The organism is Psychrobacter sp. ANT_H3, from assembly GCF_027919975.1.
GTDB classification, from domain to species: domain Bacteria; phylum Pseudomonadota; class Gammaproteobacteria; order Pseudomonadales; family Moraxellaceae; genus Psychrobacter; species Psychrobacter maritimus.
The window spans coordinates 1-57671 of the sequence record NZ_JAQISM010000016.1 but is presented as its reverse complement, the minus strand read 5'-3'; the positions used below and the strand labels follow the sequence as shown (position 1 = coordinate 57671).

The 57671-nt window shown below is 42.4% G+C and carries 44 protein-coding genes (1 of these 44 running past the window's edge); 12 read left to right on the top strand and 32 right to left on the bottom strand.

Annotated elements, in window-relative coordinates; translation table 11 throughout:
- Positions 1-502 carry the 3' end of a type IV pilus twitching motility protein PilT gene (locus PG901_RS09315; RefSeq protein ID WP_149490560.1) on the top strand. It extends 554 nt beyond the left edge of the window, so the window shows 502 of its 1056 coding nt (coding positions 555-1056); its start codon lies beyond the left edge, outside the window; it ends in the stop codon at positions 500-502.
- A 186-nt stretch (positions 503-688) separates the two neighbouring features.
- Positions 689-1810 (top strand): PilT/PilU family type 4a pilus ATPase, encoded by a 1122-nt coding sequence (locus PG901_RS09310; protein ID WP_201619098.1) that lies wholly within the window; start codon positions 689-691, stop codon positions 1808-1810.
- Between the two features lie 142 nt (positions 1811-1952).
- Here the strand turns inward: PG901_RS09310 and fur are convergent, their stop codons facing one another.
- The gene (gene fur / locus PG901_RS09305) at positions 1953-2387 is read right to left on the bottom strand and encodes a ferric iron uptake transcriptional regulator (protein ID WP_201562358.1); all 435 of its coding nucleotides are present in this window, start codon (positions 2385-2387) and stop codon (positions 1953-1955) included.
- 324 nt (positions 2388-2711) lie between these two features.
- On the opposite strand from fur, the gene PG901_RS09300 reads away from it, so the two are divergent.
- Positions 2712-3131 (top strand): outer membrane protein assembly factor BamE, encoded by a 420-nt coding sequence (locus PG901_RS09300; RefSeq protein ID WP_183619781.1) that lies wholly within the window; start codon positions 2712-2714, stop codon positions 3129-3131.
- 50 nt (positions 3132-3181) lie between these two features.
- Here PG901_RS09300 and PG901_RS09295 read toward each other — a convergent pair whose 3' ends face one another.
- From PG901_RS09295 to PG901_RS09280, 4 genes are all read right to left on the bottom strand, one after another.
- On the bottom strand, positions 3182-3613 hold the full coding sequence (locus PG901_RS09295) for an RnfH family protein (RefSeq protein ID WP_271134320.1): 432 nt from the start codon (positions 3611-3613) through the stop codon (positions 3182-3184).
- Positions 3613-4755 carry a hypothetical protein gene (locus tag PG901_RS09290; RefSeq protein ID WP_201624703.1) on the bottom strand — a complete coding sequence of 381 codons (1143 nt, stop codon included), beginning with the start codon at positions 4753-4755 and terminating at the stop codon, positions 3613-3615. Before PG901_RS09290 ends, PG901_RS09295 begins: the two co-directional genes overlap by 1 nt.
- A 255-nt stretch (positions 4756-5010) precedes the next feature.
- A complete protein-coding gene (locus tag PG901_RS09285; protein ID WP_201562362.1) occupies positions 5011-5679 on the bottom strand; it encodes a c-type cytochrome in 669 nt (222 codons plus the stop codon).
- A 357-nt stretch (positions 5680-6036) separates the two neighbouring features.
- A complete protein-coding gene (locus tag PG901_RS09280; protein WP_201624702.1) occupies positions 6037-6372 on the bottom strand; it encodes a c-type cytochrome in 336 nt (111 codons plus the stop codon).
- 407 nt (positions 6373-6779) lie between these two features.
- Between PG901_RS09280 and yihA the strand changes: the two genes are divergently transcribed.
- Positions 6780-7598: a ribosome biogenesis GTP-binding protein YihA/YsxC gene (yihA, locus tag PG901_RS09275; protein ID WP_201624701.1), complete on the top strand. Its 819-nt coding sequence runs from the start codon at positions 6780-6782 to the stop codon at positions 7596-7598.
- Between the two features lie 159 nt (positions 7599-7757).
- Here the strand turns inward: yihA and PG901_RS09270 are convergent, their stop codons facing one another.
- Positions 7758-8471, bottom strand: coding sequence for an HAD family hydrolase (locus tag PG901_RS09270; protein WP_201624700.1), 714 nt, complete (start codon positions 8469-8471; stop codon positions 7758-7760).
- Between the two features lie 154 nt (positions 8472-8625).
- Positions 8626-9636, bottom strand: a complete 1011-nt coding sequence (locus tag PG901_RS09265; RefSeq protein WP_201562370.1) for an RluA family pseudouridine synthase — start codon at positions 9634-9636, stop codon at positions 8626-8628.
- 1263 nt (positions 9637-10899) lie between these two features.
- On the opposite strand from PG901_RS09265, the gene PG901_RS09260 reads away from it, so the two are divergent.
- Positions 10900-15324 carry an Rne/Rng family ribonuclease gene (locus tag PG901_RS09260; protein WP_271134319.1) on the top strand — a complete coding sequence of 1475 codons (4425 nt, stop codon included), beginning with the start codon at positions 10900-10902 and terminating at the stop codon, positions 15322-15324.
- 168 nt (positions 15325-15492) lie between these two features.
- On the opposite strand, the gene PG901_RS09255 is transcribed toward PG901_RS09260, so the two are convergent.
- A complete protein-coding gene (locus tag PG901_RS09255; RefSeq protein WP_201562374.1) occupies positions 15493-16416 on the bottom strand; it encodes a DUF808 domain-containing protein in 924 nt (307 codons plus the stop codon).
- A gap of 425 nt (positions 16417-16841) precedes the next feature.
- Here PG901_RS09255 and PG901_RS09250 point away from each other — a divergent pair, with 425 nt between their 5' ends.
- The 5 genes from PG901_RS09250 (at position 16842) to PG901_RS09230 (ending at position 22877) form a co-directional block, all read left to right on the top strand.
- Positions 16842-17702 (top strand): DsbC family protein, encoded by an 861-nt coding sequence (locus PG901_RS09250; RefSeq protein ID WP_201624698.1) that lies wholly within the window; start codon positions 16842-16844, stop codon positions 17700-17702.
- A 225-nt stretch (positions 17703-17927) separates the two neighbouring features.
- Positions 17928-19277, top strand: a complete 1350-nt coding sequence (locus tag PG901_RS09245) for a homoserine dehydrogenase (protein ID WP_201624697.1) — start codon at positions 17928-17930, stop codon at positions 19275-19277.
- Positions 19278-19415: 138 nt separating this feature from the next.
- Complete coding sequence (locus PG901_RS09240; protein ID WP_201619088.1) at positions 19416-20597, top strand: thiolase family protein; 1182 nt, start codon at positions 19416-19418, stop codon at positions 20595-20597.
- A gap of 506 nt (positions 20598-21103) precedes the next feature.
- The gene (locus PG901_RS09235) at positions 21104-21952 is read left to right on the top strand and encodes a DUF2382 domain-containing protein (protein ID WP_201562382.1); all 849 of its coding nucleotides are present in this window, start codon (positions 21104-21106) and stop codon (positions 21950-21952) included.
- Between the two features lie 175 nt (positions 21953-22127).
- Positions 22128-22877, top strand: coding sequence for a YsnF/AvaK domain-containing protein (locus tag PG901_RS09230; RefSeq protein ID WP_227692346.1), 750 nt, complete (start codon positions 22128-22130; stop codon positions 22875-22877).
- Positions 22878-23008: 131 nt separating this feature from the next.
- Here the strand turns inward: PG901_RS09230 and PG901_RS09225 are convergent, their stop codons facing one another.
- Together PG901_RS09225 and secA are read right to left on the bottom strand one after the other, a co-directional pair.
- The gene (locus tag PG901_RS09225) at positions 23009-23560 is read right to left on the bottom strand and encodes a hypothetical protein (RefSeq protein ID WP_201625324.1); all 552 of its coding nucleotides are present in this window, start codon (positions 23558-23560) and stop codon (positions 23009-23011) included.
- 229 nt (positions 23561-23789) lie between these two features.
- Positions 23790-26546 (bottom strand): preprotein translocase subunit SecA, encoded by a 2757-nt coding sequence (secA, locus tag PG901_RS09220; RefSeq protein ID WP_271134318.1) that lies wholly within the window; start codon positions 26544-26546, stop codon positions 23790-23792.
- 457 nt (positions 26547-27003) lie between these two features.
- On the opposite strand from secA, the gene mutS reads away from it, so the two are divergent.
- Both mutS and fdxA read left to right on the top strand, forming a co-directional pair.
- A complete protein-coding gene (mutS, locus tag PG901_RS09215) occupies positions 27004-30051 on the top strand; it encodes a DNA mismatch repair protein MutS (protein WP_271134317.1) in 3048 nt (1015 codons plus the stop codon).
- Positions 30052-30143: 92 nt separating this feature from the next.
- Positions 30144-30467: a ferredoxin FdxA gene (fdxA, locus tag PG901_RS09210; protein ID WP_149492489.1), complete on the top strand. Its 324-nt coding sequence runs from the start codon at positions 30144-30146 to the stop codon at positions 30465-30467.
- Positions 30468-30562: 95 nt separating this feature from the next.
- Here the strand turns inward: fdxA and PG901_RS09205 are convergent, their stop codons facing one another.
- From PG901_RS09205 to PG901_RS09100, 22 genes are all read right to left on the bottom strand, one after another.
- A complete protein-coding gene (locus tag PG901_RS09205) occupies positions 30563-31081 on the bottom strand; it encodes a pilin (protein WP_271134316.1) in 519 nt (172 codons plus the stop codon).
- Positions 31082-31491: 410 nt separating this feature from the next.
- Entirely contained in the window at positions 31492-31650 is a 159-nt protein-coding gene (locus PG901_RS09200) for a hypothetical protein (protein WP_271134315.1), read from the bottom strand.
- The gene (locus PG901_RS09195) at positions 31647-32927 is read right to left on the bottom strand and encodes a phosphoethanolamine transferase (RefSeq protein WP_271134314.1); all 1281 of its coding nucleotides are present in this window, start codon (positions 32925-32927) and stop codon (positions 31647-31649) included. The genes PG901_RS09200 and PG901_RS09195 overlap by 4 nt, the downstream gene beginning before the upstream one ends.
- A 423-nt stretch (positions 32928-33350) precedes the next feature.
- Positions 33351-34499 (bottom strand): serine hydrolase domain-containing protein, encoded by a 1149-nt coding sequence (locus tag PG901_RS09190; protein WP_271134313.1) that lies wholly within the window; start codon positions 34497-34499, stop codon positions 33351-33353.
- Positions 34500-34545: 46 nt separating this feature from the next.
- Positions 34546-35706 (bottom strand): serine hydrolase domain-containing protein, encoded by a 1161-nt coding sequence (locus tag PG901_RS09185; protein WP_271134312.1) that lies wholly within the window; start codon positions 35704-35706, stop codon positions 34546-34548.
- A complete protein-coding gene (locus tag PG901_RS09180; RefSeq protein ID WP_271134311.1) occupies positions 35679-36587 on the bottom strand; it encodes a methyltransferase family protein in 909 nt (302 codons plus the stop codon). Before PG901_RS09180 ends, PG901_RS09185 begins: the two co-directional genes overlap by 28 nt.
- Before the next feature lie 390 nt (positions 36588-36977).
- Entirely contained in the window at positions 36978-37475 is a 498-nt protein-coding gene (locus tag PG901_RS09175; protein WP_271134310.1) for a pilin, read from the bottom strand.
- A 322-nt stretch (positions 37476-37797) separates the two neighbouring features.
- Positions 37798-38250: a type IV pilin protein gene (locus PG901_RS09170; protein WP_271134309.1), complete on the bottom strand. Its 453-nt coding sequence runs from the start codon at positions 38248-38250 to the stop codon at positions 37798-37800.
- Entirely contained in the window at positions 38250-38816 is a 567-nt protein-coding gene (locus PG901_RS09165) for a type IV pilin protein (RefSeq protein WP_271134308.1), read from the bottom strand. Before PG901_RS09165 ends, PG901_RS09170 begins: the two co-directional genes overlap by 1 nt.
- Before the next feature lie 164 nt (positions 38817-38980).
- The gene (locus PG901_RS09160; protein WP_271134307.1) at positions 38981-42979 is read right to left on the bottom strand and encodes a PilC/PilY family type IV pilus protein; all 3999 of its coding nucleotides are present in this window, start codon (positions 42977-42979) and stop codon (positions 38981-38983) included.
- 167 nt (positions 42980-43146) lie between these two features.
- Complete coding sequence (locus PG901_RS09155; RefSeq protein ID WP_271134306.1) at positions 43147-43974, bottom strand: PilX N-terminal domain-containing pilus assembly protein; 828 nt, start codon at positions 43972-43974, stop codon at positions 43147-43149.
- 25 nt (positions 43975-43999) lie between these two features.
- The gene (locus tag PG901_RS09150; RefSeq protein WP_271134305.1) at positions 44000-45001 is read right to left on the bottom strand and encodes a PilW family protein; all 1002 of its coding nucleotides are present in this window, start codon (positions 44999-45001) and stop codon (positions 44000-44002) included.
- Positions 44977-45669 carry a type IV pilus modification protein PilV gene (gene pilV, locus PG901_RS09145; protein WP_271134304.1) on the bottom strand — a complete coding sequence of 231 codons (693 nt, stop codon included), beginning with the start codon at positions 45667-45669 and terminating at the stop codon, positions 44977-44979. Before pilV ends, PG901_RS09150 begins: the two co-directional genes overlap by 25 nt.
- Positions 45666-46148, bottom strand: coding sequence for a pilus assembly FimT family protein (locus PG901_RS09140; protein WP_271134303.1), 483 nt, complete (start codon positions 46146-46148; stop codon positions 45666-45668). The genes pilV and PG901_RS09140 overlap by 4 nt, the downstream gene beginning before the upstream one ends.
- Positions 46149-46510: 362 nt before the next feature.
- Entirely contained in the window at positions 46511-47314 is an 804-nt protein-coding gene (locus PG901_RS09135) for a ComF family protein (protein WP_271134302.1), read from the bottom strand.
- Positions 47315-47341: 27 nt separating this feature from the next.
- The gene (locus PG901_RS09130; RefSeq protein WP_271134301.1) at positions 47342-48793 is read right to left on the bottom strand and encodes a phospholipase A; all 1452 of its coding nucleotides are present in this window, start codon (positions 48791-48793) and stop codon (positions 47342-47344) included.
- A gap of 378 nt (positions 48794-49171) precedes the next feature.
- The gene (gene dsbD, locus PG901_RS09125) at positions 49172-51376 is read right to left on the bottom strand and encodes a protein-disulfide reductase DsbD (protein ID WP_271134300.1); all 2205 of its coding nucleotides are present in this window, start codon (positions 51374-51376) and stop codon (positions 49172-49174) included.
- Positions 51377-51474: 98 nt separating this feature from the next.
- Positions 51475-52044, bottom strand: a complete 570-nt coding sequence (locus PG901_RS09120) for a protein-disulfide reductase DsbD N-terminal domain-containing protein (protein WP_271134299.1) — start codon at positions 52042-52044, stop codon at positions 51475-51477.
- 287 nt (positions 52045-52331) lie between these two features.
- Positions 52332-52793, bottom strand: a complete 462-nt coding sequence (gspG, locus tag PG901_RS09115; protein ID WP_271134325.1) for a type II secretion system major pseudopilin GspG — start codon at positions 52791-52793, stop codon at positions 52332-52334.
- Positions 52794-53309: 516 nt separating this feature from the next.
- Entirely contained in the window at positions 53310-54512 is a 1203-nt protein-coding gene (gspF, locus tag PG901_RS09110) for a type II secretion system inner membrane protein GspF (protein ID WP_271134298.1), read from the bottom strand.
- 79 nt (positions 54513-54591) lie between these two features.
- Positions 54592-55716 (bottom strand): hypothetical protein, encoded by a 1125-nt coding sequence (locus PG901_RS09105; RefSeq protein WP_442966884.1) that lies wholly within the window; start codon positions 55714-55716, stop codon positions 54592-54594.
- A gap of 397 nt (positions 55717-56113) precedes the next feature.
- Positions 56114-57055 carry an AraC family transcriptional regulator gene (locus tag PG901_RS09100; protein ID WP_271134296.1) on the bottom strand — a complete coding sequence of 314 codons (942 nt, stop codon included), beginning with the start codon at positions 57053-57055 and terminating at the stop codon, positions 56114-56116.
- Positions 57056-57671: the final 616 nt, after the last annotated feature.

Genomic DNA, 57671 nt, shown 5'->3' with positions numbered 1-57671 from the left:
CCGCGATACCTTAGGTTTCGAGCCTGCGTTGCGTTCTGCGTTACGTGAAGATCCAGACGTTATCCTTGTTGGGGAGCTACGTGACCTTGAGACTATTCGCTTAGCCTTGACCGCCGCAGAAACAGGGCACTTGGTCTTTGGTACTTTGCACACCAGCTCAGCGGCAAAAACCATTGACCGTGTGATTGACGTCTTCCCTGCTGCTGAAAAAGACATGATTCGAGCGATGCTTTCAGAATCATTACAAGCGGTCATCTCACAGACTCTTTTGCGTCGTCAAACCGGCGGACGAATTGCCGCGCATGAGATTATGCTAGGCACGCCTGCTATTCGTAACTTGATACGTGAAAATAAAATCGCTCAGATGTACTCCTCTATTCAGACGGGTGCTGGTGATGGCATGATTACCCTTGACCAAACACTTAAGAACCTTGTCTCAAAAGGTACTATTAGCAAAGATGTTGCACGTCCTTATGCTAAGCAGCCTGAGGCGTTTATTTAGTACTGGTTTTTAGAAGACTAAACCCTTGTAGCACTAAGTTTTGATAACACTAAGTTTTAATAACATTACAAATTGACAATCATAGATTTTTAATCGGCTTTATTCATTTTTAATGGTCGTTATTGGCAGTCTTTAAAAGTTTATTGAAGCACCTTTTAATCTATATATTCCAAGTGTAGGTACGTTATGGACATTGATAAACTTTTACAGTTAATGATCAATAAAAACGGCTCTGACCTTTTTATTACCGCTGACGTTGCGCCATCCATGAAAATTAATGGCAAAATTCTGCCCGTGGGCAAAACGCCATTAACGGCTGAGCAAACCATGAGATTGGTTAAAGGGGTGATGACGCCAAGCCAACAAAAAGAATTCGACGAAACCAATGAGTGTCAGTTTGCGATTACAGACCAAGCTCAGCAAGCGCGTTTTCGGGTTAGTGCCTTTATACAGCGCGACATGGCGGGGATGATTTTACGGAAAATTGAGAATAAAATCCCAACGGTCGAAGAGCTGCGCCTGCCACCAGCATTAAAAGAGCTGGCGATGAAAAAGCGCGGTATTATCTTGCTGGTTGGTGCAACGGGGACGGGTAAATCGACCACCCTTGCGGCAATGATTGGGCACCGTAACCAGAACTCACATGGTCATATTATTACCATCGAAGATCCTATCGAGTTTGTCCATAAGCATCGCGGTTGTATTATTACTCAGCGTGAAGTCGGTATCGACACCCACTCTTTTGAAGCGGGGCTGAAAAACACCTTACGCCAAGCGCCTGATGTTATTTTGATTGGCGAGATTCGTAACCGCGAGGTCATGAGCTATGCGATTCAATATGCTGAGACCGGACATTTGGTCTTTGCCACCTTACACGCCAATAACGCCAACCAAGCGATTGACCGTATTATTCACTTCTTTGAAACCAGTCGCCATAATCAATTGTTTATGGATTTATCGCTGAATTTACAAGCCATTATCGCCCAGCAACTGATTCCAACGCCTGATGGCAAAGGACGCCGCGCTGCTATTGAGATTTTATTAAACTCCCAGCTGATTAGTGACTATATCCGTAAGGGTGAGGTTCATGAAATCAAAGATGTAATGACGCGCTCACGCGAGAGTGGTATGCAGACCTTTGACCAAGCGCTGTTTGACTTATATGAACAGGGCGAAATCACCTATAAAGAAGCCATTCTGCACGCCGACTCTCCTAATGATTTGCGCTTAAAAATCAAATTGAGCAATAAAAATGGCACTGCCAATTTAGATGAAGGCGCTGATAGTTTATCGCTAGATATTACTTAGTTTTATATTACTTAGTTTTATATTACTTAGCTTGATCCTACTTATTAATTTATTCAGTATTTTCCATAAAAAAGCCCTCATCGAATGTGAGGGCTTTTTTATAGCTTTAAAATTAGCAGTATCAGCTATTCTTTTGAAACGCTTATTTTGCGTTGTCTTTACAAGCCTGATTGTCACAAATACCGTAGAGCACTAAAGAATGACCAGATAATTTAAAGCCATGTTCTGCCGCTACTTTGGTCTGCTCTTCTTCGATGATTTCATTATGGAATTCGATAATCTTACCGCAGACATCGCAAACCAGATGGTCGTGATGCTCTTCTTGGGTAATCTCAAATACCGATAGATTGTTTTCAAAGTTATGACGCTCAACGATACCCGCTTGCTCAAACTGCGTCAGCACGCGATAAACGGTGGCGAGACCCACATCCTCACCCTGCTCAATCAGCGCCTTGTACACCTCTTCTGCACTCATATGATGCAGCTCTGCGCTTTCAAGCAGCTCTAAAATTTTGATACGCGGTAACGTTACTTTCAAACCCGCTTTACGTAAATCTTGATTGGTAAAAGAAGCCATAATATCCCTTCTGACTATGAAAGTCTTAGCAAATAAATTCAAAAAACACGAGTTAAAGATCATTAATCATGAGTAATAATAGCGGATAAAAAAATATCAACCATAAAAACCTAGCCACTCTTAGGTGAATTTCTAGAGCAATTTTTTATAAAAATTTGACGCCAAGTCTATGAATTTAAAATATAAATAATAAATACCGCCAGATAGCGTTTGGTAAATAATGTCGTAAGTGGTAGGCAATTGCAAGTAAATGACGTATCATTTGTCCAAGATTGCCTGCAAGACCAGCCTTATCGGTTCTTAGCTGCGCCTAACCCATTTTTTATGAGTCATCTTACCATGATAAAGACATTGAATTTTCGTTCGTTAAGCTCTGCAAGCGCAGTACGCAAGATTGCCATTACCAGTATGCTTAGTGCCGCTGTCGCTATGTCTGGCTGCTCATTACTAAGTGTGTATAAGATTGATTTGCCACAAGGTACCGCCATTACCCAAACCCAAGCACAGAAACTACAAGTGGGTATGAATCAAAATCAGGTACTTTATATTCTTGGCAGTCCGGCAATTAAAGATACATTAGAGCCTAAACGCTGGGATTATATCTACGATTATAAAGCAGGGACAGAAGGTCGCCGCAAAGGTATCGCCGATGTTAAAAATGCCAGCCAGCATTTAATTGTCTATTTTGATGATAATGGTATAGTAACTCGTATCGAAGGTATCGACAGCTTACCGGCATCGTAAATCTGCTCGAAAACCATAACGACTAGCTAGCAAATTATAGCGACTGACGGTTAACCCCGAGATTTATTTTTGCGCTGAGACATAGGATCAGCGCTTAAGCTGCGATATACCTCTACCCGATCAAAAGGCTGCAATATATAATTTAGTGGCTGTTTTTGCGCATATACCCCGACACGCCAACGCTTAGCCGTTGGCGTCGTCATATCAGCCACTTGTTCGCACCATTTTGCCAGCTCTTCGAACTGTGTCAGCCAACCCACTTGCGCCAAAGCCTCATATAGAGTATTACCTTGACTGACTTGGACGGTTAGGTAATGCTGACGCTCTGCTTCTTCGGCATACGCCAGATATACCGTCATCAAATTGCTTTGTTCAGCTTGAGACATATTAATGTTAGCTTCACTGTTGCTAGCTTCACCGTTATCAGCTGCATAATTATTAGCTGCATGGTTATTAGCTGCATGGTTATTAGCAGCGTTCATTAGCTTAACCACTGCATTACCCAACCGATTAACGCTAACAGTAATGCTAGAGGCACAATCAAGCGTATCGCTACCCGCCATAAGTTATAAAAAGCTTCATTGCCAAAGTTTAAAGACTTACGCAAATGGCTGATTTTCATCTGCCAACCGGCAAAAACCGACAGTAATAACACGGCGATACTACTGATAATCACCAAAATACCAACCAGCCAATTGGTCGGTATCGCAATCACTAGCAGCAGGGCTAGCACAAAGGTTAATAGCACACTGACCAATAAGCCAAATTTATACGCCAATTGCTGCGTGCTATAGTGTAGTAAGTAGCTGGCCACAAACAATACGCCGACCCAATATAGCAGCTGCCCAATCGGTGGCAATGCCATACCGCTGATAAATAATGCGACAACACCAACCACCAGCTGTAATATCCAAATCGGTAGGACAAGCTTAGTTGCCCGATATTCTTGCGTAGCATGATGCCGAGAAGGTCTTTGGGCGTTATGATTATCCACCCCGACCGCAGTAACGGCTTGCTTGCTGACTAAATGCTGACCAAACCAATATAAGCCAGTACCTGCACCCACACTGACCAATGCCAAGGCAACAGCACGTGCCCACTCGCTTAAGCTGACATCGGTCATCGCAAAAGCAACATTTGGTAAACCGTTTGCTACTCCTAGCAGTAAGCCAATCAACATTAAGCCCAAGCCAATCGATAAAGGAGCGACGCCCAGTAAGCTTAATAAGACAGCAATGACCATTAAGCCTGACGCAATGGCAAAGCTTGGTACATCAGGCGCGCTATTTAATTCCGTTAGAGCGGCTAAAATACCAGTACTTGCACCAGATATGACCAGTGCTGCAATAATAATAGACACCAATGCGGCGAGCCAACCAAAACCGCGCCATAAAGAGCTGGCATCTGCCTCGCGCGTGAGCTTTTGCATACCCGCTAAAGGCGCCTCGGCACTACGATAGGCCAAGGCAATCTCAGCATAAACGACCGGTAATGAGACCAGCACCATGGCTAACAGCCAAAGCAGCCAGAAATCGATCTCACCTATAGATGCGGGTGCAAACCAACGAAACAGTAATAGCGGTAGCAGCGCGGCGATAAAGTAAGAAGCATAGCGAATCATCATAATTTAAATCCAAGCGATTCAAAGTGAATAACATTTAATGATATAAAGCCCTGATAAGCGCCGATATTTTTTCTATTAGCTTTATATATAGCTGTGTATACGGGCAACTTACCTTGTACAAGCTTTATAAAAGATTATGCAAATTATATAAGGACTGACAGTTATAAAAAAACCCCGAAATCGGGGTTTAATAGCTAAAGCATAACGGCTGCATGAAAGTACATAAGTTAGTATTTCATTTAAACATGCAACAAATTAGTGGATAGCACTCACATAATCTGACAAGATGCGAATATCGCGATCAGACAGTTTTGAAGCAACGGTTTGCATCATACCCATCTCGCCTTCTTTTGCCGCATCGTTGACACGTTTTTGCTCATCGCTGTCGATATCATCTACACGACCAGCCGCACGGAAAAGCTTTAATTGAGTGGCGATATATTCAGCATGCTGTCCACCTAAACGTGGAAATGCAGCCCAAGCATTACCCGCTGCGTCTGGACCATGGCAACCTGCACAACCGATGACACCGCGTGTCTTATCCCCACCTAAAAACAGCTTAGTCGCTTCTTGTGTGGTTGCAGGATTACCGAATGCTACACCCCAAGGTTTTTGGCTCGCATAATATCCTGACACGTTGGCCAAATCTTGCTGAGATAGATTGGCAACTTGTGATTGCATGATACCGTTTTTACGATAGCCCGATTTAAAATCAACCAATTGTTTGTATAAGTACTTCACGTTTTGACCGCCAAGATTTGGCTGGGCTGGTATAGGACTCACACCATTAACACCGTGACAAGCAGCACAGACCGTTTCTGCGACTTGTTTACCAGCGTTAAGATCATATTCAGGAACAGTGATAGCAGCTTGTACGCTGAAACTTGCAACACATAAGCTGGCGGCAGCGATTAACTTTTTCATTGATACAAATCCTACTAACTCGGCGTAAGCATTATCTAGCATGATTGTATTATTTAAAGACGAAAGATATACAGAGCCATCATTTAGCCAGCTAAGCCATATATTCTGCGGTCTTTATCACAAGCAGCCCGAAAGTACTTACTAATATCAGGGTTTATTTTGGATTATTATAGCAAGACTTTTTACTATTTGCCTACTTAATCGTAGCATTGGGGATTTTTTCTATTCATATCCTAATCACCTACTTAATAAAAACAAAAAAGCGCAGCAGGTTTAGCAACCTTGCGCCTTATATATTTTTATAAACAATGATGGATAGCTTTATAACTTAAGCATGACCTATGCACGGGTTGAACGCTATTTACTCATATATTCGATAAGTTTACGGTAATCATCATCGCTGCAATCTGTACACAGTCCACCGGCGGGCATTTGAATCATGCCACTTTTCACCGATTTAATCAGCGCTGGCATGCCCTTTTGTTTGATGAGCTGTTGCCATTTGGCACTGTCGCCTTTTTTAATGGCATTGAGCGCGCCACTATCGTGACAAGCGGCACATGAGTTATTATAGGACGTTGCAATATCAGCCGCACTGGCAGTACTTAGCAGCGCCGTACCAATTATGAGCGCGGTTGCCGTACTGGCTAATAAGCGATAGCTTTTGGCAACTGTTGTGGTGATTGAGAACATGGGACACCTCATATCGTTTTTCATTCGCTTAATCAATAATTTTATTAAACGTCTTTCATTCAATCTGTCTGACTAAAGATTGTAACAATATATGTCGTATTAATATATATAAATATAGTTTAGCTTTGTTAACGGCTGCTCATGAGGCAGAAGACTGCCCTAAGAGCCAATTTACTTGAAAGTCATTTTAAGACTATGTCGCCAATAGGTTGTAATTAATATAAGGGTAATAGCCGTTATTTCAATAACTAAGCGCCGTAATAGTATAGAATAGGCGGTATCCTAAAACCCTTATATGATTGAAGTCTTATTTTTGCCGCGCACCTATTCCATACGCTGCTGTAAGCACTGCTTAATTCAAAAACTTTTATTACCGTATCCAATTTTTCAAGATTAATGAGTCACTTATGAGTACCCCGTTCAAAGATGTCGCCGCTGAACACGCGGATTTTAATACCAAAGCCCGTCAACGCATTCAGCAAACTGAATTTCTCATGTCTGCGCCAACTTTTCGCCTTTGTCCGCCTGATGTTGGGCTAGAGATTGCCTTTGCTGGACGTTCAAACGCTGGTAAATCATCCGCTATTAATGCACTGACCAATCAGCGTCAGTTAGCACGCTCGTCTAAGACGCCTGGCCGTACGCAGATGATTAACTTTTTTAGTATTGGCGATAGTGATAGACGTTTGGTTGATTTGCCCGGTTATGGTTATGCGGCCGTACCGCTTGAGATGAAAAAAGAATGGCAGGTTGAGCTAGAGGAATATCTGGTATCGCGCTCAAGCCTTGCAGGTTTGGTGCTGATGTCAGATATCCGTCATCCACTGAAGTTCTTTGACGAGCAAATGCTGCATTGGGCAAAAGATGGTGAGCTGCCAGTGCATATTTTGCTAACCAAAGCCGATAAGCTTAAATATGGTGCTTCTAAAAACGCGCTGCTGAATACCCGTAAAAGACTGAAGCAATTAGGCTTAAACTGTACCATTCAGCTATTTTCAGCGTTAAGAAAAGAAGGGCTTGATGAATTGGCCGGCGTCATGGGCAACTGGTATGAGTATCAGCTGGATGCTAATAAAATTATTGAATCCTCTTTTGCTTTGCTAGAAGGTGCTGAGCTAGAAGACGCGATTGCAAAGGACGCTGCTCAAACAGGCAATGTTGAGAAAGATAGTGATAGAAAAGATAGTGCTGAACAAGATAATGTTGAAAAGGACAGTACTGAATAAGACGGCAAGTAAACCTCATGGTTTTCTTCGCCAGTCACGGTTTTTGTCAGTTACAGTTTTTAACCAGTCACAGTTTCAGCCAAAAAGGGTTTATCGCTAATAACGATAAACCCTTTTTGATTTTTATGACCCTCTTTTACCATCTAAACGAATGCTTATTTAAGCACACAATAGCTCAGCCAATGCTTGCGGGGTATCTACTTGATAAGTTGGCTGCTCGGCGGCAAGCTCGCTACTCGACGCCGTACCATAATTGACCGCAATACTGGTCATGCCCAAACGGTTGGCCATTTGGATATCATAAATACTGTCACCGATAAATACCGCCTGCGAGATTGGCTGCTTGGTATGGTCTAAAATATCACTCAGCATTTGCGGGTCAGGTTTTGAGCCTGACTCATCAGCGCAGCGCGTGATGGCAAAATAGTGATGGCTATCAGAGCCATCTAATACCCGATCTAAACCCTTTCTTTTCTTACCAGTGGCGACCGCCAGCTGCTTATCTTGCTGTTGCAAGGTTTGCAGCATAGTTTCGATAGGCGCAAAGAACGGCGTACGATGGCTGTTTGGAATATAATAATCCGCATAACTTTGCTGAATCGCTAGCTTTTGCGCAGCGGTTGCTTGCGGATATAAAATCTCAATGCCATTCATTAGACTCAGGCCGATGATTTCTTTGACGGCCTGATCGGTGGTGGTAAAGCCATGCGCCTCGCCTGCGACGTGCATCGACTCAACGATTAAGCCAATCGAATCCATCAAGGTGCCATCCCAATCAAAAATAATCAGCGTTTTATCTGCTAAGTGATGCTCGGCTGCTAATTTAGAAGTATTGGCTGCTGCTAATGTATGAGCGAGTGCTGCTGCTGTCATGGACTAACCCTTAACGATTCATCGTAAATGGCGGATGTGAAAACGTCACGGTCACTTATTTGGCGAAGATATGCCCTTATAAGTCACTGTGACGTTTGTGCTTCATCTTGAATATTAATATAAAAACTGAGAATGGAATATCAGTCCTTTAAGCTTATTCAGGTAGTTTAATGTCAGCTGGCAACCAAGCTACCATCTCATCTGGTAATGGCGCAGTAATGGTTTCATAGCCGGGAATATCTAAACGCCACGCATGTAAGCACAGACGATGCACGCCAGACTTGTCATGCACATTGTATTTATCATCACCTAAGATAGCATGACCAATATGTGCCAAATGCACACGGATTTGATGGGTACGACCGGTCAATGGCTTAGCTTCAATCAAGCTGACTGGCTGATTGGCAAGCATAAAACGACCATGAACGATAATATCTGTCTGGCTTTCTTTAGCTTGCGCATCTTGTGCATCTACTTTTACGCGGCGCTCACCACTAGCCAGTGTATAGCGCAATAATGGCGCATCGATACGCTGCTCGTTCAGTGCAGGCTGACCTTTAGCGATACATAGATAGTGTTTTTGGATGGTTTTGTCGACCAGATGCTGTTGCAGGGCTTTTAGCGCTGAGCGTTTCTTAGAAATCATCAGCAGCCCTGAGGTATCTTTATCGATACGATGAATCAGCTCGAGATATTTTTTGCCCGTCACTTCGCGCATGGCTTCAATAACGCCAAAATCTAGACCACTACCGCCATGAACGGCGATGCCAGAAGGTTTATTCAATACGATTAACCCTTCATCTTCGTAGACCACACGTGCCAATAAACTCTTGGCAAATTCGGTACTGATAATAGGTTTATCACGGGTGGCTAGCTGAACAGGCGCAATACGTACCACGTCTTCACGCTGCAATCTGTCATGCGCTTTACAACGTTTATTATTAACGCGCACTTCGTCCGAGCGAATCATTTTATAGATATGCGGTTTAGGCAAGCCCTTTAGACGATTGAGCAAAAAGTTGTCCAAGCGCTGATCATGCTGATGGCGAGTAACTTCAAGGTAGTTGACCTTTTCAAAGTTACTAATTTCGTCATCTGCACTTTGCGGGCGCGTTTTGCTATTAAAGATAGCCGGAGCTTCGTGGATAGGTTCGTCGTTTGTCATTTTGTCGTTTGTCATTTTTAGTTAGGTATTTACATAAAGATTTGCTATAGTTTAGCATGTTGAGCGCCAATTAAGCAGAGGCTGCGACAATAATTCATTGTTGTTACAGACAGTGTAGCGCCATTTTTACTGCTGGTCAGTACTGGTTAGTTAAGCGCTGCCTGCTATAAAATCTGCCACGCTTGTGTGTTTCATCTGATTTTAAGGGTGTTATATCCCTTGATATACCCTATAATGCCCCATAAATTGTAAGAACAACGCTGACATTTATTAGTACAAAACAGTATTAGTACCAGATAAGTTATCAGCATAAGATTGTTTATCATTACAGAATATTGTGACATTAGACAACATCGCTTTGATAGATTGTTAAAACGATTTTATCAAACGATAACAACATAACATTTACTCACTACCGCATAACCACGACTTGCTTTGATAACTATTTATGATCATAAATAATTATTTATCATCCAGTCCTTTAGGCGCGCAGATGAGCAAGTATGGGTCGTTTAGAGCCAGAATCGAGCATCATTAATGATTGTCGATAGCTGCCTGAGTATTGGTGGTCAAACAGAGGACGATAAGTAGAATAGACAAGAGACACCGTGCCGATAAGCCGGTCATTTATTCTGTTTGCCAAGTACGCCCCGCTGATGACGAAAGCAGCGCCACCTAGCTTTGAGACACCCCAGATATTACTGACGTTATACCCAAAAGAACGATAAATAAAGAATGACCAATTGCTTCACCTAAAAGGATAACCGCTGCACGGCACTATTTTATACGATAACACTTATATAATAGTCCTTAATGACAGCGATATTATTGCTAGACCTTGATTGATTACTGTGACAGCACGATGCTTTTTTAGTACCTGTGACCTCTTGACTCTCAGTCATTATCCACCGCCACCCTTACAACGTGCGCTGACCCTCAAACTGGATAAGATGACTGCTAATAAAAGACCACTAACTTGCTCCTGCATTAATCATTAGAACAAGCCTATTCATAATAACTCTATAGATAGTAGCCTTACACCCTATCTTATCTATATGAATGTTACCGACATTAGCATCCCTTATAGCTAATACATTTTAGGTCAAAAAGCGATTGCGAAAAGCCCGCGCGCTTAACTGCATTTATGCTTTACGTTCTACCGCTCATTAACGTCTGCTCAGGCTAATTGTATTATTAGCCACACTTGCCACCCTGCCCTAAAGCCTGTCTCGTCGTTGTTCTGCGTACTCATAGGATATAAATATGAAACGCATTTTAATCAACGCTACTCAAAACGAAGAAATTCGTGTTGCCCTTTGTAAAGGCAATCATCTTTACGATTTCGATTTAGAAAACCGTACCCGCGAACAAAAAAAATCTAACATTTATAAAGGTCATGTAACCCGTGTCGAGCCATCGCTTGAAGCGGTATTTGTCGAATATGGCTCACAGCGTCAAGGCTTCTTACCGATTCGTGAAATTTCTGCTGAATATTTAAGCGGCAATCCACGCGATGAAAACATCAAAAAACTGATCAAAGAAGGTGACGAACTCATCGTCCAAGTTGAAAAAGAAGAGCGCGGTAATAAAGGCGCGGCTTTATCAACTTATGTGTCACTAGCAGGTCGTTATTTAGTGTTAATGCCAAACAACCCTCGTGGCGGCGGTATCTCACGTCAAATCTCGGGTAAATTGCGCGAAGATATGAAGCGTATGCTGGGCAGTTTGGATTTGCCAAAAGGCATGAGCGTTATCATTCGTACTGCTGGTATTGGCAAAACCCAAGAAGACTTGCAGCATGACTTAAATCACTTGCTTAATATCTGGCAAGCCATCCAAGAACAAAATCAAAAATATCCTTCACCGCGTTTGGTGCATCAAGAAGCAGGCGTCGTGACGCGTGCCGTGCGTGATTATCTGCGCGATGATATTGCTGAGATTTGGATCGATAATGAAAACGCTTATATCGAAGCGGCAGGTTTTATCGACGCGGTGATGCCAAAACAAGCTGAAAAGCTACGTAAATATACCGATTATGAGCCGATGTTTTCGCGCTTTAATATCGAAAAACAAATCGAAACGGCCTATCAGCGTGAAGTACGCCTGCCATCAGGTGGCTCAATCGTTATTGACCAGACTGAAGCACTAGTATCCATCGATATCAACTCAGCCAAGTCGACCAAAGGCTCAGATGTTGCTGAAACCGCTTACCATACCAATCTAGAAGCCGCCGATGAGATTGCCCGTCAATTGCGTTTACGTGATATGGGCGGCTTGATTGTCATTGATTTCATCGATATGAATGACAATAAGCATCAAAAAGAAGTTGAAAAACGTTTAGTCGATGCCACCAAATATGACCGCGCCCGCGTACAGTTCGGTGATATCTCTAAATTTGGTTTGATGGAGATGAGCCGTCAGCGTCTGCGTCCATCACTAGAAGAATCGACTGGTTACATCTGCCCTCGCTGTCATGGTAATGGCATGATTCGTGATTTGCGTTCGCTGTCACTATCTATTATGCGTCAAATTGAGCAAATCGCCTTAAAAGAACGTCAAGGTGAAGTACAGGCAGAAGTACCGACTGATATCGCTGCTTTCTTATTGAATGAAAAGCGCGATGCCTTGGTCTACCTTGAGCAAGACAGTGGTACGCGTATTACCATTTTGCCGCATGCACATTTAGAATCGCCAAACTTTAAGCTGCATTTTAACCGTGACGGCTTTGCCCCATCAAGCTATGAGCGTATTACGGATACAGCCCAAGAACATAGCGATTTGGGTTATGAAGTTGACTGGCAAACCGCTGAAAAAGAGCGTCCTGAGCAGCAGCCGACGCGCCAGCCACGCCAAATAGCCGATAACAGCAGTAATAATAACGGTAATAACAGTCAAGCGAATACGAGCGCCAATACCCAGCAAAGTGCGCCGAGCCAGCAGCAGAATACGACCAGTCATAGCAATGATCATCGTAGCAATAGCAATGTTTCATCAGCACGGGCGCCGCAGACACAAACACAGCCACAAACACAAACACAAGCGCCGACACAAAATACGCCTGCTGTTGCGGCTATATCTGCGCCAGTAGCAACCCAAACCACGCCTGTTGCTGCTGCCCAACCGCAAGCCGTTGCTTGGTTGTCCAATTTATTTGCGCAAGCACCGCAGGCACAGACCACTCATAGCGTCAGTAGTCGTGACGCCGCTGAAGCCATTGAAGCACTGGTCAATACAGGCGCGCAAAGCTTAGGCTCGTTTGGGCAAGTTGATAACAGTGTGCTTACTGATAACAATCAAGCTACAGCTGCGCCGCAAGAGAGCAATCAACAAGCCAATAACCAGCCGTCAAACGCCAATCGTCAGCAGACGTCTAACAACACAGCTGATGACAATAACGATGCTGAAGAAAGAAGAAGACGTAAGCCACGTAAATCACGCCCTTCTAAGACGCGCCAAAGAAAAGAGCCGTCAGATGAAACGAGTGATAACGTCGCTAGCGATACTACAGACAGCAGCATAAGTAGCGCTGATAACAAAGAATCGAACAGCCAAGATAAACGTCAGCAGGATAACAGACGCCCTAACGACCGTAATCGTAATAATCGTCAAGACAGCGCTCGCAATGGTAATGAGAGCAACGAAAATAGCAAAGGCAATGAGCGTCATGAGCGTACCGACGCTGATGACAAAAATGCCAATGCTGCAGACGAGCAAACTCGTGCTAAGCGTAAATCAAATAGCCAACGTCACTCACGCGGCAAACTTGAGCGCGGTGAGACGTTAAGCGCTGATAATGCACAACAAAATGGGCAGCTAAGCACTAAAGAGGCTAATAATGGCAATGGTAGAAGCCAATCAAGCTCACGCCGCAACCAAGACCCTAACGAAGTTATATTACAGGTCAATGAAGCAGCCACGGAACTCAAATCGCCAGAAGTTGTGCATTTATCTTTAGATGACAGTAAATCTGTAGCAGCCACTCGCCAAGCGCCTGAAAAGCAAAGCGCTGAGAAAGCTAGCAATGACGCTGATAAGCAGAAAGCAAGTCAAGAAGACAGCACGCCGAAAAATGCGGATAAGCAGGAAGCCGTTGAGCAAAAGACTGACAGTCAAGCGGCTAAAAACAGCCGTGACTCGGTTGATAACAGTGAAAAAAACAGTAAGCAAGTCGATACAGATAAAGCTGTTGACAGTGATGCAGTTCATCTAGAAGAAGCAAAAATAGCAGAGCCAAAAGTAGACCAAGCACAACCAAGCGCTACTGAAGCTAAAGTGCAAATGTCTGATGCTAAGTCTGTAGACGACAGTAAAATCGCCGCTAAAAAAGTTGCTGCTAAAGAACCAATAGCAGACCAGCAAGCAACATCTAACAGCAGTGATGCCCAGACTGACCGTCCAGCTGATAGCAAAAAGCTAGCGGAAAGTCAAAAGCCAGTAGATGTCACTGCTGAAAATGAAGTAGCTACAGAGAAAGCTCAGGAAACTGCTTCTGATGTTGCCACTGATGTTAACTCTAAGACTGACGATGATGCTAGCAATAGCAAGCAACCAGCGTTTGAGCTTAACCATGACGCCTTGTTTGCTAAGCGCTATGTGACGGCCAATAAGTTTGGTCAAGCCAGCAATGACCCACGTCTGGTACGTCGTCAGCAGGCTCAAACACCGACAACTAAAACATCGGTCGCTGAAATGCCTCAGGCAAATCAGCAAGACAAGCCAACCGCTGTAAATATGCCAGCTATCCGTGGTACGGTTGGTGAATTTATCCGTGCAACGCTACCAGAGGCGCAAGCGCGCTTAGCAGCAGAGGGCGTTATCAACTGCTTTAATGCTGCCATTGCCTTGCATGTTGAACAAGCTCAAGCCGCTACTACTGACGAGGACAAGGTTAAAGTCGATAGCAGTAATGAGCCTAAAGTAGTGACTGGCGAAGCTGCCAATCAAGACTTCAACTTTAGCAACTATGGTTATCAGCCTTTAGCAGCAGATTATATCGCCCGCTTTGAGAAGATGACGCAAGCGGTCAGTCAGTTTGCCGCCGCGCAAGGTAAAACAGCCGTTGAACCACGCGCTATTAGCAAACGGGCAAGCAACGACCCACGCGGTCAGCATCCTGACTATCAGGAAGTAGCTGTAGTTACCACTTCTGAAGCGCCTGCAGATAACGCTTTAGCAGCCGACAGCGACGTCGATGTTCATGTCGATGCTCATAAAGTAGAAGCAAATGCGCTTGCAAATCAAGGTCAGACAAACGATGTCAGCGCCGATAGTGAGCAGCTGTTAAAGGTTGAGCAAGCACTAGAAGAAGGAAACGCGGCGCAATCTGATGTTGAAGCAGCGAAGGCGGAAGAAGTCAAAACAGCAGATGCTGAGGTTAAAGATGCTGATACTGAAACCAGCGTTTCTGATGTTGAGCAAAGCGAAACTGAGCAAGCGCCTGAGCCAACTGAACAAGTATCAGAGCCAGCGACAAAAGAAGAAATTCAGGCGGCGAAGTCAAAAACAACCATCGCCAGTTATAAAAACATGATTGAAAATGTGGCTGAGCAGTTGTTGCCACAAAAAGGCATGTTTAATTTAACCACGCCAAAAGTACCTAAGGCGCGCACGCGTAAGCCGAAGACTGAGCATAAGAAGCCAACACAGGCGGAAAAATCAGAATCTGATGATACTGATAGCGAAAGCTAATCGCCTTTTATAAATAGTCTTTTATAAAATGTAAAAGCCCCAAAGTTCTTAGCAACTTTGGGGCTTTTTTATATCTTGTTTAACATGGCTTTTTGTCAACAGTGCTTATTATAAATACGACCCTTTAGTAGTCAAAACCTTGAAGACTCAGCGTTTTTGAGAATAAGCTTAATGTGCAGAAGACGCGTCTTTATTGCGTATTTTGTTAATCACCGTCAACAGAGCAACGATAGCAGCTCCAATGATAAAGCCAATAACGCCATTTAATAACGCCGTGGTAAAGCTCTCAAAAATGCCCGTTAAATGGGCAATATCTTCAACTTCATGGTGTAAAAAATTAATACCGTGTACCAAGATACCACCACCAACTAAGAACATCGCCAAAGTACCAGCAATCGATAAAAACTTCATCAATTTAGGCGCTGACGCAAATAAAACCTTGCCGACTTTTTGAGTAAACTTGCCGTCTTTCTCCATCATATGTAGGCCCACGTCATCGATTTTAACGATACCGGCGACCAAACCATAAATACCAACGGTAATACCAATGGCTAAAATAGACAGCACTAAGCTGCGCTGTAACAAAGTAGCCGTTGCCGTCGCGCCTAGCGCAATGACGATAATCTCTGCCGATAAAATAAAGTCGGTACGTACCGCCCCTTTGATTTTTTCTTTTTCAAAGGCGACCAAATCGACCGTTTCATCAGCATTGGCTCGCCGGCGCGCATTTTGTTCTTCATCATCAGGTATGGCATGCGGCCAAAAGCGGTGAATAACCTTTTCAGCACCCTCATAAACTAAAAATAGACCACCACACATAAGCAAAAACGTGATTAAAGGCGGGTAAATGGCACTGATAAGGATTGCCGCTGGCACCAAGATAAGCTTATTAATAAACGAGCCTTTGGCGACCGCCCAGACCACTGGCAGTTCACGATTTGCTTTGACGCCGGTGACCTGCTCAGCATTCAATGCCAAATCATCACCCAACACCCCCGCGGTTTTTTTGGCGGCGACCTTAGTCATGACCGACACGTCATCTAATATCACACTGATATCATCAAGTAGGGTTAATAAACTGGCACCTGCCATACGGGCTCCTTAGAAAATTAGAAAGAAAATTAGAAAAATTGTTTTAGTAAATAATTGAGACATAGTTTAATTGAGAGATAGCTTATAAGAAACGGTTATAAATAGTAGCCTACCTAGACATAAGCCGAGATGAAATAGTGCAAATGTATTTTATTTCTCCTCTTGTAACATTTATCAATAAATTGTAGATTTGACAATGCTAAAACTCACCTTTAGTGGTTATTTATAAAAATATGCTAATATGACAGCTATTGCCACTTATCTTTTATTATCAATAAATTGTATATCACCATTGCAATATATCGCCCTGATGACAAAATCTAGTGAATATGCGGCAAGCGTTTACACATTTTTTACTGCCCTTTACTGCCCTCTTTTTTATATCTATATCTTGCTTAGGCACGACTGCCTAAAGGAAACACCCTATGTTTTTACCTTCTTTTTCTAAAACCACTGCTATTCGTGATACATTTTCTCGCAAGCCTTTATCTCGTATGATGATGGGTGCGTTGCTAGTCGTGGTTGCGGCGGGCTGCTCTAATAATGCCGCTGATGCAACCAGTAATACAGGCATCGTCAATAGTGCAGAAGCCAAAGTCAGTACCGCGCAGGTGGCAGCCGATAGTGATTCAGCAGTGGTAAAATCCTTACAAGCAAACCTAAAAGCTTCAGGCATTGAAGAAAACATTCTTTCAGCCGTACCAACGGACATGAAAGATATTTACTGGGTAACGGCATCGGGCTTACCGTCTTTCTTTACCGATAAATCTGGTAAACATATTATCCAAGGGCAAATCATCGCCGTTGGCGCAGAAGCGCCGGTTGATATCAGTGGCGCTTTGGTTGCCAAAACCGCGCAAGAAGCGCTAAAAGCAGTCGACAAAAAAGACATGATTATTTATCCTGCTAAAGGCGAAACCAAATCTGTCGTGTATTCCTTTACCGATGCCGATTGTCCTTATTGCACCAAGCTCCATGAAGAGATAGATGACATCAATGCGCGTGGTATTGAAGTGCGTTATTTGGCATGGCCGCGCAGCGAAGGCAGTATTCCAAAGATGGAAGCCATCTGGTGTAGCGAAGACCGTAATGCGGCGATGGATCAGGCAAAAATGGGCGCTAACGTCCAAGCCCCTAGCTGTAATAGTCCGGTAAAATCGCAAATTGAGCTTGGTATGGCACTGGGCGTTCGTGGTACCCCCGCTATCTTTACCGAGTCTGGACAACAAATCGGTGGTTATTTACCGGCTGCACAATTGGCACAAACAGCGATTGATGCCAGCTAGTCGTTTGCCCTGATATTATTGACTTTGGCGACAGTGAGTTTGGGTAGACGCCACAAGCGCTTGTCGGTATGATACGATAAAGCGCTTGGCGATATTAGTCGTATATTTTTACACCGTTCTTCCTTATATCAGCACTCTTTATATCAACCCTTTTATATCAGCGTTTTTATGTAAGAGCCTGTATAGAAGCATTCTTATCCAACTCTATAATCTCTTGAGGATACTGTGAGCAAATCCATCAAACTAGCGATACTTGGTCTCGGCACCGTCGGAACGGGCGTGATCAACCTAATCAATGATAATTTAGATGAGTTAAAACGCCGTAGCGGACGCGATATTGTGATTACCGAAGTCGGTACCCGTCGTCAGCGCGATGATATTGACCCGAACATTATTCAAAACAGTGACTTGATGGCAGCCGCTGCCAGTGACAATGTCGATATTGTCATCGAAGTGATTGGCGGTACGACGCTGGCTAAAGACGTGATTATGCATGCCATCAAAAACGGCAAACATGTGGTCACCGCCAATAAAGCGCTGCTCGCTGAACACGGCAATGAGATTTTTGCCTTTGCGGAAGCCCATAACGTACATGTCGCTTATGAAGCAGCAGTGGCAGGCGGCATCCCAATTATTAAAGTCATGCGTGAAGGCCTTGCTGCCAATAAAATTGAGTGGTTAGCAGGTATCATTAATGGTACTGGCAACTTTATCATGACCGAAATGCGTGATAAAGGTCGCCCGTTTGCCGATGTATTGACCGAGGCGCAAGAGCTTGGCTATGCTGAAGCCGATCCGACTTTTGATGTTGAAGGCATTGATGCTGCTCATAAGCTCGCCCTACTTGCCTCTATTGCCTTTGGGATTCCGCTACAGTTTGATAAAGTTTACTGTGAAGGGATTACCGCTATTACTTTGCAAGACGTCAACTACGCTGAAGAGCTTGGCTATCGCATCAAGCATCTAGGCTTTGCTGTACGCCGTGAAGGCGATGGCTCAGGTGACAATAGTACGGCGGGTATTGAGCTGCGCGTCCACCCGACGCTTATTCCACAAAATGCTTTACTTGCCAACGTCAATGGCGTAAAAAATGCGGTACTGGTCAATTCTCACCCGCTTGGACAAACGCTCTATTGCGGCGATGGCGCCGGTGCCGGTGCTACCGCTTCTGCGGTGATGGCCGATGTGATGGATTTGGTTCGTGTTCTTGGTAGTAAAGATAGCAACAATGAAAGCACGAATGGTCATCATGTGCCACATCTAGCCTTTATTCCTGAGCAATTATCAGACACGCCTATCTTGCGCGCTGAGCAAATGATTACCGGTTATTATCTGCGTGTACATGCGCATGACAATCCTGGGGTATTGGCTGATATCACGCGCATCTTAAGCGACGCGGGTATCAATATCGATGCCATTTTACAAAAACCTGCCCATAAACTTGGTCAAGTGCCGGTAATTATCTTGACGCTGCCTGTGGTTGAAAGTCAGATGAATATTGCCATTGAAAAAATCGAAAAGCTCGATACTATTACTGATAAAGTAGTACGTATCCGCTTAGATGAGCTGGCGTAATTTATCCAGCGCTTAAGCTGTATAACTCATTAAGCCAGACCGCTATTAGTCACTAAGCGGATGGCTTTAGCTTAACTGTTTTATTTTAATGATGAAAAATAGCACTTTCGTTTCAAAACCTAAAAGGGAAGAAGAATAATGTCAAATGATGCAATTGTAATTTTAAACGGCGCACGTACTCCAATGGGCGGCTTTCAAGGCGCACTTAAAGACATGAGCGCCACAGAATTGGGCGCTGCTGCTATTAAAGCCGCTGTTGAGCGTTCAGGCGTAAGCGTTGATAATATTGATGAAGTCATCATGGGCTGTATCTTGACCGCCGGTCTAGGCCAAGGCCCTGCTCGTCAAGCCATGCGTAAAGCAGGTCTAAATGATGCAACGGGCGCCGTTACCATTAATAAACTTTGTGGTTCAGGTCTAAAAGCGGTCATGCAAGCGCACGATGGTATTAAAGCGGGCAGCTTTAACGTGGCAGTTGCAGGTGGCATGGAATCAATGACCAACGCTCCTTATATCATGCCAGGGTCGCGCGGCGGCTATCGCATGGGACATAAAGAAGTCAAAGACCATATGTTCTTAGACGGTCTAGAAGACGCTGAAACAGGTAAGCTGATGGGTCAATTTGCCCAAGAAATGGCCAATGAAAAAGGCTATACGCGTGAGCAAATGGATGATTTTGCCATTGAGTCGCTTAACCGTGCGTTGACAGCCATTAAAGACGGTCATTTTAAAGATGAAGTCACCCCAGTTACTTTCAAAACTCGTAAAGGCGAGCAAAGCGTCGATACTGATGAGCAGCCTGCCCTTGCCAATGCGGAGCGTATTCCTACCCTACGCCCAGCTTTCGCTAAAGACGGTACGATTACCGCGGCAAACGCCAGCTCAATCTCAGACGGCGCTGCAGCTGTTGTGATGATGAAAGAGTCACAAGCAAAAGAGGAAGGCTTAGATTATCAAGCACGTATCGTAGCCGCTGCTTCTAACTCACGTCATCCAAGCGAATTTACCATTGCTCCAGTTGGCGCGATTGAAAAAGTATTGGACAAAGCAGGATGGTCAGTTGCTGATGTCGACCTATGGGAAATCAACGAAGCATTTGCGATGGTAACGATGGCTGCGATGGATGAGCTCAACATCGAGCACGCTAAAGTCAACGTCGAAGGCGGCGCTTGTGCCCTTGGTCATCCAGTCGGCTGTTCAGGTGCGCGTATCTTAGTGACGCTTATCAACTCGCTAAAACGTACGGGCGGCAAAAAAGGCGTCGCAACCTTATGTATCGGTGGTGGTGAAGCGGTTGCCGTGGCAATTGAACTGGCTTAGTTTTAGGCTATTTGAACTTTTAACTTCTTAAATTTTAGCTTCTTAAAAAAGTTTGAGACATTAATATTAAGTTAATAGTTCTAAGCGTTAACTGATCTTATTGTTATTTAAAAACCGCATGGCATTTGGCTATGCGGTTTTTTTATGTGTGAAATTTACAAATCACGAAAATTTGTTTATTGCTGTAAGAAAGCCTTAACTTAAATTTATATAGTGATAGTGAGTTTTACAGCCTATTACACGCACTTACCTCAAGCGCACACTTTGCTACCTTGCTCATATATCTCATTGAAAACTGCACTGTTACGATATTAACAAGTTGATGGAAAGGCTATTTACTAGAATTGTTAATTAAATTAACAATCTAGCTATCCACTAGAGCCATCTTGGCTTAAGACAACAACTTACCAGTTTCTCAGTAATGCGAGTGTTTATCGCATTTTATTTTAAAAAAATAATTACTAATTTATTTAAATAAAATTTACTCATATAAAAGGAAGATAATAATGAGCCAACTAATTCGTTTAAGAGATATCCAAGCGACTCACCGCGACCTTATCGGTGATGACTATTATGACCCAACAGGCAAAACAGCATATGGCGTCAATGAAGAAAAAATCGGTAAAATTGAAGGCGCTTTAGTAGAAGATACCACCGGTCGCATCCGTTATTTAATCGTTGATGCAGGCGGTTGGTTTAGCTCAAAAGAAGTATTGGTACCAGCAGGTCTAGCGCGTATCGTTGGTGATGACGTATTTTTCGATAGCCTGACGCAAGCGCAAGTCGAAGCGATGGAAGTATACGATCACGACTATCAATACAGCTATAAAGAGCAGTATGAAAAAGATCGCCAATCATTTGTGGCTGATAGCATTCCAGAAGCCGAGCGTATGGAAATTGCAGACCATGCCTACAATGCCCCAAATACGCTAGAGCTGCTAGAAGAGCGCTTGACAGTCAATAAAGACCGCATCGTAGCGGGTTTGGTTAAAGTCGGCAAGCATGTGGTGACTGAAGAGCGTAATATTGACGTCGAGCTAGAAGAAGAGCACGCTAATATCCAGCGTACCAATGTAGATCGCCCAACAGACCGCCGTATCGGTGATATTGATGGCAACCAAACCGTGGAAGTTGAGCTAGAAGCGGAACGTGCCCGCGTTAATAAAGAAACTTATGTGTCTGAAGAAGTAAATGTCGGTAAGACAACTGAGCGTCATACTGAAACGATTGCTGAAACCATTCAACGTGAAGAGTTAGATATCGATGGTGATGGTAACGTGGTTGACCGCGATGGTAATCTTTTTGACCGCGATGATATCACTGCCGAAGATGTACGCCGCGCTCGTGGTATGTAATAAGCAATTCTTTCGCATAGTTCCACCATCTTTGATAAGCAATTCTTCATAAGATGAATACCTACTATGTGACCGTAATTAGCAGCTGAGTGTTATGCTCAGTAGATAAGACCAGAGCTCGCCTCTGGTCTTTTTTTATACCTATTTATTATATCTGCCCATAAGGAATATGACCATGAATGCCGACGACAATGACATGAAACAGCAGCAAATTAAGCAAGATGCACACTTAGCAACAACGAATGCTTCTTCTTTAGATAGAATAGCCAACCATAGTGGTGAGAATAAATTACCCCCGCCTGATGTAGCTGCATCTACCTTATCTACTTCCTCACCTACTTCTAAGCCCAATCAGCAGCAAGCACTAATGGGCAGTGGGCAAGATGGTTTATCCAATAATTCAGCAAACAATTTGACAAATAATCTAGAAGACACGAAAAACGGTGGTTATCTAGAACTATTAGAAGAACGTCCTGTCATTAACAAAGAACGCTTGGATGTCGGCAAGGTAACGGTCACTAAGCATACGCGCACAAAAACCATCGACGTACCTATTGAATTGGTAGAAGAATATATTACTGTACGCACTGATTATTATGATGCAGAAAGTCAGGATTTATTATCAGGTAAGTACGATGATAAAGACATATTACGTCACGTTGAGCCATCGTTAGATAGCAGAGCTGTTATAACCATTAATGGTAAACAGATTGAGATGGGCGCTGAGCCAATTGAGATTATTTTATCGCGTCAAGTGGCGACGATTACCAAAGACACTCATGTGATTCAAGAAGTAGAGATTAATAAAACTACCCATACGCATACCGACAGCATTCAAGTAGAAGTTAAGCATGAAGAGCTAGATGTTACCGAAGAAGGTTTTTTAGCCCATGAACGTGAACATAGTACATCGTATAAAGAGTAGAGTTATATAAAATCGAGCATTTATTCTAAGAGCTTCAAAAGTTAGACCAAAAAAAGCAACGTCAGCGTTGCTTTTTTTATAAGGTTTTATCTAAATTTAATCAGAAAAAACCTCATTTTATAAATCTACTTTTATACTGCGTCTTCTACAGTTGCAGTATCTTCGGCTTTCTTACACTCATACGTGCTGACGTTGGTTGCATCTGCACCCGCCGTACGCATCACACCTGTTTCGCGCTCTTTATGAGCCACGCGCCACTGTATAAAGCCTTCACCACCATCGATGGCAGTTTTTGCTTCAAACACTTCAGGGTTAGTCGCATCGTTGGTTTTCGTTAAAGTCGCTGTACCTTGGGCAGTCGCAAGAATGACCTGATTCTCAGTATCTTTATACGTCGCTTCAACGGCGAGCGCAGGTGAACATGAATAACTTATTTGATTGACGCCGGTATTAACAGAAGCAATCGTATCATCTTCTACGTCGCTGGCAGGCGCATCTACCACCACATCACTAGGCTCGGCAGGATCAGCGGACATGGGTACAGACTGCTCTTCACTGATACTGTCTTCTAGGCTTGGCTCTGTCTCTTGCTGTTGTTGACAAGCGCTAAGCGTCATGGCACCCGCCAGTAAACTGGTTAGGACGATAGAGGTACGCAATTTTTTTAATAATTCTACATTCATCACACTCTCCCAAATAAAGATGTTAAACACTATAGCGCGCCCGTAAATTCACGCCTATGTTGAATTTGTAATTAATCGCCAAAAAGACACTGATACTTTTATAATCGTAACTCTCATACTGATATCAATTATTCGATATAAGTACTAAGGCTATATCTATAAAAAAAGCCCCTATCTATTTTAGATAGGGACTTTTTATCATAACTTAACAATGGTTGATTATCAATGTTTAGATTTTACCATGGCATTGTTTATACTTCAGTCCTGAGCCACAAGGACACGGGGCGTTACGGCTGATATTCATACCAGCGTATGGGTCTGGACCCGCCACAGCGCCTGCTGCGGTCGCACCAGCAAGATTGCGGTTTTGTGCAGCGGCTCTATCAGCTCCGCTGTCCATGTTATCAATATCGCTGTGCTCAAACTGCATTTGCATCTGTGCTGCATTTTCACGCTGCTGCGCTTCTAATGCTGCAAGCTCTTCTTTGGTCGGGATATGTACGCGTGATAAATCTTGTACCGTCTCAGATTTAATTGCCCCAAGCATCATTTGGAATAATTCAAACGACTCACGCTTATATTCTTGCTCAGGGTTTTTTTGTGCATAACCGCGCAGATGAATACCTTTACGCAGCTGATCCATTTGGGTTAAATGCTCTTTCCAATGCTTATCTAAGCTTTGCAGCATAAAATGACGCTCAAGCTGGGCGGCATCTTTTTCGCCCATTTGCTCACGGCGGCTATGATAACGATCCAATGCCGTTTGGATGATTTTAGCACGTAAGCCTTCTTCATCTAGGCGGCGATCTTCATCAAGCCAATCGTTAATTGGCATCGCAATCTTGAATTCGTCCTCAAGCTCGTCCTCTAAACCGTCGATATTCCACTGGTCATCGATAGAGCCCGGCGGGATAAACTGGTTAATCATGGCATTATAAACTTCATGATGCATGACTTCGATGGCCTCTAACAAATCTAACTCTGCCAATAAATCATCACGCTGACTATAGATGACTTTACGCTGCTCATTGGCGACGTCATCGTATTTCAACAGATTTTTACGGGCATCAAAATCGCGGCTTTCTACTTTACCTTGGGCGTTTTCAATCGATTTAGAAACCATTTTATGTTCAATGGCTTCATCTTCTTTAAGACCCATGGCGCGCATCATATTGACGACGCGATCACCGGCAAAGATACGCATCAAATCATCTTCAAGCGATAAGAAGAAGCGCGACATCCCAGGGTCACCTTGACGACCAGCACGACCACGCAGCTGGTTATCAATACGGCGTGATTCATGACGCTCAGAGCCGATAATATGTAGACCGCCAGCGGCAACGACTTGGTCGTGCTTAACTTGCCATTGGGCTTTTAGGCGCGCCATTTCTTCCGGACTAACCGAATCAATATCTTCGATAAATGATTGCCAGTTACCACCAAGGATAATGTCGGTACCACGACCAGCCATGTTGGTCGCAATCGTCACAGCCTTTGGACTACCCGCCTGAGCGATGATTTCTGCTTCACGCTCATGTTGCTTGGCGTTTAGGACGTTATGCTTGACGCCTTCTTGATCGAGCAAGTAGGACAACTCTTCACTGGCTTCAATCGTCGCCGTACCAACCAATACTGGGGCGCCTTTGGCTTGAATTTCTTTAATCTCGCGGATGATACCTTTATATTTCCCTAACTTGGTTAAGAAAATCTGGTCATCCATATCGATACGCGCAATCGGCTCATGCGTTGGAATCACAATGACATCTAAATCATAAGTGGATTTAAATTCTGCCGCTTCGGTATCAGCTGTACCCGTCATACCAGATAATTTGTCATACAAACGGAAATAGTTCTGGAAAGTCGTCGTCGCAAGCGTTTGGTTCTCTGCTTGAATCTCGACGTTTTCTTTGGCTTCTACCGCTTGGTGCAAGCCTTCTGACCAGCGGCGACCCGGCATAGTACGACCAGTGTTTTCATCTACGATAATCACTTCGCCGTCGTCAACGATATAATGGACGTTTTTGACAAACACATGATGGGCACGAATGGCCGCTTGGACGTGAGCCAATAGTGGCAAACGGCTCGGGCTATATAAACTTTCGTTTTCGCCAAGCTCACCCACTTCGATTAAGAAGCGTTCAATTTTCTCATAGCCTTTTTCGCTGATTTCGATTTGACGATTTTTTTCATCAATCCAAAAATCTTCGTCTTCGTTATTCTTATTGGCTTCTTCGTCCTTTGAACGAATAAGCACCGGAATAATGGTGTTAATCAGCGCATACATACGTGATGAGTCTTCGGCTTGACCCGAGATAATCAGTGGCGTACGCGCCTCATCGATTAAGATAGAGTCAATTTCATCAATAATGCAATAGTTTAGCGGACGCTGTTTTTTCTCAGCTAAGCTAAACACCATGTTATCGCGTAGATAATCAAAACCGTATTCGTTGTTGGTACCATAAGTGATATCTGCTTGATAAGCGTCAATCTTTTCTTGCGGCGGCTGCTGCGAATAAATAACGCCAACCGTCATACCCAAAAAGCCAAACAATGGACGGTTTAACTCGGCATCACGCGCCGCCAAATAATCATTGACCGTTACCAAATGCACGCCTTTGCCACTGATGGCATTGAGGTACATAGCCAAGGTACCCATCAAGGTTTTACCTTCACCGGTTTTCATCTCAGCAATTTTGCCTTCGTGCAAGGTGATACCACCGATCAGCTGCACATCATAGTGACGCATGCCATTGACGCGTAGCGACGCTTCGCGGCAGACGGCAAACGCTTCTGGTAATAAGGCATCTAAGCTTTCACCGTTTTGGTGTCTTGCTTTAAACTCTTCGGTTTTTTGTTGTAATTGCTCATCAGACAGGGCTTGTATCGTAGCCTCATGTGCGTTAATTTTGCTGACCACTTTACGCATGCGCTTTAATTCGCGTTCATTTTTGGTGCCAACGACACTGCCTATAATCTTTGATAACATAATTTTTGACCTATGGAAATATTCGATAATTAGTGCGCATTCGCTAAGGCTTTATATATTGCTGCCTGGTCATTACAATGCTGACAATCATCACTGACTAAATACCTTTTAATAACTTACTGATTAATAACGCACTGATTGTCAAAGTATTGATTAACAAAGCACGCAATAATAAGGTACTGACTAATGATGAGTCGCTTAATGAAGTATCGCCCAATTAAGTGTGACGTCATTATATATGGTTATGACGCCGATGGATACAAGGGCAATGAGTAGATATTTGCCGACGTAAAAACCTAGTAGGACGTGTTAAAATAGCGCTTATAGTCTTAATCTTTCAAGCTTTTACCTACTCCCTTTAACAGGATAATTTACTAACCTTCAACCGTTATTTATTCTTATAAAAATCAGCATTTCGCCCCACGTAAACCCATTTAAGCATCATAAGAGATCCTGCATGACCGTTAATCCGTCCGCTCAAAATCCTCATTCAGCTGAACCGTTAGTCATAGGTGACGCCGTTTATCACTTGGCAGACCATACGCCGATGATGGTGCAATATCTAACCATGAAAGCCAATTATCCACAAGCGCTACTGCTGTACCGGATGGGTGATTTTTATGAGTTATTTTTTGATGATGCCAAGCGCGCGGCGCAGATACTCGATATTACGCTCACTCGCCGTGGTACGGATAAAGCAGGCAATACCATTGCGATGGCAGGCGTCCCCTTTCATGCGGCTGACAGCTATATGGCACGGCTGATTGCGGCTGGGCAGACAGTGGTCGTTTGTGAGCAAATTGACGAGTCGGCTACTGGCACTAGCAGTCCGTCCAATACACCTACAATGGGCGATAAGCAAAAAAAAGATAAAAGTAAATCGACAGCCGGTACTATCATGCGCCGTGAAGTAGTTAAAACCCTGACCGCTGGTACGATTACTGATGACGCCCTAATTGCACCCAACCACACCCCGACTGTCGTTGCCATTGATATCGAAACTCCTAAATCGAACAGCAAACAACCTATGCAAGCTGCTATTAGCCAAATGGATTTAGCCGCTGGAACCCTAACGACGCAAACACTAAGCGCAAACCATGATGATATTGAAGGGCTGCAAACTCAAATGCTGACGGTGCTGGCACGTTTTGCGCCGAGTGAATGTATTATTAGCGAAGCGCTTGGTGATAACATTGGCAGTACCGATACAGATTGGCTGCTATGGCTACGGCAAAATCTTGACTGCCCTATTATCGAAGTTGCGGCCAATGACTTTCACCGTGAGCATGCCAGCGCAACCCTTTGCCAGCAGTTTGACGTCCAACGCCTTGATGGACTTGGTATTAGTGATGCGCCACTTGCCCAATCTAGCTGCGCCGCACTAATCCATTATGCACGGCAAACCCAGCAACGCCATGTGCCACAAGTTAACCAGCTTGTTGTTGAATATAATGATGACTATTTAATCATTGATGCCAATAGTCAGCAAAACCTAGAGCTGTTTACCCCCGTTAGCAGCAATGGTACATCATTGATATCGGTGCTTAATCATTGTCAAACGCCAATGGGACGCCGCTTACTCATGCAGCAAATGAAGCGCCCGCTGCGCCAGCATACACGTATTAATTTGCGTTTAGATGCAATCACTAGCCTTTTGCAGACAGACAATAATTTTGGCGAAAATAAGCAGGTTAATGAAAATTTAGAAAATAATTCATTGGTCAGCAGTTTACGTGAAACCTTAAATGCTATCGGTGATATTGAACGTATCAGTAGCCGTATCGGGCTGATGAGTGCCAAGCCGCGTGACTTGCGTAAATTGGCTGATGGTATTGCTAGTAGCACCCAACTTACTACTCTACTGATAAATGTAGGTATTAGCCATGAGCAAGCAGGCTTGCTGCCCATGCTGATGCAGCAATTACCTGCCCAACTACCTGCCGTACAATCCGTGGCCGAGCTAATCGAGCGCGCTATTATTGCAGAGCCACCAGCGCATATTCGTGATGGTGGTATGCTAGCCGCAGGCTACGATGCAGAGTTTGATCGTCTTACCCATCTGCATGACAATATCCAAGTAACGTTAGACAAGATGGTAGAGCGTGCGCGTCAAGAGAGTCAATTACCCAGTCTAAAAGTGGGTTTTAATAAAGTCAGCGGCTTTTATTTCGAATTACCCAAAATGCAGGCAAAGAATGCACCGGCGCATTTTATCCGTCGGCAAACGCTTAAAAGTAGCGAGCGCTTTATTACTGATGAGCTAAAAGAAGTCGAGACCGAATATCTAAGCGCACAGACATTAGCATTGACTCGTGAAAAGCAGCTATATCACGAACTATTGACCATATTAGGTAGCCATTTAGCCGAACTACAACAGCTTAGCGCAGCTATCGCGCAAATAGATGTGCTTAGCAATTGGGCACAGCTTGCCATAATTTATAACTGGCAACGACCAGTCATGAGTAACGACTCAAAAAATGACAGTTATGCAAAAATTGCTAGCCAAACCAGTATCGATATTAAAGCAGGTCGTCATGTCGTTGTCGAAGCGGCGTTAAATCCAAATAATACTGCCATTCAAAGCAAAACAACCAAACACAGCAGCCATTTCGTTGCCAATGATTGCGCATTGGGCAGTTATGAAAATTCTGAAAGACTGTTAATGATTACCGGTCCTAATATGGGCGGTAAATCGACCTATATGCGCCAAACCGCGCTGATTGTTCTACTCACCCATTGTGGCAGCTTTGTGCCAGCAGCCAGCGCTCATATCGGTGATATCGATCGCATTTTTACTCGTATTGGCTCAGCTGATGATTTAGCGGGTGGCAAATCTACCTTTATGGTTGAGATGATTGAGACCGCTAACATCCTTAACCAAGCGACCAATAAATCATTGGTGCTGATGGATGAAGTCGGACGCGGTACGGCTACTACTGATGGCTTAGCAATCGCCCATGCTTGCGTCAATCGACTGGTCGAGATTGGCTGCCTGACATTATTTGCCACCCATTACTTTGAGTTGACAAAATTGGCGGAAAACAACATAGAAAATAATGCAAGCAATCATGCCAATATCCGCAATGTGCATGTCGCTGCCAGTGAAGTCGATGGTCAATTATTATTACTCCATCAAATCAAAGATGGTGCTGCAAGCTCTAGCTTTGGATTGCATGTGGCAAAGATGGCTGGTATTCCTACTCAGGTATTAAATGATGCTAAACGTTATTTAATAGACAATTTAAAAGCGGAAAAAGAAAACAACATTGATGATAAAAATGAATTAGCTAAGTCGTTAAACGATAAACAGCAACAGAATCATGAGAGTAAAGTAGAAGATGTAAGTATCAGTAACATTACTCAAACTCAAAAATCAGGTGACAATTCAAAACAAAATCAGTTATTTAGCCTACAAGATGAGCTAAGTGCGATTAATCCTGATAACCTAACGCCAAAGCAAGCACATGACTTACTTTATCATCTAAAGGAAATCATTAGTCATTAAAGGGAATTGTCAATTAGTGGTAAAAGCGCTAAAATGTGCCTTATTTTTAATCTATTCTATTTTGCCCAATCAAATAACAGGTAGACAGTACTATGACCTTTGTCGTTACAGAGAACTGCATTCTTTGCAAATACACCGACTGTGTGGAAGTCTGTCCTGTAGACTGCTTTTATGAAGGACCGAACTTCCTCGTCATCGACCCTGATGAGTGTATCGACTGCGCGCTATGCGAGCCTGAATGTCCTGCCAATGCGATCTTCTCAGAAGACGAAGTACCAAAAGGGCAAGAGGTGTTCACCCAGCTAAATGAAGAGCTGGCACAAAAATGGCCAAATATCACTGAGATGAAAGGTCAATTGCCAGAAGCTGAAAAGTGGGATGGCGTGGAAGGTAAGATTCAATATTTAGAGAAGTAGTTGATTCTTTAAAACACAGCAATATATTTAGATCATAAAAAACCACCTAATAGCCATTTTATAAAAAGGGCCATTAGGTGGTTTTTTATTGCTGCCTATAAACTTGCATCATAGGCGCATGAATTGGGTAAATAAAGAGCCTCTATATTACTACTACAGCTCCAAGAGCCAGTACTGCTACGTAACCATTTTATTTTTTTACCCGCCAATCTTGGGTTGACTTGGGTCGATACAGTGGCAGTAATACTGGTTGTTAATATAAGCGGATTACTCAGCTGTGCAACGCCCATATTATTGGGCAATACCACGCCCACTTGTGAGCCGCCTATGATTAGGTTGGAGCCTGATGCACGCGGATCGCACTTATGAGTACCCAAACCAATGACTGTTCGACCCGTCTGTATACATTCCTCTACCGTCAGCCGTAACTGCCCAAGCTCACTAATAACTCTCGTTGCTTGGGTTTTACCGATATAAATTTGGTATTGTGGAATAGCTATCGCTGCCAAGATGCCAATAACAGCCACCACAATCATCAGCTCAATCAAAGTAAAGCCAGATTGGGTAAATGAATGACATTTTTGAGTCTTTTTTAGGAGTTGGGGCGTGGTCATGGCGGTCACATCACAGTCAATAAGGTTACCCCTATAGTGCACATCCTATGCCATCATTGATACTTATCTACAATCCCTTGCCATATTAATATTCTGTAATCATATTATTATCGGTGATAATACGAGGTGTACGACCTGATTCTGTCATGTCGATATTTCTATAAAGCAATAATGGATTACTCATAATCAGTTCATCTGCTTATGTAGACTCTTGTTGATTAGTAAAAACAAGCTGTTTTGTCTTATAGTTTTTTAATTGACACAAGTTATTTTCAATCATTGTCTTATTAATGATGACTGGATTATGTGATGCCAATACAAAGAATTTATATTTATAGACATAATCATACACGCTCTGAGCCATATAATAAGCATCCAATGATTGAGTCGTATTGTAATAAACCACGCCATCAGATAATCAAAGTAATCGACGTTAGATCCACACCAAAGCCAGTAAATAATAGCCGCTGCCAACTAACTTGATACACCAGTGCGCTGAACCCCGATATAAAAAATATAGCGGCTAGATTGGCAAGTAATTGCTGTTGTTTTGAAGATATAGTATTCATTTTACTTCTCTACAGCTGCCTTGCTGCTCACTACGGTCATAATCCCTACCGCCTAATACTAAGCGTGGATAAGGCATTAAGTTGCCCAATACGCTACGGTTTAATGAATAGTTTGGAATCGTAATATCGGCAGCATCTATTAAGGTTGGGAATATGGAAGTATGATTAATGGGTTTGGTGGCGTTCGCCTGCAACTGTTGCACCTTATCAGCATGATTAGCAGCAAAGCGTGGCGAATACCATGCTAGGCTCGCTATCTCAAAGTTATGTGCTGTCTCGTTAGCATGTCCGCTTTTATCACATTGACCATCGAACAAGTCTTCGCCATGGTCTGAGCTATAAAGCAAAAACGACTCCGTCTGAGCTTGCGCTTGCATACTATTTATCAGATCATTAATCACATAATCAGTGTATAAAATAGAGTTGTCATAGCTATTAATGAGTGGCTGCTTATATTTTTTTTCTTGTATGCTATAGCCGTCCAACTCATTTAATGACGGTTTAAATCTATCAAAAGAGGCCGGATAACGGTGTGCATAATCAAAATGACTACCTAGCGTATGAATGACCACCAAGGTTTTTTGCGATTGGTTTGCCAATATCTGTTCAAAGATAGGCAGCACTACGCCGTCAGTTTCACCTTTATTGGTATAGTTGGTTTTATTTAAAAATATAATATTATCAGCTTCTTTGGCATAAACGGAAGTACTGGTATCATGGGCGCCAAATTTTTGCTGTGTGGATAGCCAATAGGTAGCAAAGCCCGCTTCTTTAAAAGCAGAAATCACCGACTTCTCTGGGAAATTATAGTTATTTACTAACCTTGAAGGTTTTCGGGTCAGTAGCATAGGAATCGAGCTACGGGTCATGCTAGATATACTGAGCATATCGGTAAAGTTCACCACATTGGCTTGGGTGGATAATAAAGGATTGGTCGGCCTTGAATAGCCATTTAATTGCCAATTAGCACGGCGGCTGGTCTCACCAATCACTAGCACGACAAGCTGTTTATTATTAGCATTGTCAGACGCTGTCGCATTAAAAGAAAACTGCTGGTTTTTAGCAAATGCTTTATTAATTTTGCTTTGCTCATGATACAAATCATAAAAAGAAACAAATAATCCTATTGGATAGCTTTGCTTTAGCTCTTTTAAGAAAAAGCTCTTATCCTCATCTACCAAAAATTGAGTAGATGGCTTTATATAATTATCATCTGTCTCAGATACCGATGCCAAGGCGTAATTAGCTGCTACACTGATTATAGCAATACTGCTCACACTAATAATAACCCACCAGCGACTACGATGCATCCATCGTATTGGAGCATGCCTATTTTGCCAAAAAAGAGCAGACACTACAGCTACCCAAACAATCACTATAACGAAATAAAAGTAAATCTTACTACCTAAAAAGCTCAATGCTTCTTGCCGATTGGTCTCAAGTATAATGCTTAAGACTTCCTCATTAATACTACTATCATAATAATAAGTATAAAATATAACAAAGGGAACTATAACGACAATAGGATAAAAAATTATTAAGTACCGACTGTCTTTAACCAATGCAAAAAGATAAATTATAAATATTATATTTAATAAAAAATTATTGAAACCTAAATTTACCCCTTTACTATATAAATATAAGTTAGGCAGCAACAATAGTAATTGCAATACAAAAATAGTTAAACCGTGCATACTACTTTATCCTATCGTTACTTTTAAATGCTCATAGATCATCATTTTTACCTTATTACTACCCTTTACATCATTATTTGGCATGCCATTACTCAATAATGCCACCACCCCGCCACGCTCATCTATAGCGACTAATGAAGATAACCCCAATAAACCCCCATCTCGATAATGCATCATGGACAAATTTGGCTGTGACTGATACGGCACCATCGCATAGCCATAGCACTCTGCTATCTGTGTAGTATCACACGCAACTTTAGGGCTATTAGTAAGTATGTTTGGCGCAGGCTTAGCTGCCATGACGTGTACTTGCTTGGCTAAATCTAGCGCATTACCTGACAGCCCTGCCGCTGATGCAAGTGCCTCATAATCAAAAGCGGTATAAATATCAGCGTGCCCTGTCAATCCCGTTTCGACATAGTTATAGCTCACCTCATCCGCCATGGGCTTATTGGCGATAAATTTTAAAGTACTATCAGCAAAACCATACTGCTGAGCGATAATGTCAGTATAAGGTTTGTCATTATTTAATCGGCTAACTACTTCACCTAATAGACAATAACCCAAATTAGAATAGCTGGTCTTACTATCAGGCTCAAAGCCTAGGGCAATGTTATTTAGCTCATTAATATGGTTGGGGCAAATGTCCTTGCCAATACCAAACATATCCTGACCAAAGATGCTATAACGGTCAAATCCGGCTCGGTGCAATAATAGCTGCTCAATAGTAATATCATTCACGCGCATATCTACTGGCGTATCAATCTCGCTGATGATATCTACTAACGATGTGTCAAGTGTCAGCCTGCCCTCTTTGACCAGCTCTAAAATGGCATCTGCTGTCCACAGCTTAGTGACGCTAGCATAGCGAAAACGTGTTTGCTCAGTGACGCTGTCTGATAGTATAGGATACTTACCCATATATCCGTTTTCACAATGATGTAATTTACCGTTTGGCTCGATATAGGCAATTTGATTGGCAGGGGCGTTATTGTGTTTGGATTGATACCATAATATATCGGCAAGCCATACGGGGCTATCATCACTACAACTGACGTGACGAGCGGATAACTCGGCACGGATGGGGTAAGTTTGTTGCCATAACATATTACGGGCTTGATTATTGACATAGAAGTATCCAGTGATAGTTATCATAGTCATTAGAGCCAATAAAGTAATAATATCTTTTAAGGTCGTTTTCTTAAACATGATTTTTTTCTTCTAGGTAAATATTATAAATTTTTTTGATTAATTGATTATGTGTTGTCAGCCAAGCAGCACTATCCTCAGAACTAGAAAGAAAAGCCAACACCCCGCCATCACTATCAATCGTCACCAATGCGCTTGCTTTTGGCAGTCTTCCATCTCGCCAATATAGTGTTAGTTTTTTATCAGCTGAATATTCATAACCCGAAAATCCATGGCAACCACGAACGTATGTGACCTCACAATTTATTCCGTTAGAACGACTGGTTACATTAGGATAGCTAACTCTGTCCATCTCATGAATATAGCGAACCAGCTCATTACTATTGCCTGTCAAGGCTCCCACAGAGGCTAATGCATAAAAGTCTAAATTAATTAAATAGGCACTTTTATTCATATCAGGAATTTTTCTTTGGTCAGCTCTATTGGACTGTATAAAACGAATACCGCTATTATCAAAGTTAAAATAATCTAGGCTTACCTCGGTATAACTTTTGGCATAAACGTTTTCAATGACTTTTGCAAGCAGACAGTAGCCTATATTTGAATAGACATTTTTACTATTAGGGTCAAAATCTAAAGTAATGCCTTGTAATTGTTTTATGTCATAGGGGCACCATGGCAATGTGCTCACCATGGTGTCATTGGTTATATTTCCATCAAACCCTGCTCGATGCGAAAGTAAGTCAGATATCGTTATATCAGCAACTCTAGCATCGTTAAGATTGTCAGTATTTATTTTAGGCAAAAAATTAACCAACTTATCATTCAGACTTATTTTTTGCTGTCTGACTAAGTCCAAGATCAACTCAGAGGTAAAAACCTTAGTCACACTCGCAAAGTTCAATAGCGTATCTTGAGTGACTTTATGGCTAACATATGGCAATCCCTCCCAGCCAGCCGTACACGCTGACGTATTACCCTCACTATCCATATAAGACAACTGTAAGTTTAGATACTCTAACTCTTTAATACTATAATTTGCGACTTGTGCTAACCAGCTTTTTCTCTTACCCTCACACTTTATGCTATGTAAAACCAATGCTTTTTTGGCTTTGACTTGCATTGACTCTATAACTGCGAAATCCATTAGGTAAATTAGGATAACAACCAAAACAATCAAAACAATCAATAAGTAGGATGGATTTTTAGCCAACGGAATATTCCCTTTTTATTTATTTCATCACAATACTGGCGATACTCAGGGAACTTCATTAAATGGCGCTCTTCACTTTTGGCACGACCGTAATATATGAGACTAACAAAGGTTAATCCCAAAATATTTTTCCACCATTCGGCACTTACGAATGCCACACCCATAAACGGTAAAGTATGTAACCACCAATAAATATTTTTTGCTATATAAGCAGGATGCTTGGTATAGCGATAGACCCCTTTATCAATCAGGTGACGATAGCTTAGGTTAGAAAACGTCATGCCAAACTCAAAGGTCGCGAGCCAATAAACTACCCAAGTGAGATTGATAATAACGAACATCAGCCAAAATATAACGCTATTATGCGGTAGGATATCACTCCATATCAGGCTGTCTTGTTGGTCATTCACTTGGCGCATAATCCACACCAAAGGCGGATAACATAAAAGTGCAAAAATCCATCCTGACAGATTACTGTTTGTATCTATAATTTGATTGTTAATAATAGCTGAGCTAAACAAATAACCAAAAATCCCAATCAACATATCGATACTGATACCAAAATTAAATAGCAGTAAAGTGATAGCATCCGCATTGAATTGCCATGCGCTATTAAGTAATATACTTAAATTACCTAAAAACCCACTATACATAAAAGGTACGAACACAATTTTTACCGCAGTTTTTAACCCAAAGCGCTTTAAAATAGCAGTGTCAATCGGGATACGTTTATTAAGCATTGCTCCTATCTGAGCATAATCATCTTCTGGCTCCATTAAACGTCTATCTACAAAACAAACATAGCCGATAATTAGGATAAGAATAACAGGAAAAGCGATAAACAGGTCATTAACAAAGGCGGCATATTCAGCCAATCCCATTTGCGTTACGAAAAAAGCATATATATATATGCATATGAATTGTAATAGCAGTACAATAATTTTACTTTTGATACGAGCGCCATTAATTGGATTTAGGCAGTGTTTATTTCTTTTATTAGTGTTTTGGAGATAAGCGATTAGTAGCAAGGGCATAGCGCAGATAAGCAGCCACAGCCTGACTAAATACTCTATAGAAAAAGACTCTATTAGAAATAGCTTTAATAACAAATAACCCGCAAAAAAACTAAGCGCCAATACTAAAGACGCTAGTCTGGGTGATGCCTGTACAGAAATAGCCATAGCAACTACTTATCCAGTAATATTAAGACAAAAAAAGAGACATAACCTGTATGTCTCTTTTTATTAGTTTTGCCATTTACTGAAGTTGTATTAACCGCCAGTAGAAGAAGAACCAGCTGCAGCTGCAGCTGGGCAAGCAGATGAGTTATATTTAGCAGGAGCGGTAGATACACAACTCCAAGTACCTGCTGCAGTACGTGACCAAGTGATCCCTGTAGCGGTATCTTTTAGAGCTGCAGAAGCATCACCACCAAACGTACCTGCAATAGTAGCGGTAGAAGTAAGAGCCGCAGTGTTAGTAACCGCTGTAGTAGGTTTCGCTTTAGCTGCAACTGTGGCAGGAGCAGTTAGACCAATAACAGTTGAACCAGTAAAGCCAAGATCACACTGCCCTGCACCAGTTTGTCCGTCATTTAGACACGTTTCAACAGCTGTTTTAAGAGCACCTAGCTCAGCTACACCACGAGTAACTTGTGACTTAGCGATATAGTTCTGATACTGAGGAATAGCGATCGCAGCTAGGATACCGATAATAGCAACAACGATCATTAGTTCGATTAAAGTAAAACCTTTTTGAGCAGTGTTCATATGAACTCCTTTTGGGGGTATATAAAGATAAGTAGCTGTTGTTAATACAATCGCATTCTATCTTTAGGGATATAATGTATTTTTCTCTTACCATAAATATTGCAGTTACTATGCCAACATAATAAATAGCAAAGATTTTCTTATTTATTAGATTTTTAAAACCGATTTTTAGCAGCCTGCCAATTTTCGACTTTTCAAACGTGACATTAAGTAGCCAATGTTACGCCTAAGCTGCTAAAAAACGTCAGTATACTGATTTTTGTTATTAACAGATAATGGATTTTGACAATTTTTGTCAGCTATTTGCAGACTCATCAGTTTTCTAGTCATTCCAATCGTCATTAGTGCCGCAAACATTAGCTCGACATTTATTATTCTGATAGTTAAGGCTGAGTATGCCGTCATTAGCCATTTGACTGTTAGGATTTGGTGTGGCGATGATACGCCACTCTGAGGTAAGCGGATTGGGAGTGAAACTGATGGTATAAAGCGCTGGGCCTTGCCTAGGAAAGTTACCCCCTAGTCCCGTAATTAAATCATTACTATAACTACCCTGCACTAACTTGCGACTTTGAATCTCAGCTGCGATATTATGCATCTCACTCATCATGTCAGTTCGTTTACTTTTGATCACGTAGCGTTGATAGTTTGGATAAGCAATAGCAGCAAGCACAGCAACAATTGCAACGACTATCATGACTTCTACGAGCGTAAAGCCTTGATGTTTGGCAGACTTATTTGTAATTAAATCATACTTATCGAAAGCTGCTTTCATTACCAAGTTTCCTCACCCGTACCGCAGTTATTGTCTTTAATAGCGATACTATTCGTTTTATGCTGACAGCGTATACCGCTACTGCTAAGCATAATAGTACTACCACCCTTAGCAGGTCCTGAAGTATTGGGTGTGGCCAACATCTTCCATGTCCTACCAGTAATGATAGAGAACCCACTAGGTACTAGCGATTTGCTAGTGTCACCGCCATCGACGAGAGTAATTTTATATCGATAGTTGGTTGCATCGCTGCCATCAGGTACATAAATAGTCTTGTTGGTTGGACTATCCGCATAACTATAGGTTTTAGCATTGGTTGTACCATTAATCACTTGCGGCTGAAAACCTTGGTAACTCAATGCTTTGGAGCGCCAGCCCTCAAGCTGTATCTGCAACTGTAACATTTTTTCTTGTGTTTCACGTTCAGCATTAAGTATGACGTAACGGCGATAGCTTGGGACAGCGATAGCGGCCAGTATCGATATAATAAAGATGACAATCATTAGCTCTATAAGCGTAAAGCCGCGAGTAACCTTAGCTGTACTTGTATTTCTCGTCTGAGTCATGTGCGACATCCCGTTATCGAATGATAAATATGTCACACTACCTACTCTGCGTAGTGCGACTATATCCATATACTGCTATTAGTGCTGTGTTACTCTCGGCGAATGGCGATGACCAAATGATGTACCTTTAGGATACATAGCACCTTCTATCGCCATTATCACTGCTACTTACGTTCATACCATACACGCGGCTGCATCGTATAACGTTCATTAAAGATATACTCACCAGCAGTACCATCACCACCGACCTGTGTAGGACGGCTATCCTCACCCGGATATAGATCTTTGATATTGCTATTATTTTTCAAAGGATCTATACCATATCCTGTTCGGTTGGCTTCTAATGCACGCTCAGTGATAGTGGTGTTGCCAATGAGAACCTTAAGGTCAGTATTTTTAGCATTATATGCACCCAATGTTAGCTCTTGGATACCTTGTCCAGCGGGTAAGTAACCACCTGTCCCTGTTTTTGAGCTAGACTCCATACAAATGCCATAAGGTAGGCAATATAGCTGACGCTCTGAACCACCTGATATCTTCGCAGAACAGCTAGAAACCGTCCCATAGAGCTTATCTGGGTTATAAACAGTGGTATATAGCAAGTTATTAATGACAACACTGTCACCAACGCCTTTATTGTACCGAACATTATTATAGCCATCAAAACGAGTCAACGGATAGTACCAGCCTTGCTTGCTACCTTCTATCATTGCTGACTTTGCTGCATTTTTTGCTGCTTCATTTGGCGCACTACCCAAGGCAGTTGCTAGATTAGTGAGCTTGCTTTCAGTTAAATCTTTTACCGTAGTGGTAAAGCCACTTTTATAGAGCTCTGCATCAGTCACATCATTATCAATAATGCCATATAGACGGTTGGCATAAGAGTTCTCACTGCGTAACGTCGACAGAGGTGCACTACGATTGCCTGATATTACATTAACAAGTGCAAATAATTTACCATTATTCGTACCAGTGCTTTGGTTGCGATAGAAGCTAACCACTGGACGCTCATAAAAACGATACGCAGGTTTGCCACTGGTAGAGCTATTTAATACGCGGACTACACCCTTGTTTGAAAATTTATCAACAGCTTCAAAACCATACTTTTTAGGACGAGCATTTTCAAAATCTGCACGGAAAACTTGACCACCAAGATCAGCGGCGTATATATGATCGACCAGTCCATCGTTATCACGATCTAATACTGTAATCTCACCAGTGATACTATGAATCATGTCCGCTGTTTTGGTATTGACACTACCGCCAGCTTCACCACTGGTTGACCATAGTAACTTACCATCACTTGCATCAATCATATAAACAGCATTGCCTTTGGCTGGTGCATCTGTAGTAGCCATATATTCATCGTCTTCGTAAGCGATATCATAACCACCACCAAATATAAGGACATTGGTAGGTTTATCATCTTTCCCAATGCGGATTTTAGCGGCAGTAGGCTTACTCCAGATTTGACCTAGACGTGAAAAGTTACTGTTTGATGTGGTGTTGTTACGACCTTCTGGAGTAAAAGTAAACATGACTTTAGGGTTTTCTTTATCGGTGATATCCATACCGTAGAATGCTTCACCGCCCATACGTAGACCACCATAGGCAAACATTCCTTTGCCAGATGATTGATCAACCTTCACCTTCTTGCTCTTCAAATCATAATCGTAATCGGTAGTTACCAACCAAGGCGCATCTACACCAAAGTATGGTTCACCAACCTTTGCTTTAGTTGAGTTATCAACCAAAGCTGTAGGTTGATTTTCTAACATCTTCTTAGGGATGATTGCGTATGTTTCTTCACCTTTATCTGCATCGACTAAGTGCAATGCTCCGTCCATAGAACCGAATAACACATAATCGTCACGCGTATCAGTTATACGACCGTTATCATCTAAAGTCGCACTATAAGAAATTGCGGCAGGTTTTGAATGGACAACCCCGCCCAACACTTTAACTTCTTTAGTAGGCTCGGTAAGCGTTAAGCTTTCCACATCTTTATCATCTACTGCTTGTCCATCATTCGTTAAGACTTCATCAAATCCTAAAAAACTGAGTAGACGGCGTTTATTTATTTGCGTATAAGTATCTGTATCTATCAGCTGATCGAACCCTTGCGGCTTACCGTCACCATCAACCCAAACTTTACGCAAGGTGGGCTTTATACTATCACTTGAGGTATGGTCTTCAACATAAAGGGTGCGCAAACTACTGAAACCTGAATTTGGTGCTTTTAATCTAGCATAGACACCACCAGCATTAATATCATTGTTGGCTGTAACTCCATCTACCGTAAAGTCAGAGCTTTGCCATAAATCCTGAGTTTCTTTATCTAGATTACCCGCAACGTCTTTGTACAGCAGCTTACTGTTATTACCAAATAAAGTACCTTGATTTAATTTATACTTCTTAAGATTTCCATCCCAGATACTAGAGCCTGACGCAATATCAGGATCTAACATAGGCAAATAAGCATAAGCTAATTGATTAGCAGTGCGATAAGGATCGTCAGGAATAGTTATGGTACCTGATGGCGCAGTATTAATAATCTGTACTAAACCTGAGGCAAAATCAATAATACTATTCGCAATATCCTCAGACTCTTCAGTATAGTAGAAGCCGCCATCACCAAATGTTTTAGGCTCGGCATCAGCTTTTCGTTCGCCAAGTTTACATAAATTACGGGTGTTTTGATTTACTTTACCTGTGCCACTAGTGGGCCCACTATCACAATCAATCACTTCTTTTATTTTGCCATTGACTATAATCTCTTTTTTACCCGTCAGCCCTGCAAAGTCTTTACCGAAACCGACAGTAGCAGTCTTGATAGGCAGTTTGAGCGGATTATTGGTAGGGTTACGCAATAATGCAGCATATTCTGCCATACAACCCCACGCTCCAGTACTACTGCCACCTGTTAAGCCACTACAGCTGCTCACTGATAATGCTGGATTGTATTCTAACGACGCATTCATCACTGCTTTGGCTCTATCATCACTACTACTATTTGGTTCACCATCGGTCAGTATATAAATACCATTACCACTACATTCTTTAGGGTTTAACGGAGAGAGATATCTGTTTAGAGCACCTCTTTTGGTCGTAGGCTCTGAATCAATAAAGCCACTATCTGAGTTAATGGTATATTGATAATAATTACGCCCATTACTACCCACACCAGTCTCTGTGCCAGCTCCAGTATTAATATAAGTATTATAGCTTGATATTTTACTACTCGTCGTCCAGTCACCCCAACTGCTACAAGCATAAACATATTTATTCGTATACTCATCTAGCGAGAGTAAGTCTTCATTAGAGTTACAACTTCGGTAATAGGTAGTTAACCTATTCTTACTATTATACTGAGACTCACGTTGAGCAACCAGGTTAATATAGTTTTCTGTATCTGTAGTCGTACCCATCATATAGGCACCAGACTCTGCCAAAGCTTGAGCAGTGGGCGTACCACCTTTAGCAATTAAATCCTTAGTTTTTTTAATTAAATCTACCCGCTGTTCAGTATCTAGTGCTTTTGTAGGTACCAAAGTCACGCCTGACTTGCCATTACCATTATAACTATAGTTACCTAGACCTATCTCGTAGTCATCTTGTAAAGAGCCCGTAACTTTTAGACTGTCATCTACTTTGAAAACGTCATCTGCTAATAATTCAATAAGCGCTATCTGTAGACGTACCAATCTAGAATATTTAGTTACTCCACTAACCGTACAACCTGAAGGAGTAAACTCTACTTCTTTGGGAGTTTTATCTAGATCTTTAATCTGTACCAGCTTGCCATCTTCATCTCTGAACAACTCGCCTGTTATGGTAGTTTTATACTTACGCTCATAAACGACTGCCCTAATCTTTTCGGAAGTCACATCATTTGCTTTACAATTAGTAAAATCTAATCCGGTGGCCTTATTGTAATCATCCTTTATAAAACCATCACCCATACTTCCTGACGTATCTAGCATCATAAAGATAGTTGCCGTACCTTGCTTCGCTGGTGAATAGATTTCTAAATCGCCGATGGGCTTACGCTCGACATTAGCAGCTTGTACGATAGTGCCAGTCATACCGATAACGACTGCAGCCGCTAGAGCTTTGATAGGCCATGACTGTCTATTAATTTCAGGATTTGGTAGGTTTTTCATGACTGACTCCTTGAACGGATTGAGTTATCGAGCGAATAATCATTAGCAGTCATTTAATTGCCATTTAACAATTAGTTACTTACTATTTAAGTGTGCTCTAATAACCTTAATAACCTTAATAACAATACTAGTTAAATTATCTTACCTATACTTGAATACAGTGGGTGCTAGCTAGTAGGAAGCGTACAAACGACACCAGCACCTTTACCAAAATCGACACAGTTTTTCCGCATTGATAGGTTTTCTACGTTTGCCATTTCATATAGCACAGTACTGGGAACACCCTCTTCTATCATACAGCCGCCAATAGCATCTTCATCATCTTCAACTGTTCCTACACGACTTGTCTTTTTGAAGCAATCCTTGGCAGCATCTGCTTTACCAGAATAGGCGGGTAGTATTGCCGTACTATTGATATCAAACATAAAAGCTTGGCTCGATATCTCACTACTATCTTGTCCGACAGTATAACTACTAAAAACTTCATTATTGGCACTTGGTGCAGTCAGTGAAATATTTACTTGGGTCATGCTTGCATTACGATCACTAATATAATCAGCTGCTGTCGAAGGATTACAGTAGCCAATATCATTGCCTAGGATATTGCCATCTTTTGTATTAATAGTAGTTTTATTAATATCGAAAAAACGACCACGTGGTCGAAAACAAAATACGTATTCATGTTCAGTACTGTTGGTATCTAAAATAAAATGCCCAAAAGGTCCTGTACGTGACAGCATATCTGTATAGACATCTGCATCGCTACTACCATTAACGCCCTGCTCGATATTCTGATTGGCATTGTCTGCTGACTGTAATAATAAGGTGTTAATTTGATCACTGGTTGCTAATCGCAAATCAGTCGTACTTTGTTTAACAGCAATAACACCGACCAAAATAATCAATACCAAAAACAGCAGCACTACAATTAATACAGCACCTTTTTGTGTTGATATAGAGCCATTTAATGACTGATAACGAGGTGTATTTGACATATTGTCCTCTTTTTTTGATGTAGTGCTAATTGCTATTAGTTGGCATGCCGGTCACTGACATGACACGAGCATTGCGCAATAAGTTTGTTGACTCATAGCTGCGTCGATAGTATTTAGCTGTTTCGGCTTTTAATGTATTATCTGCTCCAAATACATTGAAGCTATTTTTGTCTACACTACTAATCATTGGAGTACTACTGCGAATGATGACACCTAATTTAATCGTTGTAATGGCAGGCTTTTCTCCAACCAAAGGTTTATCAACATCGAGATATATGCTTGAAGGTAGATAGGTCAAGTTATCCACATCTGATAACGTCCCTAATAGAACTTTAAACTGGTCTATAGCAGGTATCATAACTTCACCATTATCACCTAGAGCTGTAACAGCTCCTGCACTGGTCAAACGACCTGCATCACACGCCAATACCAATTTTTGTGAGCCTGCTACTGGAGTGTTACCTGTCACTGGGCGAACAAAATAGCGCTCAATAACCCAGTCACTGCTACCAGCACCGATCTCTTTGCCTTCGCAGTCAAACAAAGGATTTGGGGTTATATTTCTGTATTGAATGGTTAATTGATCGCTTGCAATATTAGTGTTCGAGATTCCCGTCCAACCATTGGCACCTTTTGTACCTGTCTGACCCGCACTGACAGTCAGATAGCCAGTATTTGCATAACTGTTGTTGCCTATATTATTACCTGTTAAAACGATGCCGCCATTTCTTGTATTATCATTAATATTAGTAATCGGATTACCTAGATTAGCAATACGAATTCGATCTTCTAATGATTGTAACGCAAATATCGTACTGTCTTGAACTTCTGAAGCACCCTGTTGTACTGTGATCGTGCGAGTACTAATGATGTAAACTTGTATCACTGCCGCTGATATCAGTAGACCTAAGACTAACGATATCATCAGCTCAATGAGGGTAAATCCTGCAACATCAACAGATGAGACAGTAGAGGGATAACTTTTAGCATGGTAACTTTCCATTAATATGCCTCCGATATCAAACATTGACTACCCGTTTTATAAACTCCTTTACTACTGGCACAGGCTTTGTCATCTGTATCATCTAATAGTGCTTTAGTATCATTCCAAGCGGTAACGATACACATTTGCCGTTGAATAGCCTGTATTGTTGTTCCTGGGCAAGTAACGACAGCAAGCTTAATATCTTCATCTTTTGCTAATTTTTTAATCATTAACGCTTCACGAGTGGCAAGCTGATTAATATTGCATAGCTTATTTGGGATTTTTTTACTATTAGCACCTACGGTTGTTGCTGTTGATAGACAATTATTATCACCATTACGTGTGATGACTTTTGTATCTACAGTGATACTATCTATTGCATTGCTGCTGATAATTGCTTGGATAGTTGATACCGCTTTATTTACTACCGGATCTGCTCCCCCTACTGCTGGAGTTTCGACAGTTTCTGTAGGCGCTGCACTAGTAAAACTACTTCCAGAACCAATTACATAAGATTCAGGATAGGCCCGCATAACCTCCGCTAGGTTGCGTACAACAGTCAGTGATTTAGTACGTACCAGACTTTCGTCAGTAGCACTAACCGCTCTTATTTGTAGAGCGCTGAAGCCTAGTATAGCTATAGATAGTAACAAAACGGCGACCAACACCTCGATCAAACCCACACCATGCTGATTACTCTGGCTTTTCATGGGCATGTTCCTCCTGGCTGATCACTAATATTAGCAAGCTTACTGACACTGACCTGCCTTGGACTTGCAGTAACATTGATGTCACAAATAGTATAAGTAATTGCAGTATCTACATGCTTATTCGAATCAAAGCTAATAGTACTTTTAGATTCAGAATCTTTTATTCTACTTTTAGCGCTATAGCTATAGCTTGAAATATTTGCAATATCAATACTTCCTGCATTCGTACCATTATTATTATATGAAAAATTAACGTCTTGACGACGGAGTATACTTTCTACTTTCGCTTCTTTTAATGCATTTTCTAGAGTAGCTGTTGTTGATTTGACGCGCTGATTAGCCAATTGAGTACTAATATTAGGCGCAGCAATACTAACAATAATAGCAAGCACGGCAATCGTTACCATCAGCTCAATCAGCGTAAACCCTGAGCTGCTCATTCGTAATTTTTGTGCTACTTTATTTGCAGATGCGTTCACATCAAATCCCTATCTATAGCTGTCACTATCTTTGATAAATGCTAGGTCTGTCATAGTAATAATTACCGTACCTAGCCCTTCTAAAACCTATTCTCAGCTTATTATTTTTTTAACTATATTCATTATAATACATGCAATTTTTGTTCCAATAGAAACAATCGTCATACAGTAACGATACTTTTGTTCAATGTATTTTTTGATTTAAGCGTTTAAAACGTGAATCGGAGTTATGGCATTTTATTTAAACGATAAAAATCGAAATATGTAGGTAAAATGTGTCAATAATATAACGTTAAGGCAACATATTAGCAACATAATAGTTATTATAAATGAATAGAAGTAATTTTTGATAGGAACAGATTTTACGATTGACTGCCGTGCGCTAACGCATAGGCTGATAGATGATATTGATGAGAGTTCTTAGAATTAATGACTGACAAGCCTGTAAATTGACTGCTTAAAGCATGACCTAATGCTTGTAGGCTCGCGCCTGTAGTCGCGACATCATCAAATAATAATAAGCGTTTAACCGGAGGATTTTCGCTTAAAGCAAAGGCATTTTCTAAGTTGGTTAAGCGCTCGGCACGTGTCAGCCCTTGTTGACTGATAGTATCATCGATACGTTCTACTCCTTGCCAAAGTGGAATATGCCAATGCTTAGACAATTGCGCGGCTAAAATACTAACCGGGTCAAAACCTCGTTTAACAAGGCGTTGCTCTGTCGTTGGCATCGCAACAATGACACTATTATCCTGATGGCAGCCGTGCGGCCTAGGCAATTGACGCAATACATGCACTAATAACGGCAACTTGGTCATATCTTCATGATGCTTAAAAGCACGAATCGCCTGTCGTATTGGATAATCGTAATAGGTCGCTGCTTGAATAGAGAGAACAGTACCCGCAGCGATATCAACCTCAAAGAGTTTGGGTAGCCATGCGATACTGTGATGACAATGTGAGCAGAGCAAGCCGCTATTAAAACGGTTATTAACTTGCTGGCGCAGTTTGGCAAAAAATGAATGCTTATTTGGCGGACTTGATGAGGAATGAGTTGGTAGGTGTTGTAATTGCGGTGTACTGCGATAAATACGGCATAACTGGCAGCGTATGTCTCCATACTCTGCCAGCCATAGTCCGCTTTGATAAGGCGCTAAATGGCGCATCGGACGATGTCTATAGACGCGCTTATATTAGAAACCTTTCCAATCGTTAAGCATGATACCAAAACCAATAGAGGTGTTTTCATGATTATAATCAATAATGGATTCGCCATAACCTTGGAATAGCTGTACATAGGCATTGACGTTTTTGCTTAATGGATAGACATAGTCGACTTGCGCCGCGCCTTTATTGGTGCTTGGGTTATAGCGCAAGGTACCGCTGATACTCTGTTGCGCAGGCAAGTCATATAAGAATTTGATATCACCATAACCCATGTAATCTTCAATATCTGGATTGTCTTCACTGCTAGAGCTCTCGTTATTAACGCGGGCCCATAGACGCGGTATAACCGACAGCTTGCCCCACTCTGCCCCTGCCATGAGATACGCACGATTCCACGAGCGTGATAATGGCTCATCTTGCCCATTAGAGTGGTGGATTGCCCCCGCACCCAACATGCGTAAACGGCCACCAAAAGGCAAGTCGGCTGACACTGGCTGAGTCAAAAATATCTCAGGCTGATAGTCGGTCGCGCGAAATGGTCGCGAGTTGTCTTCATTATAAACTTGCCAGTGCGACTCTTGGGTATAACCAAACCACAAATCTGCGCTGGTATCGAACAAATCTTCCATGACCTTGGTCTTCAAAGACAGCTGGAACTTTAGCTCAGTATTGCGCGTGTCGTTAGACGTTAAAGGCTCTGTAGGTAGAGACGGTGTATTTGGGCCTAAATTGGGATCAAAGGTATAAAATAGCGGTAGTATATAGGTCGGTCGGTACGGTCTAGCGGTCCACTTCCCGCGCTCACTGTTTTTATCCAAATCATAAGACAAGCTTAGTGGGGTGAATTTTTCGATGTCCGTTTGGGTTACACCCACGCTTTCTAATACCTCAGCTTCTCTTTGCGTCAGTCCAACAGTATCTAAGCTTTCTGTATCCGCAGGCTGACTGTCTGCCGCACCATTGTCTGCCGCATTGCCATTCGTCATGACGGTGCTATTTTCTTCTACAAGGACAACTTGTGGATTACCGGCAAGCGTGCTTTGAAAGGTTTTTGCCAAATCTACTGGCTGCTTAGTGGTGGTATAGCTTGGCTTTTTGCCTTCTTCCGCCACTTTATCAAAACAGGCCAAACGGGCCGCACTGGTCTGAACTTGGGTACATTCATAAAATAATCGTGCTTGCTGCGCGACAAAATCTTTGCTTATGACTTTATCGCTTTGTGCGGCTGCATTCGAATTTACAACGCGCTTATTGACACTTTTTGAGGACTTATCCACTTCAGCCTCAAATGCGATATCCTCTACAGGCAAATCCTCATAAATTTCACCGCCATTTGCCGCATGGCCTTGCAGCGTAAAACAAGTAAGCGCCATACCGACCGCTATCGTTAAATAGCGTTTAGGCATCTGAGAGTTGGTGTTTTCTCGCGCTTTAATAAAGGGCAAAGAGGTGTGCTGCGGAGTAATATGGAAAAGCATAAGTGTCCTTTATCTAACTGACATCATCGTCAGCAGAGTATATGAGATAATTAATATAGCCATTAGCATTAACGCTAAAATAGAATAAGAACTAAAAGAAAATCAATAAATTGGGACATAAAAGGCAGCCATCACGTAAGGTAATGCTCCTTCGGCAATGTTGCTTTATTGTAATGAAAATATGTGTACTATACTAGCGTTATCGCTGCATTATACCAGTATAAATAATAAGCTAAATAAGAATAAGTGCCGCGAAACCAAGACTTTAGCGCATAAACTAAACACGCCATTTAATAAAAGTAAAAAAGCCAACGCCCTATTATTAAAGGACATTGGCTTTTTTCTATTAAGAATAAAGAAAGACTTATCTAAATGGCGTTATTGGTTTAGTGCCGTTAAGGTTTGCTCAAACTCAGAGCGACCAATTTCACCGACTTGCTGATTGGTCAATTGACCGTCTTGATAATACAGCAATGCTGGCGGACCAAATAGTTTATAACGCGCTAATATAGCTTTAGAATCGGCTGTGGTTTCTGTGATATCAAGTCGCACCAACTGCCAATCTTGCATCTGCGCTGGACGATTATGAAATAAATTCTTATCCATAATCCGGCATTCAACACACCAGTCGGCGGTCAAATCGACAATAACTTTGGGGTTGGCGGCGATAATCGTATCGAGCTCAGCAAGGGTGGTGATATGTTCGTCTGTCGCATTATTATTGGCCATTGGCTGACCTGACGTCGTTTGCATCATTGGCGCAGCACTTAATGACGCCAGCGGATGTAAGCTATCATCATTGCCCAATGCTGCACCAATAATTAAACAAGCTGCCCAAATACCGGCAATCAGCCCTAGCGCTTGGGTCAGCATACGACCTTTACCCAACCAGCTCCACGCCCACATTGCAACGACCATAAACCATAGTGCCCACACCATCAGCATCACAGGTGAGATAAAGACACGCTCAATTAATAACAGTGCAACGGCAAAAAGCAATAAAGCAAAACCTTGCTTAACCCAATTCATCCACTCGCCAGCTTTGGGCATGATTTTACCTTGGGTGGCACCGATTAAGATAAGCGGCGCTGATAAACCAAAACCTAGCATAAATAAGGCGGCAAACCCAAGTAGCGGGCTACCAATTGTCGATACTGCAAGCAGCGCACCAAATAATGGCGCAGAAACACACGGCGATACCACTAAAGCAGATAAGAAACCGGCGATTAAGCTACCGCCCGTACTACCAAGTTTGCTATCCCCTGCTTGGCTTAAGCCCTGCATTTTACGGCTAATAAAACTTGGCAGACGAATGCTAAACACACCTAGCATATATAACGCCAGCAGGACAAAGACAATGGCAAAGCTAATCAAGATAATAGGGTTTTGCAGCCAACCAATAATGCCTAAGGATTCGCCAAACACAGCGATAACCGCACCCAAAATACCATAAGCCGTTGCGACACCGATAGCATAACTGCTGGTCAAAATAACACCGCGTTTCACCGTTGGGTTATCTTCGCGAGCAACGATATTGGCGACAATCGGTAGCATCGGCAACACGCATGGTGTCAATGCCAAGCCTAACCCTGCCAAAAATAATAACACCAATGCCAACCACGGATGCGAGGCCAAGCCAAAAGGATCGCTATCGACCGCATTATTGCCAGTTACTGTATTTTTATCTGTTGCAGCAGCATTATTTATTGCAGCGCCCTTGTTTGTAGGCTCACTTGTGACATTGCCACCTATCACCTGTTCATCGGCACCAGAAATGGTATTGCTAGCACCAAGCTCTGCCTCCAAAGCCTCATCATCTAACAAGGCATAATCAATCACTTCATCATCTGACGAGTTTTGCTCTACAGCAGCATTATTGGCATCAGTTGCACTTGTAGATAACTGAGCACTGTCTGCAACGCTACCATTCGTTGCAGAATTTGTAGCGGAAGTGCTGGCGCTATTTGCGGCAGGCTGTGGCGTTGCTGCAGCAATATTAACCGTGGTGCTGATTTTTTCAGGTGGATAGCACAGCCCTGCTTTGGCGCAGCCTTGCCAACCAATCGTCACAGCAGCATTATCCAAGCTCTTGCCATTACTATTGTTCAAAATGGTGCTGGCAACCATATTGGTTTGATCAAATACCGGTACGCGCCCGAAAGTTGGATCATCGATTGAAATTGGCTTTTGGCTAAAGGTTAAAGGTGCAGCGCTCACGCCAGCAGGCAGCGTTAGCTTAATTTGGTCTTTATAAACATAATGCTCAGGCGTGATGTCAAAATTAATCGCTAAGCGGGTGCCATTATTGGCAGGTTTGCTACTAATGCTGACCTGAAAAGCTTGATCAACTGACAAAAACTTCGGTTGGGCAGCACTTTTATTACCGAATAAATCACCCAGTCCTGCCGCTTGCGTGGACATGGAGGTCGCGCTCACTCCAGTAGCAACTAGCGCAGTCAGTCCCGTCGGTAAAAGCCCAGTAAACAATGAGCCACTGGCGATAGTAAATGCTAAGAGATACGACTTTTTGGAAGCACGAGTCGTGGTTTGCGATGAAGTTTTTTCTGCTGTCTTAATGGACATGAAACGCTACCTATTGATGACTAATATGCTATGTATTACCTATGCTTGCTTGAATTGAAGCGCTATCTATTTACGTGATTATTTGCTGACGGAATTATTTATTTACGTACCGTAGCAATATTTACCGTGGTTTTTATTTTCTCTGGTGGATAGCATAGCCCCGCTTTGGAGCAGCCTTGCCAGCCAATGATAACTGGTACATTTTTGGCGCCTTTACCATTATTGGTGGTCAACGTGGTGGTTGCGACCATATTTTTTTGCGTAAAGACAGGCACTTTACCAAAGGTTGGATCATCAATAGACACTGGCGACTGACTGAAGCTAAACGGCGCGGCACTGATACCCTTAGGAAAACTGACAGTAAGCTTGTCTTTATAAACGTAATGCCCAGGCGTAATATCAAAAGTAATCGATAACTGCGTACCTTTAGAGGTCGCTTTGGTAATACTGCCCACTTGAAAGGCTTTATCGACCGGCAAAAACTTCGATTGCGCTGCATTATTATTGCCAAACAGCTCACCTAGACCTGCTGCCTGCGCGCTCATCGATGTCATTGATAATCCTGTCAGCAATGAGCTGCTCATAAGAGCAAGTGCCAGTAAGTGAGATTTTCGAGAAGCGCGTTTGTTAATATCGGTTGCTGTTAAAGTTGCTGTTTTTATAGACATAAATAATACCTCTGATGACGGACTTTAATTATCGCTTGTTATAACCGCTTGCAATAAGCGCTGATTAAACCCTGACTGTTTTGGCGATAGTATGAACATCAGAGCATACAGTAATGATATTGCTGCTTAGAATCTGTACTGATACTTATTTTAGTTTTAATAAAAAATATCAACCAATAAAGCCTTATTGGTTGATATTTAGAGAGTATTAATACGGTCTTAACCTATAAAACTCAATTATTAGCGAATAACTGACGGCTTATTTCTAATAATGCTTCAAGCTAACTTTATAACTGAGCATAAATATCCGCATCTTGCCCTTCACCGCCCTGCTGCCCATCTGCACCCAACGAAAATAGATCATAAGGACGGCCTTCACTACCCGGCGCTACATACTGCATCTCATTTTCCCAACCATCGGTCGGATAGCCACCTTTGATATAACCACCATCAGGATAGTTTTTGGCATCGGCGGGCGGTGTGGTCAGTGCTTCTAGACCTTGGGCAGTGGTTGGATAACGTGAATTATCAACCTTGTACATATCAAGGGCATTGGATACCGTAGCAAGCGCCGTTTCAGTGGTTTTGACGCGGGCTTTATCACTTTGCCCGACCACTTTTGGCACCACCAAACCTGCAAGGATAGCCAAAATCACAATCACCACCATAATCTCAATGAGGGTAAATCCAGACTGGCTACTGCGCATTGGCTGATGGCCGCGCATCGTGGTTTTGCTATCATCATTCATAATAGCGTCAGGTGTTTGGGCGTTATTAATAGCAGTCTGCGGCATTATATTTACTTGGTTTTTTTTAGTCATAATCATCGCTTTTATCGTCACAGTTATATAAGTGGTCAGGAGCGCTCAGGTAATATTAGCGGGGTCTTAGTGAATATTGAATCGATTATCACTATAGACCATGCTTTTATTTTTATCCAGCGCTGCGATTAGATTATCCTTACGGTTAATGGTTTTGCCAATGTAAACCTGATAAAAGCGGCAAATCTCATATGAGCAGATAATAAATAATATAAAACCTTTAGAATACAAAGTGAAAGTCAAAGCGGATTGACGCTAGCTACTATAACCCAATGCCTAAGCGGACTGAAGCATATAGCCCGCGTCTTCAACAATGTACAACAGTGAGCAAAGCTTAAGAAAGCTAGCGCAGGATTTGGTAAGGTAGATAAAAAGAATGTTTAAGTCGGATAAGAGTAAATCAAGTAAGTTCAAGCGATTTAGATATATAAGAAACAGTGTTTACTAGCCTGCCAAGTCATTCATATTAACAATCGGCAGCATCACCGCCATCACAATAATCATCACCACCACACCCATAAGTACTAGCATCAACGGCTCAAGTAACGACAGCAAGGTGCTGATAAAATTGGTCGCTTCCGCTTCTTGCATATTAGCCGCGCGGCTGAGCATGTTTTCAAGCTCACCTGAATTTTCACCACTTTTAATCATTTGTACCATCATCGGCGGAAAGTAGGTAGATTTTTCTAATTGACTTGATAAGCTTGAGCCTTCTGTCACCCTATCAGCTGCGGTGATAATGGTTTTTTGAATGTGTAAATTGGTCGTCACCGCCGCCCCTATATGCAGCGCTTCAATCAGCGGCACACCTGAGCGCACCAATATCGCAAGCGTACTGGCAAAGCGTGCGGCATTAAGCCCTTTTGATAAGCGCGCCAATATCGGTAGCCTGAGCACAATGCTATCTATCGCTAATTTACCCGCTTGGGTTTGGGCAAAGCGATAAAACAAAAACGCCGCTCCTGCCAATACCAAAAGCATCAACCACCACCACTGGGTAATGATATTCGATAAGCTCAGGACAATTTGGGTAATCAGCGGTAGCGCTTGCTCAGATTGCTCAAAAACTTTGACAATTTTTGGCACCACAAAGCTCATCAAGCCCATAATTACCCCGACTGCCATTACCATCAGCACAATCGGATAGACCATCGCCCCTTGGATTTTCTTTTGTAGGGCAAAACGGTTTTCGGTGTAATCTGCCAATTGATTGAGGATTAAATCTAAGTGACCTGACTTTTCCCCTGCCGCAATGGTGGCAATATAAAGCGGCGGAAAACTGGCCGCTTGTTGCAACGCCCGCGCTAAGCTTAAACCTTCTAGCACATGCGAGCGCACCGCAAGCATCAATGATTTGATGTGGGTTTTTGGTGATTGCTTAGCAACTGCTGCTAAGGTTTCTTCGAGTGGAATACCGGCGGCAAGTAATACTGATAATTGACGGGTCAGCAATGCTAACTCATAAGCAGACGGTTTTTTATAGCGGTTTTTATTTTGGCTTTGTCTATCATTGACAGCTGTGACTTCAACGGGCGTCCATTGTTTATCACGCAGCTGCTGGCGCACTTGCCGCGCAGAATCGCCTTCAAGTAAGCCTTTTTGGACACTGCCATGATCGTCTAACGCTTTATAATGATAAGCGGGCATAGCAGTCAATATCCTAAGGTGGTCAGTTAAAAAGGGTAATAAATCGACGTTGTAATGTAAATGACAGAGGGTTGATAATTTAGAAAAGCGGCGTAGAATCACTGCTATCGGGCATTAAACCTTGTAATAATAAAACATCTAAATGCTGTTGTTGTAGCTTTTTATCGAAATCATTGACCTCAGCAATCAGCATTCGCTCGATACGCTTGTCACTGGCAAATACGCTCAACCTTGCACAAATAACCGCCAATTGATAAATACGTTTTTTACAATAACCATCTAAGCCTTGCAGTAATCTCACCATATGCGGCGTCTCTAAACTGGCGTATTCATAGTCACTCACAACCTGCGGGCCCAGCGCTGTAACCCCATAACTGATAGACAAATGGGCGCAGAAGTAACAGCTAAATAAGTAACCAACCACATGACCAATATAATAACCGCGGTCATAAGTAAAGCTGCTAACCCCAAAGTGCCCGAGGACATAGCTATTTAAACTACCTTGATCTAAGATAGGCTTGCCATGTTTGAGCTTACCGATGGTAGCAAAGCGTAGTGGATTGTGCCCATCTTGCGTCGTTAACTGCCAACCGGCGGGCTGCTGCGCGGGCATATGACGCACAATATCTTCGATAATATCATCAACCACATGCAGCTGCTGCCATAGCCGCTCTAGCCCATCGGTATCCATAAGACCACGTTTATCCAGCTGCTGCGCCAGTAAATATTGCTGATACTCTGCAAACTGTGTTTTTAGCGTTTGCACCAGATAAGTAGGACGGGTAGCAGCAGACGCCATATAAAGTTGGCGCGTGCGCTCATGCTGAGCACGATAAAGCGCCACTCGCTGAGCGGCGACATTGATCTCTGTGTTGGCAGTACTTAGGGTTTGATGGGCAGCTAGTTGGTTAGTATATATTTGATTAGCAGGTATTTCGTTGTCACTATTCACGCCAGCTTGTTCAAGCGGTAATTGTTTAGATGCTGATTTTTCAGCGGCTAGATTTTCGCCTGATAATTCGTCAGAGTTATGCTCAGCATTTGGCAAAGTAAATAATGCTAATAATGCAGCTTTATCAAGCGCAGCCGTCACTTGACCTTTTTGCTTATTTTTTACCGTTCGCTGATTGTTTTTTACCTTACTTTTAACGTCTTTTTGATTAACGCTTTTTTTATTAACGTCGTCTGTATGATTAGTAGGCATAGTAGCGCCTTGAGAATCATTTAAAGTTACGGTTGGTTTAGCGGTCGGTTCAGTCATAAAATACCATCAGCTGCAAAAAATCAACATTACCCAAGTCCTATTAGCTATCACCATCGCATGGCTGTCATACCATGAGATTGAGATATTACCTGCTAAAAAATTAACGCATCAACGCGCATCAGTACATCTAGTCTTGGGCAACTCATGATTCTATAGTACCTGAACCTCAGTACATTGTCAGCTGTCCATCACCGAAATACTAGGCATCAAACTCAGTGATAAAGGGTCTGTTAAGCAGTAAAAACATCCAATCCATAATGAGTATTGAATAAAAAAAGCGCTCAGGCACATAAATAGCCGGAGCGCTTTTTAAAGATACACGACAGTTAAGAGCTGACTAAGCAAGCGTTTGCTGCTGATACTGCTGGCGATAGGCTTTTGGCGAAACACCATAAACACGCTTAAAGGCTTGGCTAAAGGTTGAGTCTGAAGCATAACCGACCAATTCACTGATACGGCTAATACTATTTTGCTGCAAACGCAGATAGCGGGCGGCTAAGCGCAGGCGATAATCCATCAAATAGGTCAATGGTGGTATGCCGACCACTTCTTTAAAACGCTGTGCAAAGCTTGAACGTGACATTCCTGCCACCTCAGCAAGCTTATGAATCGTCCAATTTTTGCTTGGCGACTCATGCATCGCTACCAGCGCTTTGGTCAAAAACGGGTCTTTCATGGCGATGAGCCAATTATCAGTCGCTTCAGGTAGACTTTCAATATATACCCGCAGGCACTCAATCATCATGATACTTGCCCAATGATTGATGACCGCAGCTTTGCCCATACGCTCGTGTTCAGTCTCTAACGTCAGCAGCCGAATCTCGACATCAATGACTTCAAACCGCCCATCAGCTTCTTCGCTGATTTCAGGCAATATCGCTGGCAAGACGGACAATAAAGGCCGAATCATCGCCTTATCGTACTTACATTCAATCAGTATCAGCGACGAATTGGGTTCACCGTCAACCTCACCCTGAAGATCCAGTGTATGCTTTTGACAATTTGCCAATGACTCATCTAACGATGCAGCATTATCACCATGATGATTTAGCGCGTAACTGACATGCTTATGGGCACTTGGAACCATAATCATGTCGCCAGCATGCACTTCTCGCGGACCATTGCTGACATCAATAACAAAACCACCCGACATCACCAAATAAAATAAAATCGTATCCTGTCTTGTGATTGAATAAGACCAATGACCAGCGCCATTTAAACGATAATATTTCGTTTCGAATAAATGCACATTTTGTAGCAACACGCTCAGTGCGTCCATCCATCACTTCCTCAGTAATATGTACGTAATAGCCATCAGATTTAAAAAGAGACAAAGCGCTTATCACTGCAAAATCTCTTAAAGTATTCAAGGTGCAATTTTTATTTTCTATAAAGGATTCACTTTAAAACCGATACAGTGCGATTGGGGTGAATGTTGCGTGTTGCGTGGCCGCTATGATAGCCGCAAGCAAGGAGGATTTATACCCGTCGCATCGCCCATCACTATTAACGTATCAATTTTATTTTGAACTAACGATAAAAGTTTTATTTTTAATAAAGTCGAAGCAAAAAAACGTCTAAAAACACCTAGAAACATCAAGCAAATAATTTGATTTAGCAGCTGGATTTAAGAACGGCTATCAAACATTTATTTGAAAACCCTAGCAAGTCAGCAAAAACATCTATCATAAGAAAAAAAGCGAAAAAAGGCTAGCAGGCGCTTAGATAATTAAATGCCTAGGAAGTTTATAACTTATAAGAATTAAAACAGCAGATTGACATACTCCTCCACTTTCGCCAAGCTCAAGCGGGGGATTCTAGAAGCAAACGCTCTTAGGCGACATTCTCACGAGTATCACAAGTTTTCTGCTTCATCGGGCGACCTTTACTGCGTG

What these genes read in the sequence shown, in the direction of transcription:
- PG901_RS09300 (WP_183619781.1), top strand. Translation starts at nt 2,712, where the DNA reads ATGAGTCATCTTACCATGATAAAGACATTGAATTTTCGTTCGTTAAGC.
- PG901_RS09240 (WP_201619088.1), top strand. Translation starts at nt 19,416, where the DNA reads ATGTCAAATGATGCAATTGTAATTTTAAACGGCGCACGTACTCCAATG.
- fur (WP_201562358.1), bottom strand. Translation starts at nt 2,387, where the DNA reads ATGGCTTCTTTTACCAATCAAGATTTACGTAAAGCGGGTTTGAAAGTA.
- PG901_RS09280 (WP_201624702.1), bottom strand. Translation starts at nt 6,372, where the DNA reads ATGTTCTCAATCACCACAACAGTTGCCAAAAGCTATCGCTTATTAGCC.
- PG901_RS09225 (WP_201625324.1), bottom strand. Translation starts at nt 23,560, where the DNA reads ATGAATGTAGAATTATTAAAAAAATTGCGTACCTCTATCGTCCTAACC.
- PG901_RS09130 (WP_271134301.1), bottom strand. Translation starts at nt 48,793, where the DNA reads ATGCTTTTCCATATTACTCCGCAGCACACCTCTTTGCCCTTTATTAAA.
- PG901_RS09250 (WP_201624698.1), top strand. Translation starts at nt 16,842, where the DNA reads ATGTTTTTACCTTCTTTTTCTAAAACCACTGCTATTCGTGATACATTT.
- PG901_RS09235 (WP_201562382.1), top strand. Translation starts at nt 21,104, where the DNA reads ATGAGCCAACTAATTCGTTTAAGAGATATCCAAGCGACTCACCGCGAC.
- PG901_RS09260 (WP_271134319.1), top strand. Translation starts at nt 10,900, where the DNA reads ATGAAACGCATTTTAATCAACGCTACTCAAAACGAAGAAATTCGTGTT.
- PG901_RS09150 (WP_271134305.1), bottom strand. Translation starts at nt 45,001, where the DNA reads ATGTTTGATATCGGAGGCATATTAATGGAAAGTTACCATGCTAAAAGT.
- PG901_RS09290 (WP_201624703.1), bottom strand. Translation starts at nt 4,755, where the DNA reads ATGATGATTCGCTATGCTTCTTACTTTATCGCCGCGCTGCTACCGCTA.
- fdxA (WP_149492489.1), top strand. Translation starts at nt 30,144, where the DNA reads ATGACCTTTGTCGTTACAGAGAACTGCATTCTTTGCAAATACACCGAC.
- PG901_RS09265 (WP_201562370.1), bottom strand. Translation starts at nt 9,636, where the DNA reads ATGACAAACGACGAACCTATCCACGAAGCTCCGGCTATCTTTAATAGC.
- PG901_RS09310 (WP_201619098.1), top strand. Translation starts at nt 689, where the DNA reads ATGGACATTGATAAACTTTTACAGTTAATGATCAATAAAAACGGCTCT.
- PG901_RS09120 (WP_271134299.1), bottom strand. Translation starts at nt 52,044, where the DNA reads ATGTCTATAAAAACAGCAACTTTAACAGCAACCGATATTAACAAACGC.
- dsbD (WP_271134300.1), bottom strand. Translation starts at nt 51,376, where the DNA reads ATGTCCATTAAGACAGCAGAAAAAACTTCATCGCAAACCACGACTCGT.
- pilV (WP_271134304.1), bottom strand. Translation starts at nt 45,669, where the DNA reads ATGAAAAGCCAGAGTAATCAGCATGGTGTGGGTTTGATCGAGGTGTTG.
- mutS (WP_271134317.1), top strand. Translation starts at nt 27,004, where the DNA reads ATGACCGTTAATCCGTCCGCTCAAAATCCTCATTCAGCTGAACCGTTA.
- PG901_RS09165 (WP_271134308.1), bottom strand. Translation starts at nt 38,816, where the DNA reads ATGACTCAGACGAGAAATACAAGTACAGCTAAGGTTACTCGCGGCTTT.
- PG901_RS09160 (WP_271134307.1), bottom strand. Translation starts at nt 42,979, where the DNA reads ATGAAAAACCTACCAAATCCTGAAATTAATAGACAGTCATGGCCTATC.
- gspF (WP_271134298.1), bottom strand. Translation starts at nt 54,512, where the DNA reads ATGCCCGCTTATCATTATAAAGCGTTAGACGATCATGGCAGTGTCCAA.
- PG901_RS09100 (WP_271134296.1), bottom strand. Translation starts at nt 57,055, where the DNA reads ATGGACGCACTGAGCGTGTTGCTACAAAATGTGCATTTATTCGAAACG.
- yihA (WP_201624701.1), top strand. Translation starts at nt 6,780, where the DNA reads ATGAGTACCCCGTTCAAAGATGTCGCCGCTGAACACGCGGATTTTAAT.
- PG901_RS09230 (WP_227692346.1), top strand. Translation starts at nt 22,128, where the DNA reads ATGAATGCCGACGACAATGACATGAAACAGCAGCAAATTAAGCAAGAT.
- PG901_RS09255 (WP_201562374.1), bottom strand. Translation starts at nt 16,416, where the DNA reads ATGGCAGGTGCCAGTTTATTAACCCTACTTGATGATATCAGTGTGATA.
- PG901_RS09180 (WP_271134311.1), bottom strand. Translation starts at nt 36,587, where the DNA reads ATGGGATTGGCTGAATATGCCGCCTTTGTTAATGACCTGTTTATCGCT.
- PG901_RS09270 (WP_201624700.1), bottom strand. Translation starts at nt 8,471, where the DNA reads ATGACAGCAGCAGCACTCGCTCATACATTAGCAGCAGCCAATACTTCT.
- PG901_RS09200 (WP_271134315.1), bottom strand. Translation starts at nt 31,650, where the DNA reads ATGAATACTATATCTTCAAAACAACAGCAATTACTTGCCAATCTAGCC.
- secA (WP_271134318.1), bottom strand. Translation starts at nt 26,546, where the DNA reads ATGTTATCAAAGATTATAGGCAGTGTCGTTGGCACCAAAAATGAACGC.
- PG901_RS09105 (WP_442966884.1), bottom strand. Translation starts at nt 55,716, where the DNA reads ATGCCTACTAATCATACAGACGACGTTAATAAAAAAAGCGTTAATCAA.
- PG901_RS09295 (WP_271134320.1), bottom strand. Translation starts at nt 3,613, where the DNA reads ATGAACGCTGCTAATAACCATGCAGCTAATAACCATGCAGCTAATAAT.
- PG901_RS09285 (WP_201562362.1), bottom strand. Translation starts at nt 5,679, where the DNA reads ATGAAAAAGTTAATCGCTGCCGCCAGCTTATGTGTTGCAAGTTTCAGC.
- PG901_RS09135 (WP_271134302.1), bottom strand. Translation starts at nt 47,314, where the DNA reads ATGCGCCATTTAGCGCCTTATCAAAGCGGACTATGGCTGGCAGAGTAT.
- gspG (WP_271134325.1), bottom strand. Translation starts at nt 52,793, where the DNA reads ATGAATGATGATAGCAAAACCACGATGCGCGGCCATCAGCCAATGCGC.
- PG901_RS09155 (WP_271134306.1), bottom strand. Translation starts at nt 43,974, where the DNA reads ATGTCAAATACACCTCGTTATCAGTCATTAAATGGCTCTATATCAACA.
- PG901_RS09175 (WP_271134310.1), bottom strand. Translation starts at nt 37,475, where the DNA reads ATGAACACTGCTCAAAAAGGTTTTACTTTAATCGAACTAATGATCGTT.
- PG901_RS09205 (WP_271134316.1), bottom strand. Translation starts at nt 31,081, where the DNA reads ATGACCACGCCCCAACTCCTAAAAAAGACTCAAAAATGTCATTCATTT.
- PG901_RS09170 (WP_271134309.1), bottom strand. Translation starts at nt 38,250, where the DNA reads ATGAAAGCAGCTTTCGATAAGTATGATTTAATTACAAATAAGTCTGCC.
- PG901_RS09190 (WP_271134313.1), bottom strand. Translation starts at nt 34,499, where the DNA reads ATGATAACTATCACTGGATACTTCTATGTCAATAATCAAGCCCGTAAT.